The following is a 57,671-nucleotide window of genomic DNA, read 5'->3' as shown; positions in this document are numbered from 1 at the left end:
GCTGGTTAAAGATGGGAGGATATTCAATGGACCTCCTCTACCGTGATGCTGAGATTGTAACTGGAGTGATCACCGATTGTCGTAAAGGGCGGATTGACATCCATTATCAGCCTGGGCATCCTCATGGATTCTGCACATCTATTTACATGGGAGAAGCAGCGTATTGCCGACCTCTCTGGGATCCGGATGGCCTAGTGGCTGAGATGAAGACGTTGACAGATCCGTATCCGGATCCCCTTCGGCAAGCGACAATCGCGAAGTTTATGTGGGAAGCGGATTTTTCCGTATCGAATGCCAAAAAAGCATGGAGTCGCAAGGATGTATCTTATGCGGCTGGTCATCTCTTTCGGACGGTAAGTTGTTTAACGCAAGTATTGTTTGCTTGCAATGGGGTTTATCTTTTGAACGAAAAAGGGGCGGTGGCACAGTGTAGTCGTTTTCAGTTGGCTCCAAGTGATTTCGAGTCACGCGTTCGGGAGGGCTTCGCCTGCTTGACAGCTGAACGTTCTGATTTGTATAAGGCAATCGGCATATTTGAAGCGCTTGTCCGTGAAACGGCAGAGATTGCTTTATAAACGAATTTTCATGCAAAAAGTGCAGTTAATTTCTGTTAAAACTACCTTTCGATAGGCAGAAGCTGCAAAAATTACATCAAAATTAACCGATTCTGGCTCAAGGCCAGAGTTTGGCCTGAATTTGATGTACAAAATGCATGATTACTCGCCAGATGAGTCACTTTTAACAAATTTTGATGTACTTTTTACATTAATGACTGTCTAGAGCCACCCCAAACTCCAACATCCTGCTGGGGATGCCAAAAAACCAATTTGGATATTTGATTCTCTGCCCTTATTGCACAGAATTTGACCGTCCAAGTATAGGATCGGCAAATTTATCCAAACTATGGTTGATGGAGGTGATCAATTTGAAAGAGAAGTCCCAATCCAACCATAACGAGCCGACAATTGCACCGGGTATGAACACGCATGATCCTCTTGAAAAAAAAGCAACGGAAGAAGATATTGAAAATGGCGATGCTACTTCCGTGACCCGTTTATACTTGGATCGTACACCAGAAGACTAAAGTCATACATAAATCTCCCAATGGCCGAAATGGCTAACGGGATTTTGTGTATTTGTAAACCAGACAAAAAACATACAATCGGAAAGGTTAACTTCTATATGATTAGCAGCCTGTGTAAAAGGAACGGACGAACATGCTGACGAACCCGGACATACCGTTTTCCCGCAATTGGCCTTTGCATTTGATGATCTTCATGCTTGCTGTGTATTGGGGATTTACGGCCATCGCACCCACTGACCGGATATAATGGCTTATTGAGAGCATACTCCCCGTTATCGTCGTGCTTATTCTCGCTTTCACTTATGAAGTTTTTCGGTTCTCTAATGCTTCCTATTTACTCATGTTTATTTTTCTTTGCTTACATACCTATGGGCTCATTATACCTATGAGGGTACACCTTTCGATATGTGGCTGAAAGCTTCGTTTCATACACAGAGAAGCTACTACGATCGGGTCGTTCATTTCGCATTCGGTTTGTTCTGGACATATCCATTCCGTGAATTGCTAACACGAGCCGCCGCACTACGTGGTTTTTGGTCTTATATCATTCCCGTGGCTGTCTGTTTCAGTTGCAGCGCCTGTTTCGAAATCATAGAGATGGGGGCTGCTTTTGTAGCTGGGCAAAAGGGATTGGAATATGTCGGTCTGCAAGGTGATGTTTTTGATACTCAAAAAGACATGGGACTTGGATTAGCTGGAGCGGTTATTTCGATGTGCATGCTTGCTTGGGTGTTGTGGCGGAAAAAAGTAAAAAAGAGACAATGATCCTAGAATCATTGACGCGCCCTGTTTCGCAACTTATGATGGGGTTAACTACGATCTAAATGAAAGGAGAGACCCCAATATGATAGCTTTCGCACGACCTCCTTGCTAAGACGTAACCGTTAGTCCGCCACGAGCGCCCCCCTGATTTGATTGAGCCCAACTAGCCAATCAGATTAGGAGAGGAGTTCTTTCATGGATTACACAGCCAATCTTCGCAAACTATTTGCGCTCCGCTTCTTTTCCAGCCTTATCCCAGCCTACGTTATCGAAACGCTATTCTGGGAAGAGCGGGGCATGACCATTCAGATGGTCGTGTTTACCGAAATCATTTATGCGCTGACCATTGTCCTTCTGGAGATTCCAACTGGCATTATGGCCGACAAGTGGGGCCGAAAAAGGATGCTAGTACTAAGCTCCCTCTTGAGGTGCAGTGAGTTTCTGATTCTACTGTATGCGACGGAATTCTGGCACTTTGCCTTGGTTGTTTTCTTGGCGGGCGTGAGCAGATCAGCCAGCAGCGGCTCAGAGAATGCCTTGCTTTACGACTCCTTGCTGCTGCAAGGGAAGGCTTCTACGTTCGAAAAACAACTGGGCAGATTGAATGCCTGCGGCTTCGTATCTGCCATACTCGCTGCACTGTGCGGAAGCTTGCTTGCAAGTAAGTACGGCCTTGAGCTGAACTACTGGATATCACTCGGAAGCACGCTAATCGCTCTAGCCATCTCATTGGTATTGATTGAACCGGCTGCTGAGGACAACACTTCTGTCGAGGAAGCAATTCCTTTCAAGACATATATCGTGATGTCTCTGCGCTTTTTTAGAGCGAACCCAAGTGTCTCCATTGTGATGCTTTCAGCCATGGTGACAGGCGCTGCGATGGGGTATATTGAAGAGTTCTGGCAGTTATACGCGAGCAGACTAGGTATTCCAGTTGTATACTTCGGCGTATTATCAGCAGGGATCATGCTGCTGCAGCTTCCTGGCAATCTGATGTCACACATGCTGATACGTTGGTTCAGCCATAGAGTATTGATTTTCATGATTATGGTTATTTTCGCCGTCGGCTTCACGTATGTCGCACTTAGTAAGGATTTCATCGGCCTCACGGCAATGTTCATCATTTGCTTGTTCTCCGGCGTGATGGAGCCAATCGCTTCGGGCTACTTGCATCACCGGACGGATTCCTCTATGCGGGCAACAATCGATTCTTTCCAGTCGTTAGGGGAGAACCTCGTGCACATGCTCGCTGGTCTTGGCTTCGGTTACTTTGCCTCAAAATATGACGTGTTCGGCGGCTATGGCTTTCTTGCGCTATTGTGCTGCGCTTTTCTCATTTGGTTCATTGTAGCATCCCGTAAAATCGAATAATAAACACCATGTAACAAGAGACGGCGGCCCTAATTGGCTGTCGTCTTTTACTGTTTATAAGTATGGGTGACGATGTTTATTGACGATGCGAAGTTACCGCGGTAAAGTACAATTGATTACATGTTAAGGGGGAAGGGTGACCATATGACGAATAGCGGGAAATTCGCATGGACATGGACCATTCGTGAAGAAGACTTAGAGGAATACGTGACTATGCATCTGGCTCCATGGCCGGAAATTATGGAAGAGCACACGAAAGCCGGGATTAGAGATTACTCGATCTTTCAAAATGGTACACAGTTTTTTTATTGCTTCTTGTGCGATGATGTGGAAGCTGCTTTCGCTTACTTAGCAGAAAGTGAAGCTTGCAATCGATGGAATGCGATTACTTCGAAGATGGTCGTAGGTTCCTTCGACTTCCGTGAAGCGGCGCCTATTCAACCAATGCGTGAAGTGTTTTATTTGAAATAGCTAGAAGAAGAGCCTTGGATAGCAGTTGCTTCTCATGGCTCTTTCTATCATAACAACTCTGCGGTTTGGTTGGTTTTTTTCAATTCTCTCTAAGACCCCTCCAATAATTGGAATCCTGTCGAATATGTTAGGGAGTTAATAAATCCCAACAACCGAGGCGTCGTTATTATGAAAATGAACAAGCCCTGGATGATCACAGCTACATGCATTGTTGTAACTAGTCTTATGACAGGATCTGCATTTGCAAAATTCGAGAATGGCAACAATGCTGATAAAGCAGATTCGTCCAAGCCAGCAGTAGAACTAAATGTGAAAGTTAAAGAAGATATGACTGCAACTGTAACCTCGGATACATATGGAAACCAAGGGAAAAACGGTTATCTTGGTCTTCTTCATGCGCTCGAGAATGTAAAGGATAAGCCAGCCGGAGCTGTTATTGCTGATCTACTTTTGACAAACTACGGTGCTCACATTAGCGACGAATTAAAGGCTGAACTTGATGCGATTAAAGATCGAGATGCTGCACTTTCTGCTGTTGCAGATGTATTGGACGAGCAGGGGAGTGTAACCGATGCAGTTTATGTTCAAAAGGAAGCCGTAAAAGCAAACTTAAAGAACTTGAATTCCTACAAGAAACTGGGCAAGCTTTATGAAAAACTAGGGAAAAAAGGCGTGCTTTTGTATGTGAATGGTGAGGAGCCTGCTTTGGAAGTAAATCCTTTTATTAAAGATGGCAGCACGTTGTACCATTCCGTGCGATTTCGGAATCGCTAAAAGCTGAAGTAACATGGAACGCGGAAGAACGTTCAGTAACGGTTACTCGTGGCGGAATTACAGTAAAGCTTTTTATCGATAGCACGAAAGCTACTGTAGACGGTAAAGAAGTAACACTGGAAGTTCCTGCAGCCATCGTTGAAGGTAACACGGTTGTACCGGTTCGTTTCATCAGCGAAGCTCTAAAAGCTACGGTTAAATGGGAAGAAGAGACGAAGTCAGTCGTGATTTACGAAGATTAATAAGTTTGTAGTTTCAAATGGAGCTTACCTGCGGGTAGGCTCTTTTTTTGTGCGCTATTAACCGGATAAACACATGCAGAACTAAGTTAATCGTTGGTGTGAGGGTAGGCGAAGCTTAACATTAATTAAGTTATATTTTTGAGAGAAAAAGATACATGTCCGTAGCATTCCAAAGGGATTTGCATATTTTAAACATAAAGCTTATTCATTTTAATTGAGAGATGGTGATATGTTTGAAGATTCGAAAAGCGGTCATACCAGCTGCAGGTTTGGGCACGCGATTCCTACCGGCAACCAAAGCTATGCCAAAGGAAATGCTGCCTATCATAGATAAACCAACCATTCAATTTATCGTAGAAGAGGCGGTAGCTTCAGGCATTGAAGACATTATCATCGTGACAGGGAAAGGGAAGAAAGCGATCGAAGATCACTTTGATACCGCTTTTGAATTGGAAAGCTATCTTACAGCGCGTGAGAAGTTTGATCTTCTTGGGCGTGTGCAGGAGCCAACCCAGCTAGCCAATCTTCACTATATTCGCCAAACCGAGCCGTTTGGACTAGGACATGCTATTTGGTGCGCCCGTTCTTTCGTTGGAAATGAACCTTTTGCGGTGTTATTAGGAGATACGTTTTTTGATGCCGAAACGCCTGCACTGGCGCAGTTAATCCATTACTATGATCGATATCAGAGGTCAATTATTGGTGTTCAGGAAGTTGAGGATCAATTCGTTTCGAATTACGGAATTATAGATGCTAAAGATCTGCATGAAGGTTTTTATAGTGTATTAAACCTTATTGAAAAACCAGTTCTTCCTATGTCGCCGTCTAATTTGGCCATACTGGGTCGTTACATTTTGACACCTCAGATTTTTGATGTGCTGGCCACTCAAAAGCCAGGCGTTGGTAAAGAAATTCAGTTGACGGACGCACTGATTACGTTGAACGAAATCGAAGCCATTTATGCCTGTGAGGTAAAGGGGCAATGGCATGATGTTGGAAATCATAGAGGATTTATTACATCGATTCTTTCTGAAGCGAACAAGAGAGCCGATCTGAGGTCATGGCTTCGCGAACACATGGAAAAAATGTTAAGAGAAACGGAGTGATAGGGGATGAAGCGTCTTCACATTGTGCAGGTGATTTCCAACTTTCCAAATGCACAGAAGCTTCCGCCCACGAATCAGGGAGGGACAGAAAAGATAGTTTATGAATTGACTGAGAATCTAGTCCGAAGAGGTCATCGGGTTACTATTTTTGCTGCTAGCGGGAGTCGAACAAGCGCTAAACTTGTCCCGTTTCCAAGGGGGCTTCGTAATCAAGGAATAGCAAAGTATGTCTTGAGTAGGTTGCCGCGTGATGTTAACGTTATTCATGATCATACGTTTAGATCTGCACTTGGACGGCTCAATCTTCGTATTCCGATAGTGTGTACCTTACATCTCCCTGTAAAGCAAAGAGTGAAGCATCCTGTATATCTTTCCATGCGAGCTAGAAAGGTGATGGGCAAAAATCGAGGACACTATGTATATAATGGACTTAACCCTAATGAATATGAATTCAGTGATAAAAAGCGCAATTATATGTTATTTATGGGACGTATTCTGCGAGAGAAAGGTGTTCTGCAAGCCATTGAGATTGCGGAGAGAACGAATAAAAAACTTATTATTGCTGGACCGATAAAAAATAAAATATTTTTTAATAATGAAATTGCACCTCGAATTAGAAGAAATCCCAACATCAATTTTGTTGGCCCTATTGGAGGGAAGAATAGACAGAAGCTGCTCAAATATGCAAGTTGTTTGCTGTTTCCTACGCTGTGGGAAGAGCCTTTTGGACTCGTTATGATTGAGGCTATGGCCTGCGGCACACCGGTAATTGCCTTGAAACGTGGTGCGTCCGAAGTTATGGCGGGGTTTCCTCGATTAATCTGCCGCTCTGTTTCTGAAATGGTTGCTAAGGTAAAAGAAGGGAAGTACCCGCATCCGGCTGTTCTTCGTCGTTATGTCATTCGTAGATTTACAACGTCCCAGATGACAACAAAATACTTGCAAATATATCAAAAAGTAATGAAAAGTAATCAGAAAAAAGCACGCATTCGATAGGGATGCGTGCTTTTTGCACGCTGTAGCCTATGGTTGAATATACTGCAGTACAATTCTGCAAACACACTAGGAGGCTACGAGATGCGTAAGTACACGGTTAAACGGGACCAGCGTGATTTTCGGGATTATTATTACCGAAGCGTGAATTATATTCGGGAATCGCAATTGCCTCGCAAAGTGGATTTGCGCAAGGAGCTGTCTCCTATTGTGAATCAGGGAAATTTAGGCTCCTGCACATCGAATGCCATTGTAAGCGGGCTCCGTGAGTATTGGCTTCGTCAAGAACGAGATTCAACGATCCGGCTATCTCGTCTTTTTCATTATTGGCATGAGCGTAAATTAGAAGGTGCGATCAACCGTGACTCGGGAGCAACTGTACGTGATGGCATGAAAGTACTGCATAAAATTGGGGTATGTACGGAAGCCGAATGGCCTTATCGTATAGCCAAATTTAAAGAAACACCTGATTCTGAGGCGGAAGCTGCAGCAGGTGCCTATCGTATTGAAGGCTATCATCGGATCCACGATTTGGCAGGGATTAAAGCTGCATTAGCTGATGGCCAGCCTGTTGTCTTCGGAATCTGGTTGTATGAATCCTTCGAAAGCCCACTGGCGGCAAAAACAGGCAAGATCCCTTACCCGAATCGGAAAAAAGAGCAGCTATTAGGCGGTCATGCTTTATTGGCCGTCGGATATCGAGATGGTAAGCAGAAGGGCCAAGGAACCGTCATCGTTCGGAATTCATGGGGGAAAGCATGGGGAGATCAAGGCTATTGTTACTTGCCCTATTCTTTTTTCAAAAACAATGTGCTGACGTTTGATTATTGGACTGGTAAATAACCCGACTTCAGGGAGGAGCTGAATCTATGTTAAGTGTGGAAGATGCAAATAAAATTATTGCGTTCTTGTCTGCGGCTTATTCGGCAACTGAGGACGCGGAGGCAAGAGCAGAATTTCACCGATTGGCCAACGAGCTTAGGAAATCGTCCGGCCAACCATTGGAATAATAGGAATCTCATCCGAAACGAGGGACGGCTTAAATGCCAATAGATAAACTGATACTGCTCATCTTAATTCTGTTCGTTTTACTTACTCTGCTTTTCGCCTGCTTGCTCTAATGTAAAAACAGCCAGCTGCATAAGCTTGCAGCCGGCTGTTTTTATGTCTATTAACTAGAAGCCTTTGTACTGAGGTTCTTCATTTTCTAATTGCTGAACACGGGAGGCGACTTGATTTACGATGTCTTGCGTAGTGAGGGCTGCCGTTTCATACAGCTGTTTGGCTTCTTGATTCTGCGTGCCTAGAGCAAATGTTTCCAAGCTTGCTTGGGCACTTTTAAGCGAGGCCAATGTTGTTTTTACTTGAGAAGCTACTGTCATGTTGTGCACCTCTTCTTTAAGATTTGTGTAGGATAGCAAACAAATTGATCGTTTTCAATTGATTGCGATCTTTAATATGCCCTAACTTTTCACTTGCATATATAACAATTTATTCCAACTGAGATTGTTCATTACGGCTCAACTGTAGAAGCTCTTACTGAAAGCTTGCCTTCCAGTCGTGGTGTCTTCCTATTGTCTCCGTCGATGAGTGATAACAGCAGTTCTGTCGCTGCCAAGCCAACCTCCATCCGTGGATAAGAGATAGCTGTCAAAGCTGGCGAGACTTGCGAAGACATTAGAATATCTTCGCACCCGGCGATTGCCAATTGGTGTGGAACAAGAATGCCGGATTCGCGGCAAGCCGCGAGGCAACCAACCGCCATCAAATCATTTGCTGCTACAATAGCGGTAAAATCAAAACCTTGCGTTAGTGTTGTGGTTAACGTGTGGAAAGCCATCTCGAAGCGGCCAGCTCCTTCGAGAATATATGGCTCCGGCAGTTCCACTCCTTCGTGACGCATGGCTTCGCGGAAAGCAATAAGCCGATAAGCAATCGGATCCTGCGAATCGCCAGCCGTCATAAAGGCAATCTGATCATGCCCTTGTTCGCGCAGATGAACAATTAACCGCCGCATTTCAGTTACCCAATCCACATCAACGACCGGGATGTTCGGCATGGAAACACCTGGATGCATTAGAGACACGATGGGGAGCTCCATCAAGCTGTAAAATGCCTGACTTTCCTCGCTTAGCGTTTGGCCCAGCAGAAGAATGCCGTCCACACGCCCCATCAGTGTATTTTTTAATTCTTCTTCACGAGCAGGTTCAAATGAATGAAAAAACACAGAATAATTGCTGAGTTTAGCTTTTTTCTCAATATACAATAGCAATCCACCCTCGAATGGGTTTCCCACGAAATGGACGAGGACAGCAATTTGCCCTGTTTTCCTAGTTTTGAGGCTGCGGGCTGTTTGATTGGGACGATAACCTAGCTCATTGATTACCGCAAGTACTTTTTGCCTTGTTTCTTCTTTGACGATGCTTCGATTATTAAGCACATATGAAACGACAGCTACCGAAACACCCGCCCGGTCTGCGACTTCTTTCCTGGTAATCATAAGGAACTCCCTTTTCTTGTTTCCTCAAGGGTATCATAAATTTGGACAAATCTAAATGTACTCACTTTTCGTAGCATCATCGCCTAACCATAGCTTTTTAAGCGGGACCATTGACTCTTCCGGAACGTAGAATTTGAAATAGTTTTCACTAATTGCCCCAAGTAGTTGGCGGCGTATCGGATCTGCCCCTTCAAGTAGAGCTGGAGAAGCAGCATGGTAATCAATAGGCCTCATCCAAATCGGGCTATAGCCAATGAATAATTGGCGACGTGTGAAGTCAGAGCGGTTCGGGGAACCGGCATGCCAAAGATTTTGTGCAAATATAAATACGTCCCCAGGCTTACCGCAAATCTGCATTTCTCCTGGTAAAGGCACATTCACGTCGATTTGAACAGGTTGGTAATCTGGCCACTTATGACTGCCCGGAATGATTTTCGTATTCCCGCGGTCTGGCTCAGACATATCGCTCAAAATATAACAAACTTTAATGTAGTAGGTGGATGTAAGTCCGTTAATACTTGGGAATTTGGGCGCGGGTCCATCCTGATGCCAGTTTATGAAGCTGTTGGTCTCAGTCTTGAAATCATCAGGATTTGGTTTGCGCACGGTCAGATGTGAGATATGAAGTTGGATGTTATAACCCATCAAATTAACGATCAGTGGAAGAATTGTCGGATTGTCCATTAAGGACAAAATAGAGGGTGCTCGCACTACGCTATTGTAAATGTTGTAGGATAACGACTCTTGCTCATCTGAAAGGATGCCGTCAACGGCACTATTCAATTCTGCAATCCTTTCTTCCGATAGTACATTGCGAAGCAGTAAGTAACCATCATTTTCAAATTGTCGTGAGAGCTCAGGGATATCCAGAGTCACTGTCGTCATTCTCATCTTCCTCCTTGTATTTTACTCGTGTAAAATGAGTTGAAAATAAAATGGAAAAGGAGCAAGTTACTCATTATCCATTTGTTATAAAATGTATTTTACTCGTGTAAATTTAAACTTGCAAGCTATTTTTCACTTGCTTAGTTAACATTTAAATCCAACTCAAAATGATCATACTTGCTGCCTAAATTACACATAATGAGGTTGTTTCGAGCTTTAGGATTGGGAGGGAAAGCTTGTGGCAGATTGCTGCTGGCGCAGCTGCGGGCAAAAGTGTTTTTCGCCTGGCAGATGTTGAATTCGCTATGCTCGAGCCTAGTGGTGATTTAACTGTTCTACTTAAAAGTGAACTTCAGCCTCTGACACCAAATCATTTGGGCATGAAGCTTAATATTGAGAAACCGACGCAATCTGTCATTATGGACGGCGTCATTCAAGATGAACTCTTGGCTGCAGCGGGTAGAGGACGAGGATGGCTACATAAAGAACTGGATAAGCTAGGAGTAACGAAGGAGAATGTGTTCCTCGCACAAGTTGACACGCATGGCGAGTTAACGGTCGATCTTTATGATGATAAATTAAAAGTGCCTCAGCTAAGTGAAAGGCCCGCATTATTAGCCACTCTGAAGAAATGTGAGGCAGAACTTGAATTTTTTTCATTGCGACTTGTCATCCGTAAGCAAAGAATATGTACGAGGCATGTTCGGTGCAGTTAACGAAGGTTATTCAGAATCTGTATACAATGCTTAGAACTTAGGGCGTTAAAGGAAGCAGGAGGGAATATATGGCCAACAACAAGAAGAAGAACCTGACAATGACGCAGCAGGAGTATCAGAAATTAGCAAAGAAGCAAGAGCCCAAAAGACCCGTTCTAATGAATTGCCTGCGAGCCTTTCTCGTTGGAGGGACAATCTGTTTAATTGGTGAATGCATCATGGAGATGTTCGTTAATTGGTTTGGTTTTACAGAAAAAACGGCAGGGAATCCAACGGTTGCCGTGTTGATTATCATATCCGTCATCCTGACGAGCTTTGGTGTGTACGATAAAATTGCCCAATGGGCCGGAGCGGGAAGCTCTGTTCCTGTAACTGGATTCGCAAATTCGTTATGTTCAGCAGCTATTGAGCACCGGGCGGAAGGACTTGTGCTTGGGGTAGGCGGTAATATGTTCAAGTTAGCTGGCTCCGTCATTGTATTCGGAACCGTGGCAGCCTTCGTTGTAGGTATCGTACATCTTATCATTTCGGGTGGGAGTTGACCTTATGCTGAAGGGACATCAGAGCTGGGTCTTTGAAAATCGCCCTGTCATCTTATCAACGGGGACGGTTGTAGGACCTGATGAAGGCCAAGGGCCTATTAGTGAAGATTTTGATATCGTTCACGGTGATTTGACCATTGGTCAAAAAACGTGGGAAAAAGCCGAGAAGGCACTGCTAGAGGAAGCAGCGCAGCGAGCACTTGATAAGGCAGGGTTGGTAGGTGGCAACATACAGTTCTATATTGGAGGCGATCTGATGAATCAGATCATCTCCAATACCTTCGCTGTGCGCACGCTGAATATGCCGTTTCTCGGCATATTCGGCGCTTGCTCCACATCGATGGAAGGGCTCGCGATAGCCGCGCAGCTGGTCGACTCGGGGGCTGCCAACTACGTGATGGCCGGCACCTGCAGCCATAACTGTACGGCGGAGAAACAGTTCCGTTATCCGACAGAATACGGATCGCAGAAGCCGCCGACAGCTCAATATACCGTCACCGGCGCCGGAGTCGCCGTGCTTGGCAAAAGCGGTGACGGCCCCGTCGTTACCTCGGCCACAATCGGACGAGTCGTCGATATGGGGATCACGGATCCGTTTAATATGGGCGCTGCGATGGCGCCGGCAGCGGTAGATACGATTCAAACTCACTTCCGTGAATTGAATATTGAGCCTAGCTATTACGATCTAATTGTCACCGGTGATTTGGCAACAGTGGGTGTGAATATTGCGCGCGAACTATTCGATAAGCATCAGTTCCCAATTGATCAAACGACATATAACGACTGCGGCTTGATCATATATGATCGCGAGAAGCAGGCTGTCCAATCGGGAGGGAGCGGTTGTGGCTGTTCAGCAACCGTCACTTACGGTCATCTCCTGAAGCGGGTTAAGAGTGGAGAATTGAAGAGAATCCTAGTCGTAGCGACTGGAGCTTTGCTCTCACCGCTTTCTTTCCAGCAAGGGGAAAGCATTCCTTGCATTGCACATGCTGTGTCAATTGAGTCTGGAGGGTTGTACGCATGAACTTTTTTTGGGCTTTTCTGATAGGTGGAGCCATCTGTGTATTAGGCCAACTTTTGATGGATGTGGGCAAGCTGACGCCCGCTCATACCATGAGCACGCTCGTCGTGCTGGGCGCTATAGCTGACGGTTGTAATTTGTATGATCCGTTCATTGAATTTGCCGGTGCGGGTGCAACCGTACCAATTACCAGTTTCGGCAATGCCCTTGTACACGGGGCGTTAGAAGAGCTCCATAAGGACGGCTATATAGGGATCATTACCGGTATTTTTAAAGTGACCAGCGCAGGGATATCCGCGGCGATCATTTTTTCCTTCATAGCGGCAGTATTTGTCAAACCTAAAGGATAAGATGAACGCTTTGTGCATTGTGACCCCATTCGTGGACACTAAAAAGTCAGAACCTGGCTGATAAAAGATGGATAGGATGGATAAAAGATGGCTCCTGTACGGTATTCGCCGGGAGTCATCTTTTTTATCTCCATTGAAAGCATACACTCACCATTTAAGTAGGGTTGGTGCTTTATTTTCAGCATGATAGTACATCAAATGCTGGAGAGATATCCAAGATACAACCTGTTCGGAGTTTATCTAAACTCCCTCATTTAGCTCAACTATTCAAATAATCCTTGGTCTTTCATCAGATGATCGATTTGAGGGCTGAAATGTTGTGCGCTTTCATTCTACAGAAAGGATGGATTCATTCCTTATTACACCCCATACTCCAACTATTTACAACGTGTAACTATCTCCTTGATAAGGAAAATTGGCTCGACCTGTTTGGGAACATGGAAATCATAGATCTAACTTACTAGAATCTCATAAAATAAAGTTTGCAATCTGTTGCATTTAAATATATTTCTTCAATCGGATAGGAATCATTCCGCCCTCTGAGAGGAGCAAAAGTCCTAAAGCCATGGATGGTTAAATTTAACAAATAAATTTAGAGGATTTACAAGTATACGGGCGAAAAACTTTACTGTAAACTAGATTTACGCTCATTTTCCTATCATTTTTAAGGAATACGGACTTAGGGAAGTATTTTCACCATAAATGGCAACACATCCACAATTTGCTTTACGAAAACTCTAAGGAGGATCAAACATGGAAACTGCCACCCATCATCATGTAGAAGTTCTAGCTAGATTGAAAGCGAATTTGGAATCATGCATTCTTGGCAAGAGCTCTGAGATTGAATTGCTGCTAACTGCGATGCTTGCAGGTGGGCATGTTTTACTTGAAGATGTTCCGGGTACAGGCAAAACAGTGTTGATTAAAGCACTTGCTCGATCCATAGATGGTCAATTTCGCCGCATTCAATGTAATCCGGACTTATTACCTTCCGATATAACAGGTGTTTCTATATATCATCCCAAAGAAGAGAAGTTCCTGTTCCGTTCAGGACCGATTATGACGAACATTTTGCTTGTCGATGAAATTAATCGGGCAACAACCAAAACACAGTCTGCTTTGCTGGAAGCAATGGAAGAACAACATATCACTGTTGACGGCGATATTCACGAGCTTCCTTCACCATTTATGATGCTGGCAACCCAGAACCCGATTGACTTCGAAGGCACATATATTTTGCCTGAAGCGCAGCTTGATCGATTCATGATGAAGCTAAGTCTAGGTTATCCGAGTGAAGCCGCAGAGAAGCAGATGATCACGTCCCAGAGCAAAGTGCATCCGATGGAGGCGCTGCAGGCGATTATGGATATGTCTCAGGTGCTGGCCATCCAAGATCAGGTTCGTCTAGTCCACATGGATGAAGCAGTAGCTGATTATTTAGTGACAATTACCAGAAAAACACGTGAACATCAGGCCGTATTCCTCGGAGCCAGTCCAAGGGCTACGCTTTCATTGGTTTTAGCTTCCAAATCTTTTGCGTTCCTTCATGGAAGAGACTATGTGATTCCTGATGATATTAAATACCTTGCTCCTTATGTTCTTGGTCATCGAATGATTCTTCATTCCGAAGCCCGCATGGATGGAGCCACGGTTTCCTCAGTTCTCGGCGCGATTTTCGAGCAAGTACGCGTGCCGGTACGATTGGAGAAGTGAGCCTATGAATCGACCGGTATTCAAACGATTCGGGGAGCTTCCCCGGTTTCCGGCAGCTTTATGGCTTCTTATTTCTTGTTTCACAGCTAGTTTATTGTTCCTGTTGTTTCAAGGTGGGAAGCTAGCCTCTATGCTTTTTATCATTATCACGTTATTATCCGCCTATTTACTCTCTGGCAACTGGAGTGGAATTAAACGTGCTCAAGGTACACGCAAGCTAGCGAATGTAGGGCAAGATACACAAATAGAAGCAGGGCAATCGTTGCAGATTGGCATTGGGGTGCAGATTCCGGGTTTTTGGCCCATTCCATATATGATGATTAAAGATCAGCTTATTCGACAAAATGGGGAAGAGACGGTTTTCGAAGGCTCCCTTGTTCCGGATTGGAAACGTAGAGGCGAGTTACTTTACAGTACACCACCTTTAAGAAGAGGATATTATCGCTTTGGGGCAACAGAGTGCCTAACGGAGGATATTTTTGGTTTCTTTCAGCATAAAGGACGCTTAGAGCTTCAGCAGCCTATCACTGTGTATCCACAAACGGTGGCAATACGGGAGTGGGCACAATTTCATCAAATGCTTAAAGGCATGCAGCATCACTCTACAACGACGCGAGCACATCGGGAAACGACGCAAATTAATGGTGTCCGTGAATATATTTATGGCGACCGCTTATCACGTATCCATTGGAATGCCACTGCGAAGACAGGTACTTGGAAATCCAAAGAATTCGAGCGAGAATCACTTCCTAAGACGATTATTTTATTAGATCGGAATGCCCGTGCCTATCGGGACACTGCTGAATTTGAACTGGCGGTATCTGTTGCGGCTTCCTTATTTCGCTATGGTGCGAGTCGTGACTTAGCACTAGGATTACTTTCGATTGGGAAGGAATCGACCTTTTTTGAACCGAAGCAGAGCCAGAACCATCACAAGCAAATCATACAGCATTTGGTCGGTGTAGAGGCAGATGGTTATCACTCTCTTCACCAAATTATCAAGGAACGCTCGAGAGAATGGCCGGCAGGCTGCTTCTTTGTACTTATTTCTCCGCAAAAGGGCTCAGCGATGATACAGGTGATTCACCACCTGGAACATCTTCAGATGAATCCATGCCATATCTGGGTTCATGGGAAGTCCAACCATGCATTCAAACCGCAGGGTGTGGACATGGAAGGCAACAATCAGGAGGATTGGATAAAGGCGATTCGCTCACAAGGCTATATGGGTTATGAGGTTAGTCAGTTGACGGACTTGCCTAACCTGTTGGGAGGGGCGAAACGTTATGCCTAACGTATTATGGAAAAGAATTTTACTGACAGATTGGTCGCAGCGAGTCACAGCCATTCTAACTGGCATTTTCCTTTATCAATTTGTCATCTGGATTATGAAAGAGGATGGACTTTGGTTGCCTGAAACGGTCGCTTTTGTCACGGGAACCCTCTTCATTGTAGCGGTTACTTACCTCATACCTCACTTGCATCGCGGATGGCGTTCCTTGATTCAATTCGGTTTGATTTTATGGCTGCACGGCATAGGTATGAACTATCATTTTGTGGCGGTTAAAGTGACAGCATGGAAAGATGTGGTGAAATGGATTGCTCTGAATGCAGGGCAGCTGGAACCATACATTTGGTTTAGTTTAATTGCTTGGATTACTTATTTATTTGCGATGTGGTCTGTCCAATCTAGACTGCGTGTATTTGTCCTTATTTTTGTCAGTATTTTATTTTTTGCTATGCGTGATTCGTTCAGTCTGATTTTTTTGTGGCCGCAAGTAGCTATGGTCTTATTTTGCGGATTCTCACTATTGATGGTACAGCATTTTAGCCAACTGAAGAGACGGGCTCCTGTTATTTGGGAAACGATTACGGATTACCCATCAACCCTCGTTGTTCCCGTTCTATTGATTATCGGTGTCACTTTTCTAGTTGGCTTACTAGCGCCAACCGTGAATCCGATATTAACGGATCCTTACACAGCTTGGAAAGTAAGTCGTGGCGAAGCTGTTCCTCTGCTTGGAAAAGGAGTCAGCGTCACGTCATCGACGAACGCAGATGCTTCCTCCGGTTATAGTCGAGACGACAGTCGGCTTGGCGGCGGATTTCGTTATGATTACACGCCAGTTATGACCGTCGAAACGAGCAAGAGAACCTATTTTCGAGGGGAAACGAGATCCCTATATAACGGAAAAGGCTGGGAGCTCAGCCCCGTGGAGCGTAAATTGCCAGTCAATCGTGTGAATGGGAATCCGCTGCAGCTAGACCCGCGATTTGATTTGTCACTTTTGAAAACCAAAGAAGTAACACAAACGATTGTAATGGATAGAGAGGAAGTATTTCCCGTTTTATTTGGGGGATTCGCCATCCAGAAAATTGTGGAAGTGAATAAAGGTGAGAACCCGTTTCAACGCCTGATATGGTCTCCTCGCCAGTCAGAACTGCGCTATGTAGGGAGAAATAACTATCCTAAAGATTATACAATCGTTGTCCAGGAACCTATTCTGGAAGAAGCGTTATTGCGAGAAGTCAAATCAGACTATTCGAATCAACTGGAATGGGCGGAATATCTACAACTGCCTGCCGACCTTCCTGAACGAGTGAAGCAGCTTGCTGTTGAAATTACGAAGGCAGCGACGAATCCTTATGACAAAGCGAAAGCCATCGAGAAGTATTTATCAGATCATTATCCGTATACGAATACCCCAGATGAAAGCAAGGGCAAGAGCAAGGATTTCGTTGACCGCTTCTTATTTGAAGTGAAGCAAGGGTATTGCGATTATTACTCATCGTCTATGGCAGTACTCGCCCGTTCTATCGGGCTTCCAACTCGTTGGGTGAAAGGTTATTCATCAGGCACTTCACCGATTCCACCGGAATTTAGGGATTTAGGTATTTTGAGTCAACTGGGTTCGGAAATCGATGTGAATGGCGCTGGTACCTATACAGTTAGAAATTCGGATGCTCATTCATGGGTTGAAGTTTACTTTGAAGGCTTTGGCTGGATACCCTTTGAACCAACCTCAGGCTTCAAACTGCCGAATGTGTTCCCAGAGCAAACACCGCCACCCGTTGACCCATCAACGGACAGTGCCCCTGTTACCGTGCCTGACGAAACGAAAGCGGCTCCGAGCTTTACATGGTTGTGGTTGACGTTAAGTGGCGTAGCAGCCGCTGCGGCAGTTGCGGTAGTTCTTTTCTTTATTTTGAAAAGCGATAACTGGAAAGCATGGCGAAACCGCAGGAAGAAAAGGCAAGTCGTTAATTTTAATCAGAAAATTATCGTTGAATTCGAAAAACTGCTGCGGCTAAGCCGTCGCAAGGGCTACATGAGACACGAGCATGAAACAATGCGAGAAGCGACGACAAGGTGGTCGAACCAAAGCAAGTGGATGAAAAAAGAGCTGGAAACGGTGCTCGAATTGTTTGAGAGAGCGAAGTACAGTCAGCAGAATTCCACTGAAGTCGACTATCAGACCGTTAGTCAATCTATTATTCGATTAAAAGAACAAATGAAATAGGACAAAGAAGCCACTCACCCTTCTAGGTGGTGGTTTTCCTATCAGAGGAGATTATCAATTATGGCTTTTATCGACTGTCATTTTTATTCAGATTCCCTTGGTGTTTCAGCATCCATGCATGTCATTTTGCCGCAAGCCGCTCAAAATCAAATCGGGTTGGCATCTGCAGTTTATGGGAAAAAGCATCCTACGCTATATCTGCTGCACGGGTTATCTGATGATCATACCATTTGGATGCGAAGAACCTCGATAGAACGGTATGCTTCGCAATTGGGGATAGCGGTAGTCATGCCAGCCGTCAATCGCAGCTTTTATGCCGATATGGCGTACGGGCCCAAATATTGGACGTTTATTAGTGAAGAATTGCCTGCTTTAGCGCGATCATTTTTCCCGCTAGCTGAGGAAAGAGAATTGAATTATGCGGCAGGGTTGTCCATGGGTGGCTATGGCGCGATGAAATTGGCACTTACACATCCGGATCGGTTTGCAGCAGCGGCAAGCTTATCGGGGGCATTAGATATATCGGACCGAGCATCGAATTTTCCAGACGATTTCAAACTGATTTATGCAGATGTGTCTAAGATTAAAGGGAGCGGGGATGATTTGTTTTATTTGGCTGAGCAAGTATCAGGCGCGACTAGTCCATCTCCTAAGCTCTATCAATGCTGTGGTACCGAGGACTTCCTTTACGAAGATAATGTTCGATTCCGAGATTATTGCCGCAAATTAGGCCTAGATCTGACCTATGAAGAAGAGCCAGGCGAACATGAGTGGGGCTATTGGGATCGTAAAATTCAAAATGTATTGAACTGGTTGCCGCTTCCGGCCCGTTCTTAGTGGGAAAATATGTTCTTTTCTTTTTGCAACAAGTGGATCACTATGGTATAGTCACGTATATAATATAGGGATCTTTGAGCGTAGCTCAAAGTCTCTCCGCTTGGAGGGATCTTTGAACGTAGTTCAAAATCTCTCCACTTTGCGACGAAGCAGTTGGAGGTAATTTGTTTGCTGAATAAGCTAGTGCCCAGACAGTCTGTACATACGATCTATGATATTGATGCCAATCACCTATGGGGATTTGGTGTTCGTGGTATTATAACAGATCTCGATAATACACTCGTAGGCGCACGAGATCCGCATGCGACTCCGGAGTTAATAGAGTGGTTGAATCGTTTGCAAAAAATGGGCTTCAAGGTCGTCATCGTGTCCAATAATAATCATGGACGGGTTTCAGCCTTTGCGGAGCCGCTAGGCATTCCATTCATTCACCGGGCTAAGAAACCAACGAACGTTTCATTCCACAGAGCCATGAAGCTGCTTGGTACGAATGCGAGACAAACGGCTGTCATTGGTGATCAAATGTTAACGGATGTTCTTGGAGGCAATCGGATGGGGCTATACACGATCCTTGTTCAACCCATCTCAATTAAGGATGAGGGTTTTTTCACGAAAATCAATCGCCGTATTGAGAAATGGGCTTTAAGAAGGATGAAGAATTAGGAGGATTCATGAGTACTGAAATGATTAATCACTGTGCGGGATGCGGCGTTTTGCTGCAAACAGAAGAAAAGGGTAAGCTGGGCTATATCCCGGCTGAAGCGATGCAGAAAGAACCGTTAATTTGTCAACGCTGCTATCGCATCAAGCATTATAATGAATCTTCGAGTATCACATTGCAGCAGGACGACTTCCTTAAATTACTAGGACATGTTGGTCAAACGAAAGCGCTAGTTGTGAAAATCGTAGATATTTTTGACTTTGAAGGCAGTATGATTAGCGGTCTTGCACGCTTTGTGGGTACGAATCCTGTATTGTTAGTCGTAAACAAGATTGATTTGCTGCCTAAAGTGACGAACGCAAACAAGATCATTAACTGGGTTCAGCGCAGAGCCAAAGAGGAGAACCTCAAGGTTGTTGATATCATCCTTTGCAGCGCGAAGAAAAACATTGGTTTCGATCGTGTTATCACAGCTGTGCAGGAATACCGCGGCAACATGGATGTCTATGTGGTCGGTGCAACGAATGTTGGTAAATCGACGCTGATTAACCGGTTAATCAGTGATTATAGTGATCTGGAGTCGGAGCTGACGACATCACTGTACCCTGGTACAACACTTGATCTGGTCAAAATCCCACTGGATGATGGTCATTTTATTGTTGATACACCTGGAATCGTGCATTCACATCGTTTAACCGAAGTCGTGAAAAAGCGTGATTTAGCTAGAATCATGCCTGACAAACCGCTGAAACCGATGGTGTTTCAATTAAATGAAGCGCAAACGTTATTTTTTGGCGCCTTAGCTCGGTTTGATTTTATTAGCGGTGAACATCAATCATTCACTTGCTACACGTCCAATGCCATTCAAATTCATCGTACAAAGCTAGAAAAGGCGGATGATTTGTATGAAGAACATAAAGGTGTCATGCTTGCGCCACCTAACCTAGCGGACTTGGACGAGCTGCCCAAGCTTGTGAAGCATCCGCTGCACATTCCTAAGGGGAAACAGATGGATGTGTTGATCTCTGGGCTAGGCTGGATTAAAGTGAACAGCTTAGCTGGAGCACAGCTTGCCGTTTATGCGCCGAAGGGGATTAAGGTTATCACGCGTGAGTCGTTGATTTAGGGGGACAAGAGGAGAGCATGGAGAAACTGGTGACGACGATTGACAGTCATACCATTCTATATGGGGTTTTCGGAGATCCGATACGGCATTCCCGTTCCCCGATTATGTTGAATCGGGCGTTTCAGGAAGCGGGTATTAACGCAGTTTATGCTGCTTTTCACGTTCGTCCTGAAGAACTTGGGGATGCAGTTCGCGGGATACGGGCATTGGGATATCGAGGTATTAACGTAACGATTCCGCATAAAGTGGAAGTTATGCAGTACTTGGATGAAATCGATGAAGGCGCTAGGATCGTTGGGGCGGTGAATACCATCGTTAATGAATCTGGCAAGCTTATCGGTTACAATACGGACGGTATCGGCTATGTGCGATCACTCAAGGAAGAGACGGGTATTGAACTGAAAGGGAAAAGTGTACTTCTCCTTGGGGCTGGTGGAGCTGCCAGAGGCGTTGCCTATGCGCTTGCTAAAGAAGGGGCTCGCCGAATCTACATCGCGAATCGTACCAAAGAACGCGCCTTGGAGCTAGCCGACACGATTAGTAGCTACACCGAAGCGATTGGACTTGGCATGGATGAGCTAGGACATGTCGTAGATGAGGTCCAATTCGTTCTGAATACAACTTCGGCCGGTATGCATCCTCATGTTGATGAAGTTCCGTTGCCGCTTGAATTCCTGCGTTCGCATCATCTGGTCAGCGATCTCATTTATAATCCGCGAATTACAAGATTTCTTCATGAAGCGGAAGCAAGAGGAGCCCGCATACATGGCGGACTCGGTATGTTTATTTATCAAGGCGCTTTTGCCTTTGAATATTGGACTGGTGCCCCTGCGCCCGTTGCGGCGATGAGACAGGTGGTAGAACAGTCGTTAGCTGAATAAGAATGAATAGAGGGACATCTATGTTAACAGGCAAACAGAAACGTTATTTGCGCTCCATGGCGCACCATTTAGATCCGATCTTCCAAGTAGGAAAAGGCGGCGTGAACGATCATTTAATCCGTCACATTCAAGAAGCTTTGGAAGTTCGTGAATTGATTAAAATTACTGTGCTCAACAACAGTGGAGAAGACCGCGACGAGGTCGGGACTGAGTTATCCGAAAAGTCTGGCGCAGAGCTTGTGCAGGTTATCGGTAAAATCGTCGTGCTTTACAAAGAATCGCGTGACAAGAAGAAGATTGAACTGCCGCGCTAACGAGGTGGATGTATGCTTGTCGGAATAATGGGTGGCACCTTCGATCCTATCCACACCGGTCATCTGATCGCGGCGGAAAGAGCGAGGGTGGAAGCAGATCTCGCCGAAGTGTGGTTGATGCCGGCAAATGTGCCGCCGCATAAGCCAAATGCGCCGAAAGCGACACCAGATCAGCGCTGGGAGATGGTTTGCCTTGCTGCGGAAGGCAATCCTTTTTTTCGTCCAGTTGATATCGAAATCAGCAAAGGCGGCGTATCTTATAGTATCGATACGATTGAACTGCTCAGCAAAGAATATCCTGGTACGGAATTTGCTTATATTATAGGTGCTGATATGGTTCAATATTTGCCGCAGTGGCATCGCATTGATGACATCGTGCGGCATATTCGCTTTATTGGATTAGCTAGGCTTGGCTATGAGCTTGACTTGTCGCACATGCCTATTCACATTCGTAATCGAGTAACGATTGTACCCATGCCGCTTGTTGAAATTTCGTCAACAGCTATTCGAAAAGAACGGCAAAGGAACGGTTCAGTCCGTTACCTTGTCCCAGACTCGGTGAATAGTTATATGGAGGTGAACCGGTTGTATGAATCGTGAAGAACTGATAACGGCGGTCAAGGAACAAATGCCTGAACGCCGCTGGCTGCATACACTCGGTGTCATGGAAACTAGCGTCATTTTGGCCAATCGTTTTGGTGGAGACCCGGTCAAAGCGGAGCTAGCGGCCATTTTGCATGATTATTGCAAGTATTGGCCTGTTCAGGAGCAAGTTAAGATTATCCGCGAGAACGGATTGCCTCAGGATTTACTGGAATACGAGAAGGAGCTATGGCACTCCCATGCTGGAGCTTTTATCGCTAAGGAGCAATTTGGCATTCATGATGAGGAGATACTAGATGCCATTCGGTATCACACCTCAGGCCGAGTTCAGATGACATTAATGGACAAAATCGTATGTTTAGCGGATTATATGGAGCCTGGACGTGATTTTCCGGGTGTTGATCTCATTCGCGAACTCGCTGAACGCAGCCTTGAGAAGGCGCTGGTCGCCGGCTTTGATTCCACAATTAGCTTTTTAATTGCCAAAGGCAAACGGATTTATCCGCTTACTATTTTGACTCGGAACGATTTGATAACACAATTAAACACATAAACCTTGGAGGATGATTGAATGAGTAAAAACCCAGAAGAAGTATTGGCTTTTGTTGTTGAGGCTGCTGAAGATAAAAAAGCGGCAGATGTTGTAACCCTGAACTTGAAAGGCGTATCCTTAATCGCCGATTATTTCGTTATTTGTCATGGAAATTCAGAAACACAAGTGCAAGCGATTGCCGGCGAAGCTAGAAAGAAAGCACATGAGCACGGCGTTCATATTAGAGGCTACGAAGGAATTGATACAGCAAGATGGGTCCTACTTGATCTAGGGGATGTTGTTCTTCATGTCTTCCACCGCGATGATCGTGAATATTATAATATCGAAAGACTTTGGTCCGATGCCAAAGTTGTGGAGCGCGTATGAGAATGGAAGCAGGATCCCTTGTTACCCTAGAGGTAGCGAGGGAAGTTCCTCCTAACGGTTATTTCCTGACCGACGGCCAACAGGATGTTCTTCTGCCTTATGCAGAAATCGTAGGCAAGATTCAACCTGGAGAGCATGTTGAAGCCTTCTTGTTCCATGATACACAGGATCGATTGATGGCTACAATGAAGCGTCCTCATCTTCTCATGGGCGAAGTAGGGCTCCTTGAAGTTGTAGATATTCACCCTAGATTTGGTTATTTTCTCGAAATGGGACTAGGTCGCAACCTATTGCTTCCTTACCGACATGTTCCTGAACTTGAGGAGCTGCGTCCTCAAGTAGGTGATAAGGTATTTGCCACATTAGCACACGATCGGCAAGGACGTTTAATCGCTAAACTGGCTCTGGAGGAGGATCTGGCTCCTCTTTGCGTTCGCGCACCTTCGAGTTGGAGTAATCAATGGGTCAAAGCACGTGTGTACAGGCCGCTGCAAATTGGGACCTTTGTGATTTGCGAAGCCGGAGTACTCGGCTATGGTGTTATCGGACTTATTGCTGCTCCGGAACGGACACGCTTGCTGCGTGTAGGTGAGTTGGTTGAAGTACGTGTTGCCTTCGTACGTGAAGAGGATGGACGGGTTAATCTATCGATGAGGCTTCCGAAGGAAAAAGGCCGCGATGAAGATGCCGAGCGAATTTTGAGTGTTCTCCAAGAACGGCCAGGGAATGCGATGCCATTTTCGGATAAAACGTCGGCGGATATTATCAAGGATCGATTTGGCCTCAGTAAAGCGGCGTTCAAACGCGCTTTAGGCAAGCTTATGAAGGACGGGCTCATCTATCAGGAGGATGATTGGACCTATCTGAAGCAAGAGGAGACACAAGGTTAACATGAGTTACGAAAAATTCGCATATACCTATGATCGCTTAATGAATAGCATGCCGTATGAAGATTGGCTTCGTTTCGTTAAAGAAAGCTTCGATCGATTTGGTATGAAACCATCTACGATTGTTGATCTAGGCTGTGGTACTGGGAATTTGACGATTCCTTTAGCCTTGGAAGGGTACCAGCTGACAGGGATTGATTTATCGGAAGACATGCTGGCAGTCGCCGAGCAAAAAGCGGGGGAGCACAAAAGTCGACTCCGCGGTGGCTCCATTCATTGGGTACAACAGGATCTGCGTGAATGGGATCTAGGTGAGCAAGTGGATGTGGCGTTTTCGATCTGTGATAGTCTCAACTATTTGTTAGAGGAAGACGATATCATCCGTGCTTTCCGTCAAACCTTTGAGGGGCTTAAGCCAGGGGGTCTATTCCTTTTCGATGTGCATACTCCTGAGCAGTTGTTCGCTTATGCAGACTCTCAGCCCTTTTTCCTGAATGAAGACGATGTTGCCTATATATGGACAAGCGAGTTGGATGAAGAAAGAGTGCAGATTGAGCACGATTTAACGATATTTGTCAAGGATAGCGGCACGGATACATTCCGACGCATCGATGAAACTCATCTTCAAAGGGCCTATTCTTTGCAGTGGCTTAAGCAAACGCTGCTTGATATCGGTTTCACTGAGGTGCATATGGCTGCTGACTTTACTTGGGAGCAACCTACCTCTATGACGGAGCGAGCTTTCTTTATTGCAAAGAAATAACGACAATGAAGTCCATTGCGGCTTGACAGTGCGGCATTATTTTACATATAATCAAAGCTAATTAGATTGTTAAAGCTTAGAAGAGGATTAGTAACTTGTACAGCATCTCTCAGAGAGCCGGATAAAGGGTGGAAGCCGGTAGATGTCAGTCTTGTGAACTCGCCTTGGAGCTAGAAGGTGAATCACCATTTAAAGCGGAGAGACTTTGAGCAACGCTCAAAGATCCCTATATATGGAGCTAGCCGGATCGTCTCACCCGCGTTAAGGGGCAGAGTGAACACAGGCAAAGAATGCCTTGTGTTAACTAGGGTGGTACCACGGGAATCTAACCTCTCGTCCCTAGCGATATCCGCTAGCGATGAGGGGTTTTTTGGCGCTTATAGCGCTTTTGAATCATGAAGAGGATGGCTGTATACAGGGAGGATTTTGCACATGACACAGGAAACTAAAGAAACCCAAGAAACAAGAGAGCAGCAGGGCTATAATCCACAAGCCATTGAGCCGAAATGGCAAGCTTATTGGGATGCGAAGAAAACGTTTAAGGTGCTTGAAAATTCGGATAAGCCGAAGTTTTATGCACTGGATATGTTCCCTTATCCATCTGGAGCTGGTCTGCATGTAGGACATCCGGAAGGTTACACGGCAACTGATATCGTATCACGTTTCAAAAGGATGAGAGGCTTTAACGTCCTTCATCCAATGGGCTGGGACGCTTTCGGACTTCCTGCTGAGCAATATGCGCTCGATACGGGAAATGATCCCCGAGAATTCACCAAGAAGAACATTGATACATTCCGTCGTCAAATTAAATCTCTAGGCTTCTCGTACGATTGGGATCGTGAAATTAGTACAACAGATCCTGAGTATTACAAATGGACGCAATGGATTTTCATCCAATTGTACAATAAAGGACTCGCTTATGTGGATGAAGTGCCCGTAAACTGGTGTCCTGCGCTGGGTACTGTTCTTGCAAATGAAGAAGTGATTGACGGTTTGAGCGAGCGCGGCAACCATCCCGTTATTCGTAAGCCGATGCGTCAATGGATTCTGAAGATTACTGAGTACGCTGAACGTCTGCTTGAAGATCTTGAGGAGCTGGATTGGTCCGAAAGTATCAAAGATATGCAGCGCAACTGGATTGGTAAATCAACTGGGGCAGAAGTCCAATTTGCGATTGATGGATACGATCAGAAGAGTCTGACGGTATTTACGACACGTCCGGATACTTTGTTTGGCGCTACGTACTGTGTACTGGCACCTGAGCATGAGCTTGTTGCGCAAATTACAACGGGAGATCAAGCTGCTGCCATTAAGGAATACCAAGAAAAGGCTTCCCGCAAAAGCGATCTTGAGCGTACGGATTTGGCCAAAGACAAAACAGGTGTTTTCACAGGGGCGTATGCTGTTAATCCGGTAAATGGCGCGAAAGTGCCAATTTGGATTGCTGATTACGTGCTTGGCGGCTACGGTACGGGAGCTATCATGGCTGTTCCTGGACACGATCAACGTGACTGGGAGTTTGCTAAACAGTTTGATTTGCCGATTATCGAAGTCGTGCAAGGTGGAGATGTTGAGAAGGAAGCTTATGCAGGGGATGGCGAACACGTCAATTCCGGTCCGATTAATGGCATGAACATCGAACAAGGGATCAGTCATATGATCGCTTGGTTGGAACAGAACGGCAAAGGCCGCGGCAAAGTAACCTACCGTTTAAGAGATTGGCTCTTCAGCCGTCAAAGATATTGGGGAGAGCCGATTCCAATTCTTCATCTTGAAGATGGTACGATGAAGCCTGTTCCCGTGGATCAACTGCCGCTTTTGCTTCCACAAGTTGATGAAATTAAACCATCAGGTACAGGAGAATCACCTCTTGCGAACGTATCCGAATGGGTAAACACGATTGATCCGGAAACCGGCATGAAAGCTCGCCGTGAAACGAATACCATGCCGCAATGGGCCGGCAGCTGCTGGTACTATCTGCGTTTTATCGATCCTCGTAATGATAAAGAGTTTTGTTCGCATGAGCTTCAGCAGCAATGGCTGCCTGTAGATCTTTACATCGGTGGAGCCGAACATGCTGTACTTCACTTGCTGTATGCACGTTTCTGGCATAAGGTACTTTATGATCTTGGTTTTGTTCATACCAAAGAGCCTTTCCATAAGCTCGTAAACCAAGGGATGATTCTTGGCGAAAACATGGAGAAAATGAGTAAATCTCGCGGTAACGTTGTTAATCCGGATGATATCGTTAACGATCAAGGTGCCGATACACTGCGTATTTACGAAATGTTCATGGGACCGCTTGAAGCTACAAAACCATGGAATACAACGGGTGTGGATGGGATTTATCGTTACTTGAATCGTGTGTGGAGGCTGTTTGTTGACGAGAATGGTCAAATAAACGCTAAAATCAGCGCCGATGAAACATTGGGCAGTGATACGTTCAAACGTACTTGGCACCGGTCGATCAAAAAAATAACGGAGGATTTCGAAGCCCTGAGGTTTAATACGGCGATCAGTCAAATGATGATTTTCGTTAATGAAGCCTATAAAACAGAGCGTTTACCGCTTGAAGCGATGAAAAACTTTGTTCAGATGCTGTCTCCAATTGCGCCGCATTTGGCCGAAGAACTTTGGGAGAAGCTTGGCGGCACAGAATCAATTACGTATCAGCCGTGGCCAACCTACGATGAAGCGTGGACAGTCGATAATGAAATAGAGATTGTTGTACAGGTTAATGGTAAAATTGTTGATCGTGTGCTGATTTCCAAAGATACAGATGAAGCTGCGATGGAGAAAATCGCATTTGACCTCGATAAAGTCAAAGAAGCGACCGCCGGAAAGGCCGTTCGCAAATTGATTGTTGTAAAAGGTAAATTAGTCAATATTGTAGTAGGATAGTAAGGGAAGTTGGCAATTTGGGAAGGCTACTGCTTCAAAGCAAAAAGCAGCTCGGCCTTCTCAATGTCTTCTTCATATTTGGCATGTGTAGCAGAGATGACACTTGAGAATATCCCCGCAAGCTCGTCGTCCAAAATACGTAAGCCTTCCTCTGTAATTCCACCCGGTACAGATACGCGTTTTTGCAGAGTAATAGGGTTGAATCCTCCGGTCGTAAGCAGCTTTCCTGTGCCTAGCGTCATTTCACTGGCAAGTAAGGTAGCTTCCTCAATCGAAATACCAGTTGCCTGGGCAGCTGCATCAATAAATGACTGCAGAAATTTGGCAAGAAATGCGGGACCGCAGCTGGATATGTCAGAAGAGATCCGCGTAAAATTTTCGGAAACACGAATGGGTGAGGAAATATGCGCAAACAGGTTCTCAAGCCACTCTTTGTCCTCAGGCTGCATTCGATTCCCATGAATACATAGTGTAGCACCGCTTAACACATAGTTCGTGATACTTGGGATAATCTTACTGATTTTCGCTGGCAGAAGACCTTCCAAATGTTTGAGCAGGACAGGGCTTGTAATGGATACGATGAGCTGAGAGGGAAGCACGTCCTCTTTAATTTCATCAATAACCTTCTTGAATTCAGACGGCTTCACACATAGAAAGATGAGATCGCTCCCCAGTACAACTTCTCTATTCGACGCGGCAACATGAAGTCCAGGATATGTCTCCGCAAGCAGCTCAACTTTACGAATCGTTCGATTTCCCGCTATAATTTGCTCCGGATTGAAAGCTCCAGAATGAATGAATGCTTCAATCAGAATACTTCCCATACTCCCAGTACCGATGAATCCTGCTTTCATCCAGTAATCCCTCCCGAAAAAATCAGTCACTTTCTTTCATCATTTATTGAACGGGGTTCGTTTTAAATGCCATGCCATTCGGATGCTTTTTCATGTATATGTTCTTATGTCAGCAATTATGTTAGGAAAAGCTTACGAAGTCAGTTTTGCTAAAGCAAAACTCTAAAGTTAATGCTTACGAAGTCAGTTTTGCTAAAGCAAAACTCTGAGGAGGGAATTCGTGGATTTTTTTGGATCTAAAAGAGGAAGGATACTGCTTATGATGGCAGCGATCTGTTTATTTGCTTTTGTCGTTTGGCCTTTTCTTCGTGGAGGCAGGTCTATGATACAGACAAATTTTATGCCTATGAACACTCAGATGCAGGCTATGATTTCTCAAAATGGAGAAGAGCCGGCAGTTGAGGCGAAGCCAATAAGAAAATCAGATTCGAAGTTAAGTAAAAACACAAAACCGAAGGTCGCTACAGACACTGAACAGAAGACAATTATAGATGCAGAACAGAAATCAACCATGGACATAGTACCGAATACAGCCATAGATAAAGAACAGAAAGCTACCATAGAAGCGGAACAGAAAGTAACCATAGACACAGAACGGAAAGCAACAGCGCCGTCATCTACGGAATTACCTAAGCTTTCGGTTATGCCAAATGAAAAATCGGAAGCTAGTTTGCCAGCAGCGCGGAATACCGGACAATTGGATCTTAACACAGCTACGCTCAAGCAATTAGATGAATTACCGGGTATTGGAGAGAGCAAGGCAAAGGCCATACTGGACTATCGGTTGAAAAAGGGACGATTTAGCCGGATTGAGGAGCTAATGGAGGTAAAGGGCATCGGGGAAAAAATGCTTGAGAAGTTAAAGGTATTTCTTTATGTAACGTCATAATAGTCCATTCATTTCTTTTATTTTGCTAGGAAATATGAGAGAATACTAGAAATGAAAAAAGGAATCCACTTGTATACATAGGTCTTCGGAAGGAGGAGTTGCATTCCGTTATGAGCAACCGTAAAGATTGGGATACTTATTTCCTCGATATTGCTTACATGGCATCAACGCGATCAAGGTGTAACCGCCGACATGTGGGAGCCGTTTTGGTTCAGGGTAAGAAGCTGCTTGGAACAGCTTACAATGGTGCGCCTATGGGTGTGCCCGATTGCACAGAGGCTGGCTGCATGCTTGTAGAAGAAATCGAGCTGAAAGTAGTGGATGATACCGAGGAAGTTGTTCGTAAACAGCGATGTATTCGCACGATTCATGCAGAGCAAAATCTTCTGCTGTTTACGGATCGGGAAGATCGCGAAGGATCGACTGTCTATGTGACAGATCAGCCTTGCTGGACATGTGCGAATATGCTGGCCAACAGCGGAGTGATGGAGATCGTTTTTCATCGCGGATACCCCAAGGATCATGAGAAAGTAAGTCATTTGATGGAGGACAGAGGCATCGTGTTCCGTAGAATGGAAGGATATGAACCTCCGCCTGGCACAGTTTCTGTTGTTGTGAATTAAATATGTCTATTGTAGTGAGAGGAAGAACCTTTTTCTAGAAGCAGCCAACGTGGCTGCTCTGGGGGAGAGGTTTTTTTTGTTTATTTGTTTGTTTGCCCTTGCGAATTGCCTTTTGAAGGGACTGCTATAGGAATGACGAGACTGTCGATTAATCCATTATGCAACCTTATAAATTGTGGGGATGACTCAAAAATTCGATTTTTGAGTCATACACCAGAGAATGCAACAACTAAGGGGAAAATGCGGGATCTAGACATCAATTGTTGCACTATCTACAACATCGTTCAACGAAGAATATGATTCATTCATCCGACAATATCAAATGAGCATAAAAGGACGATGGATCTCAATATTGAGACTCCTCAAAGGTGAACGAGATGTGGTGTGGGAAATATTGGAGGAAGTCTAACGACGAAGATGAAGATGAAAGATGAAGATAAACGATGAAAGAAGAAAGAAGAAAGAAGAAAGAAGAAAGAAGAAAGATGAATGATGAATGATGAATGATGAATGTTGACAGGTTGTTCTTCAATTTAATAGGTCGTGTAAATGACTACTATTTGGTTTTACAACATTCAAGAGGAGAGGAGCAGTTATACCTATGCAAATGCTAATGAAACGACCAGTTGTTATAGGGTGTTGTCTGTGGATAACTGGCTATACGCTGGCGCTCTATACCGAGCTGCGGTGGTTATCTCTGATGACGAGCGCGCTGCTGTTAGCCGCGCTTATCGTCATTTATGCGCTGCGGCTGCCTGGCAGACAGCCGCTGTGCGCCTTGCTGCTGGTCGGAGTAGCCTATGGCTACTTCCAGTGGACCGACCAGCGCAACGTTTCTGCGCTGCTGCCACTGGCGCAGCAGCAAACCCTGGACGGCAGCAAGGTCACGCTGCTCGGCCGGTTCTCCAGCCCTGTCACCGTAGACGGCGACAGGGCCAGCTTCACGATGGAAGCGGAATCCATCCGCTTCCCAGGCACGGAAGCTTTCCCGCTCGGCGGGGAAAGCGTGCAGGTCTCGCTGCGCCTGCTCCAGCAGGCGCAGCAGGCGGTAGCGTCGGGCTGGCGTCGAGGCGACGCCCTGACGCTGCACGGGACGCTGCGCAGCCCGTCCCCGGCCCGCAACTTCGGCGGCTTCGATTACCGCCGATACCTGCGCCTTCACCACACCCATTGGCTGCTTTCAGCCAAAGGGGTGGATCAGGCGCAGGTCGAGCCTGCGGCTGCGCGCGTAAGCGTCGTCCAGCTGCTGCGCTGGAACGACGAGCTGCGCGGTGCCCTCAGCAGGCGCATGGACCTTATCTTCCCCGCGCAGCAGGCGGGGTTCATGAAGAGCATGCTGATCGGTCAGACGGACGATCTTGATCCTGAGCGCTTCCAGCAGTTTTCGGAGCTGGGATTGACTCATATTTTAGCTATATCCGGCTTGAATATTGCCGTATTTCTTGGCGTTTGCATTTGGATCATGCGCAGATTAAAGCTGGCAAAGGAGACCTATTTACTAATTTGTATATGGTTATTGCCGTTCTATATCCTACTGACAGGTGCTTCGCCCTCCATTGTTCGGGCCGGACTCATGTCGATCATTGCCCTCTATGCAGCCCGGCGAGGGCATTTTAAGGATGTATTGCATATTATGGCGATTGTGGCATGGAGCATGCTTTTGTGGAATCCTTACTTTCTGCTGGATGTTAGCTTTCAGCTTTCTTTTCTGGTTACACTTGGTCTCATTGTAGGGGTACAAAGAGTCAATGATTTATTCACTCGGTGGATTTCTTCCCCAATGATCAGGAGTTCGGCCTCCATTACGCTTGTTTCCCAAATGATATCCTTTCCTGTATCTATTTATTATTTTAATCAGTTTTCTTTATTATCTTGGCTAGCTAATGCCGTCTTGGTTCCTGTTATTAGTATGATTGTATTTCCAGCTGGCCTGCTTGCTTTAGTTCTGGGAATCGTCTACGTTCCTGCTGGAAAAAGCATCGGTTTGCTTATTTCTTGGTTAAACGAAGTGATTTTCTGGATGACAGACAAGCTGCAGCATTTAAACCAGTTTAAGATGCTGTGGCCGTCGCCGAGCTTACCCTGGATTGCTTTTTATTATGCTTTTCTCATTTTGATTTATGGGATATGTCAGCGCTTGTTGCAAGAAGCTGGAGGAGAGTCTCCGATTATTTTGGTAAGAGTCAAAGGGACAAAGAAAGTGAACTTATCGAAATGGCTAATCTGTGCGATAGGAGGCTTACTGCTATTGCTTTGGATGGGGTATTCGCCTGAGCGCTTCAACCGATCCGGTCTCGTTCAATTTATTGATGTTGGTCAAGGTGATGCGATTCTGATTCGGACGCCTTATGGACGACATATTCTTGTTGATGGTGGAGGGACTCTTACATTTAGGAAACCTGGTGAAGATTGGAAAATTCGCAAGGATCCTTATGAAGTTGGCAAAAAGATGCTCGTTCCGCTGCTCAAGAAACGCGGTGTTCATCAACTAGATCTCGTAGTTCTCACACATGAAGATACGGATCATAGCGGTGGTCTGCAGGCTGTTATTTCACAAATGCCCGTCAAGCAATTTCTCTTTAATGGGACGCTCAAGCCGGGGGCGAGCATAGCGAAATTATTTGATACCTTGCTAGCTCGCAGAGTGCCGCTTCTGCCTGCAAATGTAAGTGATTGGATCCAGATTGATCCGCTTACCAGATTGCAGGTCCTATATCCTTTGGAAAGTGATAATCGGCTCATCGAAATTGTCAAAGAACAGAATGCGCGGTCTGTTGTTTTTTTGCTCGAGATGCAGCGGACGCGTTGGTTATTTACAGGGGATATGGAGAAAGAATCTGAAACAGAGTTGGTCGATTATTTAAAAGATCACCCTTCTTTATTGGATCAAGAACTAAAAATTAATCACAAGATCGATGTACTGAAAGTTGCTCATCATGGGAGCAAAACGTCGACGACACCTGGATGGCTCGACTTTTGGAAACCTTCATGGGCCGTCATATCCGTTGGTGGTATGAATAGTTATGGTCACCCGGCACCTGATGTGTTAACGCGTTTGGAAGAGAATGAGATTCAGGTGTTACGAACAGATCAAATGGGTGAAGTGCAGCTTGAAGTTCGCAAAGAAGGTATTTACTCCCGTGTAAAAATAATGGATTAATTGACATCGTTAATAGTCTCTATCCAGAGTTGTTCGATTGTGGATCTTGGTGTTCTTCCGCCTTAGGATCCTGTTTCCATGGTGGATCACCATTGGCATGCAGCTCTTTGTAAATCCAATGAACACCGTAGGGAATGACGAATGAGAGGAGGGTACAGATCAATATCATGCCTGAAGGCATCCTTCCAATGAGAGAAAACCACATACTTGCCTTACTCCTTTGTCGTTTTGATGATGTTTCCGATACGTCTTATAATGACTTCTGCCTGCACGTTAATCTCTGATTGTGTGAAAATATTTAATCCCTGATCCCAATCATTTTCTATTGGTTTCCATAATTTATAATGATTTTCATATAAAAAAGCCCCCAGTCCCAATGCATCTTTTTTATAAGTTTGTTGGAGTTTTTTAATTACTTTAAGGGTATTGGCTTTAACTACATCTTCCAGACTTTTCTCTAAATCTTTAATTGCTTCTGAATTAGAGGGATCATATTCGGACATCGATTTATCAAGAACGCCTTCAGTTGCGAGTTTAATATTGAACTTAAACTTTGTTGGACTAAACTGCTGCATGGTAATTTTGCTTTTCGTTCTTTCCGCTCGGAAGGCGAAGGTGTGATCTTTAATCTTAGCTTCGATGATACCGCCTTTAACTCGCTCAGTGACGAAGTTCAACCCTTGCGTTTCCTCGCCTTGCAAGAATCCGACAAATTCCTTGGTTTTACCATCGAATATGGCGGATCCGGTCATCGAAACCCCTTTCTCTTCCAATCTAACGGTTTGAATGGCGAAGCTTTCATGTTTGACCAAAAATTCATGGACATCGCCAATACGTGATTCAGGTAACATGTAGTTAGTTTTTCGATCGTTTCTAGCAATAGATGTAATATAATCTATCGGTGTGGGTTCATTAAAAGTAGGAATATCTAGAATATCTGCAGCTTTACCATCGGCAATTAATATTTGAACGCTTCTTCGCATTTCATTATTTCGTAAGAAAAAGTCCAACAAGTCGGCGAAAATTTTATCGTCTTTGGCTACTTCGCTGGAAACGATAATGATTTTTAGATGTTCGAAATAAGGGGTACGACTTGTCCTGGCGGCCAATCTTGCACTAATTGCAGGCATGGAGTTTTCAGTTGTTGATAAATTAAAGTAGGCTTTACCGGAACTGTCAGATCCTCTTTGTCCTTGACTGCTTTGTTTCAACCCACTGGGTACGACAATTTGATAGGTTCCCTTGAATTTGTGTTTCGATATATGGCTGTAATCGATAGCAACGCCGATTACAAACCCGCGTTGGTCAATTTCTATACGATCCCAGCAGCCTGTTAGAAGGAAGAGGATGCAGATTAGACTGGACCAGCAGCTCCTTTTTTTAAGAAGCATCACTATTCACTCCTCGAAGTTTAGCAGCAACATGTATGAGAATTGGAAACAGAATGCCGACAACTAATCCGACATAACTAATATAACTGCTTAACTCATCGAAATCAGCTAAGTTTCGTGGGAACATGCAAAGTAAATAAATGACTGGGCTAAGTATGAATACCCATGTTTTTTTCTTCGTTTTAGTAAAAACGGACATAAGCAAATAGATGGAACAGTCAAAAGCCATCATGGTCGTGGTAAAGACAGTCATCGTCCAAATTGTAAAAAATATAGATTCAAACCGCTCAAAGAATGCGCCTGGAATTTGCATTTCCTTGGCAAGCTCAACGGCGGGATACGTAATTTGTTGCAGGGCGAAATTTGAAAATACACCAACGCAAGCTATGTAGATTGCCGTGTATAGCACAACAGGAATAGCTACGCCGAAGACAACTGCTTTGGGGGCATCTTTCGGTTGATTCATTAGGGTGATGTAAATTAAGATGACTTCGAAACCTAGGAGTGAGAATGCGCTGGATTTTATGCCCTTCGCCATACTTTTCCAATCCGAGCTCATAAACGGTTTTAAGTCATCCAGGTTAAATATGCTCATGCTAAAGGAGAGTACGATTAGTGAGATGGCGATAACAATGGGTAAGAATAAAATGTTAAGACGAATAATACCGACTCGACTGCCAGAAACGGCATATACGACGACAAGTAAGAAGGTTAAGGATATTGCTTCTACAGGTGTGCGCTCAAATAGATATTGTTTGGAAATATTAGCAATTGCCCTCACTTCATAACCGCTATATAGGATGAAGTATAGGGTAAGAGAAATGATAGCAATGAGGGCGATTGGCTTTGTGACGGCTGCTGAGGCATAAGCGAAATAGCCTTGTTTGCTAAAATGAATGGCAACTTTGGCTAGCATCCAGGCTGCGCCGATCGCAAGAAGACCTGCCAACAGGATGGATACCCACCCGTCAGAAGATTGAACCGTTTTTGCTAGTTCCCTCGGAAGAAAGAGTATACCTACGCCAATAATCATGGATGAAATCGTGATCACTATATCTACGTAACCGATCTCACTATCGCCATATTCAAAAGATTTCATCCCCGGTTTCTCCTTCCTTTCATTCTCTGTTCATTTTTTGTTTGCATCATTTTTGGCCGCTTTGTTACGAACAACAGGGGTGATCTTAAAATAAGATCTTTCCAGTCCCGTAATAAAATTGGCGCAAAAGGGGTGGAGTATGGAACGCCAAAACTCTTCAGATTTACCAGGTGGATATTGATCATGATGTAAGCTAGGATGATCCCATATAAGCCTAAAAAAGCAGCGGCCAACATAATGCTGAATCGCATGACGCGCAGTGAAATGGCAAAGGAATAAGAGGGCAGCGAGAAGGAAGAGATGGCTGTGACGGCTACAACAATAACCATAACGGGACTTACCATGCCCGCAGCCACAGCAGATTCGCCAATAACTAAACCGCCTACGATCCCGATGGTTTGGCCGATGGGTTTGGGCAGTCGTAGTCCTGCTTCCCTGAGAAGTTCGAGCGTGAATTCCATTGCGAAGGCTTCAACGACTGCCGGGAATGGCACCCCTTCCCGAGCTCCAGCGATAGAGAAAGCCAGCTTGGAAGGGATCATTCCATGATGGAATTCGAGCAAAGCAATATATAGAGCTGGCAGAAAGGTAGCAATGAAAGCTGAAATTAATCGAAGTACCCGCGTCAACGATGAGATGAGCCAGTTCTGATAATAATCCTCAGGTGATTGCAAACTTGAAGCGAAAGTAATCGGCAATATGAGGGCAAAGGGGTCTCCATCTACTAGAATGGCAACTCGCCCTTGGAGAAGTGCTCCAGATACGCGATCAGGCCGTTCTGTATTCATAATGAGAGGAAATGGACTAAGGAAGCTATCTGCTATCCATTGCTCCAAGTAACCTGAACCTTCGATATCATCTATGTCTATAGTCTTTATTCTGCGAGTAACTTCTTTCACAAGGTCGGGATGCACAATGTCAGCGATATAAGTGACGATCACTTCGCGTCTACTTCTTTGCCCGATTTGATAGGTGTCAAAAACAAGGTTGGTTTCTTTAATTCTTCTTCTAAGTAAAGCGGTGTTGGTTCGAATATCTTCTGTAAACCCTGCTCTTGGTCCCCGAATGATTGATTCAGTTTGCGGTTCTTCAATTGAACGTGTTTTCCAACCGCAGCTAGAAATGATGATGCATTGTGAGAGATTGTTTAATAGAAGAATCGTATCGCCAGATAGAATGGCCATTAAAGCGTCGTCCAGAAGTTCAACCGTCTCCAACTCATAAGCCGTTAGAATTTGCTGCTTCAATACGTTTATTAAGTCCGAAGTTGAAGAAACAGGGTGATCAAAGGAATGGAGCATTGGGCTTAGTAATTGCTCATTAATCATAGCAATGTCAACCAGACCATCAATGCTGACTAATGCACACGGATATTGGTTTGTACCGATTGTAAAATGTCTAATGAGTAGATCGCTTGGATGGTGCAGGATCGTCTGAATGGTAGTCAAATTTTCTTGCAATGACGATGATAATGGTTTACTGGAATCTGAATTTGAAGTGTTTGGCTGGTTGTGAACCTGAGGGGTTCGAAGCAGACGCTTTCTGCCAAATAATTGTTTGAACATGATGCAGCCCTCCACTTTCGAATAGCTCATCTGTAATATTTACCACATCGGGTAGAATTAAACGGTTATGACAATATCTTAGGCGGTACTATCCAAACATAGTACTTTTCCAACTTTTAAAAAAGTTTACAATGGAGAGTAATTTGATGGATAAGAGAGAGGGGAGAGCGGTTTGTGAGGCGAAGATGAAACTAATCGGTCTGGTATACGTCTAATAACAAGTGTATTTATTTCTGGAAGTTTGTTATTCTGGTAGTTGCAAGACTGCCATCGTTTTTTTATTCTAAAAGAGTTGCAACCTTATGAGGCGCTGCTGCGTCTGTAAGATTGCAAGAGGGAGGGATCCCAGTGGTAGCACCCGAACTGGTAAGATCTGCACAAGCCGGTGATCGTGATGCTCTCATTACCCTATTGCGAGAAATTGAGTCTCACGTTTATCGAACCGCTTATTATATTTTGAATAATGAACAGGATGCCCTCGATGCTTCACAGGAGGCACTCCTTCGGATTTATACAAAAATTAATTCCTATGAAGAAAAAGCGCTCTTCAAGACGTGGGTACAGCGGATTGTAACGAACATCTGCATCGATAAATTTCGCAAGGCGAAACCAACGGTTTCGATTGATGAGCATGATATGACCTTTACAGCAGAGCATAATGTTGAACAGGAAATGTTAGTTGGCTATTTAGCCAAAGATATTAGAGAAGCAATCGAAAAGCTTCCCGAACACCATCGATCTGTTGTTGTTCTCCGTTATTTGCAGGACTTTTCGTATCATGAAATTGCAGAATCTCTAAACCTACCGTTAAACACGGTGAAGTCTTACTTATTTCGAGCTAGACAGCAATTACAGTCGCTGCTCCAAGAATATCAGAAAGGAGGTGTTCGGGGATGAATTGTCAAGAGGTGATGGAATTTATGCAAAGACAGCTGGATGGAGATTTAAATGCGAAAGAGGAAATTGAGCTTCATGCTCACCTGATGCATTGCTTGGACTGTGCACAGATGTTTGAACGTTTACAAAGATTGTCCGATGAACTGACCCAGTTACCTAAGGTCATTCCTCCATACAGTTTGGTCGATGCTATCATGCCGCAGCTGGCTGATATAGATAGACATGCCGCGGCGTCCATTACCGACAAGGTGGCTGCTTTCGGCACCAGTGCTAACCAGTCAGCTTCTATGCAGCCTCCCAAACTCCCTTGGACACGCCGTTTAGGATTACAGTTCTCCTGGAAATTCGCAGGCGGTGTCGTTGCCGCAGGTCTTATCCTTGGTTTCTTCGCATTCAATCTGAAGCATCCTGTGCTGGATCAAGCAGATGGTTTGCTGCAGCCAAGGTCTAACAAGCAAAGTGCCGGGCAGATGCAAAGCACGGCAGCATCCGATTCGAACGCCGCACAAGATGCTGCTAAGAAGAACGCGGCAAATAGTGCAGACGCGAAGCAGGCGGCCCCTAATACCCCAGCCGCTGCTGGGTCAGTAGGGCAAGGGAAAGCGCCGCAGCCGGAAGCAACAGCGGGCAATGGGCTAGTGGGACCGCAGGCTACTACAGATGCGAACCTGGAAGAGCCCAAAACGCTGAGTTCATCTGGGACCACAAAAGGTACGGATGGTTTGCGCCAAGCACCTTCTACCTCAGAGCCTGAACGGTTGAAAGACCCTGCTTCCGCTGGGTCTAATGTGAAGAAGGAAACGGACCCTGCATCAACGAATCCGCCAACCGATAGTAAGGTGCCGGAAGAGCAGAAGGTATTGAAAACGACCGATTCAACACCTACACCAGCTGCTAAGAAGGGTGGAACTACGAGTGATGTCGGAGGCATCTATTCTTTGACAGCACCAGTCAGTGCTAATCCGTTGAAGTCAGCAACGGGCGTTCTCGAGGCTGTTGTTGAAGAGCAGCATGTCGTGATCCGAAACAGCTCTACCAAAGAAGTCGTTTTTGCGTCCAAGCAAGTTTGGAAGTCTGGTGATCTTATCACGCTAGTGGAATGGTCTAAGGACGACAAATTATTTTATCAAGTTCAAAGTGAAGGCTCGCTTCAAACTTTTCTCATTGATTTAAATGCGAAAGAGGAAGCAGCTAAGTAAATTTGTGATGCGAATGCACCAATGTGACGGTTCTAGCGTATGTTGTAAGATAAGGAAACGGCAATGGTTTGGTGGTTTGTCCACACGGTATAAGGTTTCTAGAGCCTTTAGCCGGTGTTTAAATAGACAAACAAAGGGATTACCTCAAGGTCTTCGGGCTTTGACGTAATCCCTTTGTTGTTGGTAAAATGGTTGCAAGGAGTGAACGCTAGCTATGGACGCAAAGAGAGCATTGAAAGATATACAAGCAGGGCGCCCTGCACCGGTTTATTTGTGCTATGGTCCTGAGAAATATAAGATGAGGGAATTTATTCAGGTATTAACAGATTTGCTCATTGAGCCTGAGCACAAAGAGTTTGCAGTGAGTAAATTTGATTTAAGTGAGATAAGTCTCTCTGCGGTGCTGGAGGATGCGGAGACCCTTCCCTTTATGGTTCCGAAGAAGCTGGTCATCGCGAAGAATGCGCTGTTTTTCACAGGGGCGAAGGAAAGTTCGAAGATTGAACATCACTTGGATCGTTTGACGGATTATTTGAAATCTCCAGCCGATCATACCGTTGTGGTATTTACGGTAGATGCAGATAAATTGGACGAGCGTAAGAAGATTGTGAAAGCGCTCAAGGACCTTGAAGCTGCGGTTCCCTTCTTATCACTTAGCCCAGAAGAATTGCAGCAATGGGTAGCTAAACAAGCCCAGCAGCTGGGTTTTACGTTCACGGGGGAGGCAGCCGACCAGCTGATCCTATACACCGGAGGAAATTTGCAGTCCTTATCTGCAGAAATTGAGAAGATTTCATTATATGTTGGAGTCGGTTCGGAAGCATCGGTTGATGTAATCGATCAATTGGTGGCGCGCAGTACAGAACAGAACGTCTTCATACTAATAGAGGATATTGTAAATGTAAGACTGGAACGTGCCTTCGTTATTCTCGAGGAACTGCTGAAGCAGCGTGAGGAGCCGATCAAGATCGCGGCGCTCATTGCAAGACAGTTCCGTATCATGCTGCAGGTGAAAGAGCTAAGTAAACAGGGCTATTCCCAGCAGCAAATGGCTTCACAGATCGGTTTGCATCCCTTTGCCGTGAAGGTGGCTGAAGGGCAAGCGCGCAAATATGATATTGAGAAGCTGAGCCGGATCATGTCGCAGCTTGCGGATCTCGATTTTCAAATGAAAACAGGGAAAATCGATAAAGTGTTAGGCTTAGAGTTGTTCCTTCTTAGGCTTGCTGCCTAGGAGGACGGCCTTTCGAATAGTAAAAAGTCCAGCTCTCTGTGATAGAGAACTGGACTTTTGCTTTATGTCCGTTTTATTACGCTTGAGCCGTAAGAGCGTTCAGCTTTTTAGCCAGACGGGACTTCTTGCGGTTAGCGGCATTTTTATGGATTAAACCTTTAGAAGCTGCTTTGTCTAATTTCTTAGAAGCGATAACTAGAGCTTCAGGGGTTACAGCTGTTTCGAAAGCTTTCACAGCAGTACGCAGAGCGGACTTTTGGGAAGCGTTACGAAGACGGCGCTTTTCGCTAACTTTTACTCGTTTAATAGCGGATTTAATGTTTGGCATGAAATTCACCTCCTACTTACAAAACACGTTCAACGTTACATTTGTATGTTTGCTGACAACTTTAAGTATTCTACCATGCAATAATTGAAAATGCAAGACCTGTCAATAGGTTTTCAGTGGTCTCTGTTTTTGTATAAGTGGTTGTAAATCGTAGCACAATAAGGGATGCAATGCACCCAAGGGTAACGGCTAAGCTGTCCGCCAAGGACAGGCGCGTTTACCCAGAAATATGCAAAGCTTATAATGTTAAACATATAAATTCTTATATTTTGAGAAAGGGGAACTTCAATGGACTTAAGCTCTTTTACAACACATACGGATCTTGCGTTAGATGCAAGGGATATGGCTCATGCAGCCAATCAGGGGCAGCCGATACCTGGCATTGAACAGGAGTCGACGCGTGAAAACGGGATACGAGTTACCAAGATCAACGTTCTGAACGAAGAGGGCTCCAAAGCGCTTGGTAAGCTTCTCGGACATTATATAACGATAGAAGTTCCAGCTCTGCGGGAGAAAGACAGCCAACTACAGGACCGCGTCGCTACGAAATTAGCGCAAGAGTTTGAACAGTTTCTGCGTGATATCGGCATCCCCAAGAATGCCAAAGCGCTTATTATCGGTCTAGGCAACTCAAATGTGACACCCGATGCGCTCGGCCCTCTGGTTGTGGATAATGTGATGGTCACACGTCATTACTTTGAACTAGTTCCCGATGACGTTAGTCCAGGGTATCGGGCGGTTAGCGCGGTAGCGCCAGGGGTGCTCGGAACAACGGGGATTGAGAGCAGTGACATCGTTCAGGGGATAGTCGATATGTCCAAACCTGATTTCATAATCGCCATTGATGCGCTGGCTTCCAGATCCTTAGATCGGGTCAATACGACTATTCAAATCGCAGATACAGGCATTCATCCCGGTTCAGGCATCGGAAATAAACGCAAAGGGCTGACCAAAGAAAATCTTGGCATTCCCGTGGTAGCTATTGGGGTTCCGACTGTTGTGTATGCATCGACCATCGTGAATAATGCTTTTGACTTAATGCACAAGCATTTTAGCCAGCAAACGAGCAACACAGGGCAGATTCTAGGGCTTCTTGACAATATCCACGAAGATGAGCGGCTGCTGCTGGTTAAAGAGGTGCTGAACCCCGTAGGACACGATCTGCTTGTCACGCCGAAGGAGATCGACCAGTTTATTGAAGACATCGCCAATATTATTGCTAGCGGCTTAAACGCAGCCTTACACGATGCCGTAAGTATTGATAATGTAGCAGCCTACACGCACTAAATGATTATAAGAACTGAGTCCGCTAGTTTGGTGGATGCAGTTCTTTCTTTTTTATCCATTTTTACGTAATTTGGAAGGAATAAGGAGGGGGGCGTCGAAATAAGGGACGATCAACTTAAATGAGGACGTGGTTCTGTTGAGCAGCGCACAGAAAGCGAAGCTATTCATAGGGTCATCTGCTGAAAGTGTTGAAGTTGCAGAGGCTTTTCAGTCTAATCTCCATTTTTCATTTGATGTAACCGTTTGGAGTCAATTGTTGTTTCCTCCTTCACATACCACCTTAGCTCCACTCATTAAGCAGGCGAAGTCTAGTGATTTTGCTATCTTTGTCTTTCAACCGAATGATTTGACACTTTTGAGAGATTCATTGGTCAGCACAGTACGTGATAATGTTATTTTGGAACTGGGTCTATTTATTGGTCAAATAGGTTTGGAACGAACTTATTTTCTTATTCCCGAAAAAGAAACCTTACATATAGCCTCTGATTTAATCGGCCTAACCCCACTAACCTATGATGCGAATCATTCCTCTGGGCTAATGGCTGGCCTAGGACCGGCAACTTTCGTCGTCAAGCAAATGCTCAAAGAGTTAGGGCTGAGAGAGAAATGAAACCAAAGATATTTATTGGCTGCTCCCCGGCAAGTTCGCTATGGGCTGAATTCTATCAAGCACAGTTGTCTTCATTATCTGAGGTTACGGTTATTAATCAGGGTGTGCTTACGGCGTCCAATCATAAATTGAAAATGCTAAAAAAGCACATCGAAGAGACGGACTTTGCCCTTCTTATTATCACGCATGCGGATTGTCATGATCCCTTGGTTTACGGAAATATACTTGTATTGATAGGGCTTTGTATTGGAGAATTGGGCCACAGTCGCACGTTCATTGTGATGTCAAAGAATTGTGAATTGCCTGAGTACCTGGAGGGTTACAACCCACTGCGAATTGATGCGCAGCAGGCTGTCTCTGGAATCGCGGAGTTAGGAGGTCCTCACCTCTATCCGATAAAGCATAGTATTGGTGTTCATAAAAATCGTTACAAGTTATCCGATATGAAAAAAAACGATGCTATACGCAAGCCAAGGATAAAGAAGATGGCGAATTTGAATACATTTACTGCATTAAGCTGCATCCGACCATTGTTTCATCCATACATTTCAAAACAAGGACGGATATTCCCGCGCGTAATCATCATCAAGTCATGATGGAGTTATCGGAAAGAAATGCGAAGCTCGTGTCTTCACTCAAATCCATTGTGAAAGGAAGGATTATTTATGCTGAAGCACATGAAGAAAGTTCGTAACCGACCAACCACCGACAATAAACATAAACAGAGTGACAAGACGCTGCTCAAATTATATAACGGACCCACTGTTTTGAATAAAACAAGCGGGGTAACGATTGTAGCCAAAGGGTCATTTGATTTCGAATCCCTTGCATAGCAAGATAAACATAAGAACCCCGTGAGGGGTTCTTTTTTGACATAATAGAAAGTATAAGTTTCGAGGTAGAGCTTAAGGGTATCCCCTTTCTAAGGTGGCATTCAAAAACTTCTGCAATTGTGCAAAGTCGGCTGTCGATTCATTGTGGACAAACGCTAACGAACTCAGAAAACGTTATGAAGCCCAAAAGCGGGCTTTTGATAGTCTAACGAATCGAGAAAACGCTATTGCAGGAAAGACAGCCCCAAATCACGCTTTTTCGCTAATGTAACGAGGCTGCGATTCGTTAGCCATTCGAGTATGCGCATGATGAGGACAATTACGTGTGCACGGTTCGTTAGCTCTGCGACAGCTTCCAAAATCGGTCTGCAGAGAAAAGAAGATGATCATGGAGAAAGCGGACATGGGCGGTTGGGGCCCTATATCCAATTCCCTGCCCAAGCTCAAACATATGGATTAGCACACAAAGGACCTGAGGCAAAGCCTCAGGTCTTTCTTTACGTTTAAGCATTTATTTGTTGTAGCGAAGCTTACCCATGATTTATAGGGCCGCCGCGGAAACGGATCTATTCATCGCTAAAGTGTGGGAATGGTGCTAAAGCGAAGTGAGTGGTTGAAAATGCACTTTTCGGATGCTGAAAAAAAGAGAGTTAACGGGTTTGCAGCCTGAGAAGGCAGAAAAGGGAGTCTCGGAGGCTCGAATGCAGCTAATGTGGCGCGAGACGTCTGAAAAGGACCTCTCAGCTGCTGAAAGAAGGCAAGTTAGCGGGTTTTGCGTCCTGAGAAGGCATAAAGGGGCGTCTCGGAGGCTCGAATGCAGCTAATGTGCCGCGAGACGTCTGAAAAGGACCTCTCAACTGCTGAGAGAAGGCAAGTTAGCAAGTTTGGTACCCGAGAAGGCATAAGTATTTCCCTCTATCAGAAAAATTCTAGTGTTTGGTTCTATCGACGGAGCTCGTTTCATAGATTGAAGTAAGATAGATTAGGAGGAATCAAACTATGAAATGGACATCAGCTACTTTGAATCTCAGCCATGTTCGGAAAACGTTTCAGAGCGCAAGTTCCGTCGGAAAAACATTTTTTATACTCAGTTTCGGCACCTTAGCTCTTTTTGTACTTATTGGCGTAGGCGGCTTCTTGCAAAATAGAGTCATGACGACTTCGCCAGTTTCATCAATGAAGAGCTTAGCTGCATCCGTAACGAATCAGTTTTTTATCGATATGCTGGGCATGGAAGTGCCTCATCTACATAATGATCAGAAGAAATTTACATTTTCTCAGCATAATGTGTTTCATTTCGCTTTTCAGTTCATGACGGACATTAATCCAAGCGATCCCAAAAGTCTCGTGGCTAGTGAAGTTCCGGGGATGGATGCGAATAGAACGACAGTATTGGTTAAAGGGAGTGAAACGAATCCCAGTGACCCTATTGACTATCCTCCAAACTCTCAGGATCTGGAGGCAGAGGCGAAGAATCCTGGGCTGTCTCCATCGCCAGAACCCTCACCTGTGGGTGGTGCGGCACTGATCACTAATCCAACAGGACAACCGCCAAGAACCGCGGGGGAAAATATCGCTTTCATTTATCAAACACATAGCAATGAGTCTTTTTTGCCAGAGCTAAAAGGTGTTACCAATCCTGATAATGCTTATAGCGATAAGGTGAATATCATTTCCGTAGGTCAACGATTAGCACAAAATTTGGAGAAGGACGGCATCGGTGCCGTACATTCCAAGACGGTCTATCCAAGTACAGTCAAAAATTTTGAATATCCGTACTCTTACAAATATTCCTTGAAAACGTTGCAGGAAGCTGCAGTTGCACATCCGGATTTGCAATATTATTTCGATATTCATCGGGATTCAGCTGCACGCAATAAAACGACCGCAACCTTCGACGGCAAAGATTATGCCCAGGTATACTTCATCATCGGCGGTAAAAATCCGAATTGGAAAAAGAATGAGGAATTCGCGAGCAAGATTCATCAGGCGTTAGAAGCCAAGCATCCCGGCATATCCAAAGGCATTCATGCAAAAGAAGCCAGCGAAGGCAACGGATTATATAATCAGAACTTTTCGCCAAATAATATATTGATTGAGGTCGGCGGTCCATATAATTCACTGGAAGAGTGCTATCGAACAACAGATTGGTTGGCAGATGCCATTTCAGAGGTAATTTTGAACGCGAAGAAAGTGGATGCACCTGTTACCCCTAAGCAGTCATAGAAGCTAGTTTTGCTAAGGCAAAACTTAGTTAATGCTTACGATGCCAGTTTTCTTACGAAAACTTAAGCATATGCTTTCGAAGCTAGTTTTGCTAAAGCAAAACTCTAAGGAGGATCTCAAAATGAGGCTGAGGCATTTTTATATGAAAGTAGGCTTGTTTGGACTCTTGCTGTTGTTCTGTATTTTATTCGGAGTCAGCTTGGCATCGAGCGGTATGGACCGTATACAAGGGCCTCAGCCATCCTCTAAAGCTGCACAGGAGCCGGCTGTCAAAACGCCACCAGGGAATGTAACCACAGTTAAGACGTCACCAACGCCCTCTCTGAAAGGTGACACAGCAGCGAAAGCTAACACTGCTGCGAAACCAGAAGCTGAAAAGAAGGCGGAACCGGTTGCTGATCACGATAACTCATTGAATCATGTCGGGAATAAATTAGGGGACTTACTGCAGATTGCATCGCATCACGGAATTAAGTTATTCGTGTCCTTGTTTGATGCCATCTTAGGGAAAGGTTAAGGGGTACATTGCTGCAACTTCCCACAACTGCTATAATGAAAATTATTTGCATGTAGTGGGGGTTAGTCTTTAGCATGACGGACATTCGAGAAAGACAACAAAGAATTCGCAACTTTTCAATTATCGCTCATATCGATCATGGCAAGTCAACACTTGCCGACCGCATACTTGAATATACGGGCGCATTATCATCGCGTGAGATGCAGGAGCAAGTGCTGGACCAGATGGATTTGGAGCGGGAACGCGGAATTACGATTAAACTTCAGGCAGTTAGATTAGCTTATCGTGCTGACAATGGCATCGATTATATTCTTAATTTAATTGATACACCGGGACATGTAGACTTTACATACGAGGTATCCCGAAGCCTTGCCGCTTGTGAAGGCGCTCTGCTGGTTGTAGACGCTGCACAAGGTATCGAAGCGCAAACGCTTGCCAACGTGTACCTGGCACTGGAAAATAATTTAGAAATTTTACCTGTTATCAATAAAATCGATCTACCTAGTGCTGATCCTGACAAAGTGAAGCAGGAAATCGAGGACGTTATCGGACTTGATGCCAGTGAGGCTGTCCATGCTTCTGCGAAAGCCGGTATTGGGATTAAAGAGATCATCGAGCAAATTTGTGAAAAAGTACCGGCTCCTCAAGGAAATCCGGATAATCCGTTGAAAGCATTGATCTTCGATTCCCATTACGACAGCTACAAAGGTGTAATCGTTTATGTGCGTGTCGTTGATGGTTCGATCAAAGCAGGCTCCAAAATCAAGATGATGGCGACGAATAAGGTATTTGAAGTTATCGAGGTAGGAGCATTCAAACCTAGAATGTCTTCTGTACCTTCCCTCGAAGTTGGAGATGTAGGTTTCATCGTAGCGGGTATCAAGAATGTTGGCGATACACGTGTTGGGGATACCGTAACTGAAGCAGATCGTCCATCACCTGAAGCGCTGCCTGGCTACCGACGGATTAACCCGATGGTATTCTGTGGGCTGTATCCGATCGAAACAACGGATTACAACGATCTGCGCGAAGCTTTGCAGAAGCTAGAGCTGAATGATGCTTCGCTGCGATTTGAACCGGAAACATCGACAGCTTTAGGTTTTGGCTTCCGCTGCGGTTTCTTGGGTCTGCTGCACATGGAAATTATTCAGGAGCGGATTGAGCGTGAGTTCAATATTCCGTTAATTACGACGGCGCCAAGCGTTATTTACCGCATCACATTAACGAATGGCGATGTGATGGAAATCGATAATCCATCGAACTATCCAGATCCACAGCGAATTGACTTCGTCGAAGAGCCTTATGTCAAGGCATCGGTTATTGTTCCGAATGATTATGTAGGAACGATTATGGAGCTCTGCCAAGGCAAACGCGGTGAATATTTGAACATGGAATATCTGGATACCAATCGCGTAACATTAACCTACGAAATTCCGTTATCCGAGATCGTTTATGATTTCTTCGATATGTTGAAGTCAAGAACAAAGGGCTATGCTTCATTTGACTATGAAGTATCTGGCTACAAGAAATCGAATCTCGTGAAAATGGACATACTTTTGAATTCCGAGCAGGTAGATGCGCTCTCCTTCATCGTTCACCGTGACACCGCGTATCATCGTGGCAAAATCATTTGTGATAAGCTGAAGGAACTGATCCCGCGGCAAATGTTCGAAGTGCCGATTCAAGCGGCGATTGGACAAAAGATTGTAGCGCGTGAGACGGTTAAAGCGATGCGTAAAAACGTACTCGCCAAATGTTACGGCGGTGACATTTCAAGGAAACGTAAACTCCTTGATAAGCAAAAAGAAGGTAAGAAACGCATGAAGCAAGTCGGCAGTGTAGAAGTGCCGCAAGAAGCGTTCATGGCGGTTCTCAAAATCGACGAATAGATGGAAATGAATGAGAAGCTGGGGTGGCAGAGTAACTCTGTCCCTTGGCTTTTTCTTAATTGATGCTAAGTATAAGTTCAATACTTTGCTTTGCATCAACCTTGACAAATCGCCCGTCCCTGTGGCCGGTGAAGTAGTCTATCCTAGATAGAAAGGAAATACCCCTATGTTAGTAACCTATGCGGCTCCAACCGCTGTGTATATTCATATCCCTTTTTGCACGAACAAATGCCATTATTGCGATTTCAATTCTTATGTACTCAAAGGCCAGCCCGTTATGGAGTATCTGGATGCGCTTGAGCGCGAGATGGAGCTTACAGTTAGAAATAATCCACCGATCAAGGTGGAAACGATTTTCGTTGGCGGGGGAACACCGACGGTGCTGCTTCCTGATCAAATGGAGCGGTTTCTGCGCATGGTTCGTACGTATTTTCCGGCAGATAGCACAGAAGTTGAGTTTTCCATGGAAGCAAACCCAGGAACGACGGATGAAGATAAGCTGGCCGTTATGAAAGAAGGCGGTGTCAATCGGATTAGTTTCGGTGTGCAATCTTTCAATAATGATTTGCTGGCCGCAATTGGACGAATCCATAATACAGATGACGTACATCGAAGCATCGCGAATGCCAAAAAGCTAGGTTTTGATAACCTCTCCATTGACTTGATGTTCGGGCTTCCGAAACAAACCGTAGATATCATGCAGGCTACTTTAGATGAGGCTTTATCTCTGGATCTCCAGCATTACTCCATCTATAGCCTAAAAGTAGAAGAGAATACGTTGTTTCACACATTATTCAATAAGAATCAACTGCCTCTTCCAAGTGAAGATGAGGAAGTAGATATGTACGAACTCATCATGAAGAGGCTAGAAGCAGCTGGTTATAAGCAATATGAAATCAGCAACTTTGCTAAACCGGGTCGAGAGAGCAGGCACAACTCAATGTACTGGCGCAATCGTTCCTACTATGGACTCGGTGCAGGGGCTCATGGGTACATGAATGGCCAGCGTCATGTGAACATGAAGGGAATTCAACCTTATATCGATGCTTCAAAGGTAGGCATGCCGATCATGGAACAATTTGAGGTAACGCGGCAGGAAGCTATGGAAGATTTCATGATGGTTGGCTTGCGATTGCTGGAAGGTGTACGGAACGTGGATTTTATCGATCAATTCGGAACTACCATCGAATCGCAATTCGGGGAAACCTTGAATGGCTGGCTGCGAAAACAGCTGCTTGAACAAACGCCGGATGGGTATCGATTGTCCAAACATGGCATCCTGCTTGGCAACGAGGTCTTTGCATCATTCCTTGCCTAGACGAGTAATATAGGGAGACCTGTTTGGATCCAAATTTGATGCAAAAAACTCTTGTGCAAATATACGCTTTATTGTATATTTATACATGAATCCACAAGCGAATCAGCGGCAAAGCCGTAGTGGCGCTAGCGTGGGTTTTATGCATTTTTGTTGCGATTGGTGGGATGACAGTGAATCTATCAACTACAGTGTCCGTTAGGAAAGCTTCGATAAGTGATATTGAGAAGCTGCATGATATTATACAAGGGTATGCCAAGCAGGGAATTATGCTGCCGCGGAGCAAAGAGATGCTGGAGGAGCAGATTGACACTTTCGTTGTCGCTGAATCGGATGGCTTGCTGATTGGCTGCGGCTCCCTTACACGGCTTGGGCCTGATCTTGTTGAGATTCGCTCACTTGGGATGACCCCAGGCTACAAGGGGCAAGGAATTGGCGGAAAACTTGTGAACTTCTTAGTTGAAGAGGCAAGGAGCCAAGGAATTATTAAAGTGATGGCGCTCACGTATGAAGTCGCTTTTTTTCAAAAAAACGGCTTTACCCTCGTGCCGAAAGATATTTTCCCGGAGAAGGTTTGGAAAGATTGTATGCATTGCAAAAAACAGTATTGCTGCGATGAAATCGCCGTACTTAAACGATTGGATTGACTTGACAACAGACCTTAGGGTCTGTTATTTTTGTATTAGGATTTAGCACTCACTAAATACGAGTGCTAACGAAAGTGGCAAATAGTGATTTGTGAAGAGGAGGGGTACCTTATGTTGACGGAGCGTCAGCGCATGATTTTAAGTGCTATCATTGATGATTATGTTCGTTCAGCAGAGCCAATTGGTTCGCGAAGTATTTCGAAGCGGGGCAATGTCGGATTCAGTCCGGCGACGATCCGTAACGAGATGTCTGATCTCGAAGAAATGGGTTACTTGGAGCAGCCCCATACGTCCGCAGGCCGTATACCCTCACACAAAGGTTATCGCTATTATGTCGATCATTTGCTTCAACACGGTACCTTGCATAATAACGATTTGGACTCCATGAAGGGTGCTTTTGCCGAACGCATTCAAGAGATGGAAGGTGTGATCCAGCATGTTGCGGGAATGCTCTCCAGTCTTACGAATTATACATCGATCGTGCTTGGCCCTGAGGTATTCAGTACAACGCTGAAACACCTGCAGATTATCCCGCTTACAGAGACGACAGCCGTAGCCATTATTGTTATGAATACGGGTCATGTGGAGAATAAAACAGTTTCCATTCCTGAAGGTATACGGATGTCTGAGATCGAGAAGGTCGTTAATATTCTGAATGCTAAGCTTAAAAATGTACCGTTGATTGAGTTTAAATCTAGGCTTTATAATGAAATTTCGAGCGAGTTAAGCAAATATGTGAATGGGTATCAAGAGCTTCTTGCGGTTGTGGAAAGTGTGCTTCAAAGCAATGAGAAGGATCGCGTCTTCCTAAGCGGTATGACGAATATGTTGACCCAACCCGAGTTCAAGGATGTTGACAAGGTCAAGAGCATCTTTGATCTATTGGAAGAAGCACCAACCCTTATCAAATTGTTTACATCGGCAAATGAAGGCATTGAGATTAAAATTGGTGCTGAAAATAGTATTGAAGCTATCAATAATTGCAGCTTAATAACAGCCTCCTATTCGATCGGTGATAAGCCGCTTGGAACGATAGGGATTTTGGGTCCAACTCGAATGGAATACGGCAGGGTCATTAGTTTAATGGAGCATTTGTCGAAGCATCTTGAAGTCGTTCTTGGACGTTGGTATGGCAAATGAGCGGAATGAAAACAGTTCATAGCGAGGGTGAGGAACGTTACTCTACGCTGGTCAACAATGCTGCTGCTGTAAGAGCGATTTGTTCGGCAGTCGAGGGGACGCTTGGTCCCAAAGGTCTCGATACCATGTTGGTTGGCGGGCAGGGTGAAGTCATCATTACTAATGATGGTGTGACTATTTTGGAAAAGATGGACGTTACCCACCCCGCTGCCAGGTTGATGATTCAGGTCGCACGCAGCCAGCAGCGCCAAATCGGCGACGGGACAACGACGGCAACGGTTCTTGCCGGAGCATTGGTGCAAGAAGGCGTCGCTCAGGTGACGCGCGGCGTACCGGTTGCGAAGGTCGTCAGCGGCATGCTGCAAGGCATCGAGATGGCAGTCAAAAGCTTACAGAGCCGAAGCCGCGCGATCGTCGGCTTAAATGATAGCGCGCTGAAGCGCATTGCTATCACGGCCGGTAGGGAGCAAGCGGATATCGCAAAGCTCATCGTTCAGGCAGCCGAAGCGGTCGGCGAGGCGAAGCTTCGCGAAGACGGCTACCGCTTCGCAGACAGCGTGCTCGCTCACGAAGAGGCGAGCAGCGAGGTATGGACCGGCATTCTGCTGAACCAGAAGCCTATGAACTTGCATCTCGAGCACGAGCAGCGAGATGCTCGAATCCTCGTGTTGCATGATGCCTTGGAGCCTGAGGCGGTCAGCGAAGAAGCGCTGGTCACCGAGGCAGGCTTCCAGCGCTACATGCTGCTGCGGGAGCAGTTCCGCAGCAGCTTAGGCTTGCTGCTGGAGCTTGGCGTCGGTCTGATCGCATCCGACCGCGGGGTTGATCCCGAGGCGGAGCAGTTCTGCTCCGACCATGGCATTCTCGTGCTGCAGCGGCTGTCCCGCAGGGACATGCAGTTGCTGAGCGAGCACACCGGCGCTAGGCCGGTGCGGCGCACAGCGCTGCGTAAGAGCGCGCCGGAGCTCGGCGCCGCCCTAGGGCACGCGGGCTATGCCGCGTACGACGAGCGGCTGGAGCGCGTGCGCGTAGCGCGCGGTCACGGGGAGCAGCACGTGACCGTGATCGTTGGCGCCGCGACACGCGAAGCGGCGCATGAGCGCTCGCGCATTGCGAAGGACGCTGCGTCAGCCGTTCAAGCCGCCGTGCGCGGCGGGTACTTGCCCGGAGGCGGCGCCGCGGAGATGGCGGTCGCCCATGATCTCGAGCGCGTCCGCGAGACGATGAAGGGCATGGAAGGCTTCGGGGTTGCCGCTGTCGCAGGGGCACTTCGCAAGCCGGTGGCTCAGATCGTCGTCAATGCGGGATATAATCCGCTTGAGAAGGTTGAAGAGCTGAAAGCCGCGCAGATTGCGCTGGAAACCGATAGCCTTGGTATCGATTGCGATACCGGACAAGTGACTGACTTCTTGGAAGCAGGCATTGTGGATCCAGCTGATGTGAAAATTCACGCTCTGCAAGCGGCTGGAGAAGTCGCTGCCGCTGTGCTGCGTATTCATACGGTCATTAAAATGAAACAGCCTTTTGAAGAGGCCTAAAGATGGGCAAACTGACGTCAGAGAGATTATGATGTATTAAGTCTAGGAGGTGAAGGACAATTGAGTACTGGAGATAACAAAACAGCCGAGCAAGACGTAAACACTACATACGCAGCCGAAGGTGAGCAAGCCGCTGAACAGCAAGAAGCGGTGAGCCAAGATTCGCAAGCGGAGGTTTCTGAAGAAACCAAAGAAGTTAGCGAATTGGAGACGGCGCGTATGCAAGCAGAAGAAAACTATCAGCGTTTATTACGCGTTCAAGCGGACTTCGACAACTTCCGCCGCCGCGCTAGAGCGGAGAAGGAAGATTTCGCGAAATACGCTTCGCTTAAATTGATTGAACAGCTTTTACCGATTGTAGATAACTTCGATCGCGCGCTGTCTTCAAGCAAAGAGACGAAGGATTTCGACGCATTGGTGAAAGGCTTGGATATGACGTACCGCGGCATCGATCAACTGCTAACAGCAGAAGGGCTTAAACCGATCGATTCCGTAGGTCAACCGTTCAATCCGGAATTCCACCAAGCGGTTATGCAGGTTGAATCCGAAGAGCACGAAGAAGGTATCGTGGTAGAAGAACTGCAAAAAGGCTATATTCTCAAGGATAAAGTCATTCGACCTGCCATGGTCAAAGTTAGCGTGTAAGAGATCTTATTTTTCTCAACATTCAAATAAACGAATTGTTCCATAGGAGCAAAAGGAGGCAGCTTTACATGAGTAAAGTAATTGGTATTGACTTAGGTACAACAAATTCTTGCGTTGCCGTAATGGAAGGCGGCGAAGCCGTCGTAATTCCTAACCCGGAGGGTAACCGTACAACCCCTTCCGTTGTTGGTTTCAAGAAAGATGGCGAGCGTGTTGTTGGTGAAACAGCAAAGCGTCAAGCCATCACAAACCCAGATAAAACAATTAGTTCCATCAAGCGTCACATTGGTACTAACCACAAAGAACACATCGATGGCAAAGATTACACGCCACAAGAAATCTCAGCCATTATCCTGCAAAAGCTGAAAGCTGATGCTGAAGCTTACCTTGGTCAAACGGTAACGCAAGCCGTTATTACGGTTCCTGCTTATTTCAATGACAGCCAACGTCAAGCTACGAAAGATGCGGGTAAAATTGCCGGTCTTGAAGTTCTTCGTATCGTCAATGAACCAACTGCAGCAGCACTAGCTTACGGTTTGGAAAAAACAGAAGATCAAACGATTCTCGTTTATGACCTTGGTGGCGGTACATTTGACGTATCCATCCTTGAATTAGGCGATGGTTTCTTTGAAGTTAAAGCAACAAGTGGAGACAACAAGCTTGGCGGCGACGACTTCGACCAAGTCATCATCGATTACCTCGTAGCTGAATTCAAAAAAGAGCAAGGCATCGACCTTTCCAAAGATAAAGCAGCAGTACAACGTTTGAAAGATGCAGCTGAAAAAGCGAAAAAAGAGCTTTCCGGCGTTTTGACAACAACCGTTTCCCTACCGTTCATCACAGTAGCTGACGGCGTTCCTCAGCATTTGGAGTTGAACCTAACTCGTGCGAAGTTCGAAGAGCTTTCCGCTCACCTTGTTGAAAGAACACTTGGACCAACTCGTCAAGCACTGCAGGATTCCGGTTTGTCCACTAGCCAAATCGACAAAGTTGTTCTTGTCGGTGGATCCACGCGTATTCCAGCAGTTGTAGATGCGATCAAAAAATTGACGGGTAAAGAGCCTCATAAAGGCGTTAACCCAGATGAAGTTGTTGCTCTTGGCGCAGCTGTTCAAGCGGGCGTATTGACGGGTGAAGTGAAAGACGTCGTTCTTCTTGACGTAACTCCACTTTCCTTGGGTATCGAAACAGCGGGTGGCGTGTTCACGAAAATGATCGACCGCAATACAACGATTCCTACAACCAAATCACAAGTGTACTCCACTTATGCTGATAACCAAACTAGCGTTGAGATTCACGTTCTTCAAGGTGAGCGTTCAATGGCTAGCGGGAACAAAACACTTGGCCGCTTCATGCTTGGAGATATTCCTCCAGCTCCACGCGGTGTACCGCAAATCGAAGTTAGCTTCGATATCGATGCGAACGGTATCGTTAACGTGTCTGCACTTGACAAAGGTACTGGCAAAAGCCAAAAAATTACGATCACTTCTTCCAGCGGCTTAAGCGATGCAGAAGTTGAACAAATGGTCAAAGATGCGGAAGCTCATGCTGAGGAAGACCGTAACCGTAAAGAGCTTGTTGAAGCTCGCAACGAAGCGGATCAACTCGTCTATTCCGTTGACAAAACGATCAAAGATCTTGGCGATAAAGTAGACCAAGTCGAGATAGACAAAGCGAACGCTGCAAAAGAGAAAGTAACAGCTGCTCTAGCTGGTAACGAACTCGAAGCGATCAAAAAAGCAACTGAAGAGTTGACAGAAGTTATTCAACAGCTTTCCGTGAAGCTGTATGAGCAAGCTGCTCAAGCTCAAGGAGCTGAAGGTGCAGCCGGCGCAGGCGAAGCACCTAAAGGAAGAGAAAATGTTGTCGACGCGGATTACGAAGTAGTTGACGAACAAAAAAAATAAACATATCCTAATTAAATATGAAGTTTAAAAAGTTGACTTTGTCCACATCAGAATCCAACCTTTGCGTCATCGTGTAGAGGATGGATTCTGATTGGCGAATAAACCTACATCTAGACGCGGTCGCTCATCTTCGAATGACCTCGATATAGGTTTATCTCATAACGATGTTATTCAGCCAATTTTTAAACCTGTATTTTATTAATCAACGAATAGTCAAAGCCATCTGGAGATTCTCCGTGGCTTTGACTTTCCGTTTGTAGTCTTGAACATGGGAGTGGAACAATGAGTAAACGTGATTATTATGAGGTGCTTGGGCTAGGCAAAGATGCATCGCAAGATGATATCAAGAAGGCTTACCGTAAAATGGCTCGTCAGTATCACCCTGACGTGAACAAAGCCGCAGATGCGGAAGATAAATTCAAAGAAGCGAAAGACGCTTATGATGTTTTGAGCGATGATCAGAAAAAAGCCCAATATGATCGCTTTGGTCATGTAGATCCTAACCAAGGTATGGGCGGCCAAGACTTCAGCGGCGGCTTTGGGGATATTTTTGATATGTTCTTCGGCGGTGGCGGCGGTGGAAATCGTCGTAACCCGAATGCTCCGCAGCGCGGGAACGATTTGCAATACACAATGACGATTGAGTTCAAAGAAGCGATTTTCGGGAAAGAAACCGACATCCATATTCCAAGAACTGAAAACTGTGATACATGTAACGGATCCGGTGCTAAGCCAGGTACGAAGCCGGAAACTTGCGGCGGTTGTCATGGCAGCGGGCAGCAGGAAGTGGTTCAGAATACAGCGTTTGGCCGTATTGTTAACCGTCGTGTATGTACGGTTTGTAATGGCCAAGGGAAGATCATTAAAGAAAAATGCGGAACGTGTCATGGTGCTGGCAAGGTGAAAAAACAGCGTACCATCCACATCAAGATTCCTGCTGGTGTCGATGATGGAGCACAATTGCGTGTCTCCGGTGAAGGTGAAGGCGGAACTCGTGGAGGCCCTGCGGGCGACCTTTACGTCGTTATTCGCGTGAAAACACATGAATTCTTTGAGCGTGAAGGCAATGACGTCTATTGTGAAGTGCCATTAACCTTCATGCAGGCAGCGTTAGGTGATGAGATCGAGATTCCAACGCTTACTGAGAAGGTTAAGCTCAAAATTCCAGCCGGTACACAAACCGATACGTATTTCCGCTTAAAAGGCAAAGGGGTTCCTCACCTTCGCGGCTTCGGTCAAGGGGATCAGCACGTGAAAGTAATCGTGATGACGCCAACGAATTTGAGCGAAGAACAAAAGGATTTGCTCCGTCAATTCGGTAAGCAAAACGGCGAGAATACGCACGAGCAGAATCAGTCTATTTTCGAGCGTATGAAAAGAGCCTTCTTAGGCGACTGAATAGAGTTATAAATGGAATAGAAACACTCCGTTTTTAGATTTAGACTAAATTTGATTTTAGTCTAGCTCTATGAAACGGAGTGTTTTTTTGTTTGGCTAGATGGATCTTTACAAAAAATTCATGTCAATTTTACACAAAACGCCAATTAATCCTATAATCCCTTTACAAAAGTCTTGTAAACTTTTAATGAATAGAATTATTTTATTTGATTATCCAACTAGCTCAGGATAGGTAATCGTCGTAGACGATAGGCAACAATGAACTAACCTATTGAATAACTCGCTTTTGACCTCACGGCGGTTGAATCGATAGCAAAACTCATCGAGATATGCTTGTAGGTGCTTAGGATCTAAGCCGTGGTAGGTACCACCAATAAAAGCTTTCGCATTAGAGATGATCGTATGAAGCCACTTTAGATGATCTGGATTTTCTTTCAGGTCGTACTTTTTGGCTTCATGGTGGAAGCCATTTTTGGCCAAAGCTTGATAAGAACGATATCTATCGCTGGCAATCGTTGATCCAGCTTCAATGTAGGT

58 protein-coding genes, 1 pseudogene and 1 other annotated feature (1 of these 60 running past the window's edge) are annotated in these 57,671 nt (G+C 45.3%); of the genes and pseudogenes, 50 read left to right on the top strand and 9 right to left on the bottom strand.

What is annotated here, in order from left to right; translation table 11 throughout:
* From G519_RS0104005 to G519_RS0103960, 12 genes and pseudogenes are all read left to right on the top strand, one after another.
* Window positions 1-575, top strand: partial view of a nucleotidyltransferase domain-containing protein gene (locus G519_RS0104005; protein ID WP_029193587.1) — the 3' portion only. The gene continues 259 nt to the left of window position 1, outside the view; only the last 575 of its 834 coding nucleotides appear in the window; its start codon lies off the left edge, out of view; it ends in the stop codon at window positions 573-575.
* Window positions 576-925: 350 nt separating this feature from the next.
* Window positions 926-1,084 (top strand): hypothetical protein, encoded by a 159-nt coding sequence (locus tag G519_RS51230; RefSeq protein WP_164826757.1) that lies wholly within the window; start codon window positions 926-928, stop codon window positions 1,082-1,084.
* A gap of 354 nt (window positions 1,085-1,438) precedes the next feature.
* Window positions 1,439-1,849, top strand: coding sequence for a DUF2238 domain-containing protein (locus G519_RS41625; RefSeq protein ID WP_244280002.1), 411 nt, complete (start codon window positions 1,439-1,441; stop codon window positions 1,847-1,849).
* Window positions 1,850-2,041: 192 nt separating this feature from the next.
* Window positions 2,042-3,217 (top strand): MFS transporter, encoded by a 1,176-nt coding sequence (locus G519_RS0103990; RefSeq protein WP_029193586.1) that lies wholly within the window; start codon window positions 2,042-2,044, stop codon window positions 3,215-3,217.
* Window positions 3,218-3,361: 144 nt separating this feature from the next.
* The gene (locus G519_RS0103985; RefSeq protein ID WP_029193585.1) at window positions 3,362-3,688 is read left to right on the top strand and encodes an L-rhamnose mutarotase; all 327 of its coding nucleotides are present in this window, start codon (window positions 3,362-3,364) and stop codon (window positions 3,686-3,688) included.
* A gap of 168 nt (window positions 3,689-3,856) precedes the next feature.
* Window positions 3,857-4,462: a hypothetical protein gene (locus tag G519_RS41620; RefSeq protein ID WP_244280001.1), complete on the top strand. Its 606-nt coding sequence runs from the start codon at window positions 3,857-3,859 to the stop codon at window positions 4,460-4,462.
* Window positions 4,447-4,704 (top strand): copper amine oxidase N-terminal domain-containing protein, encoded by a 258-nt coding sequence (locus G519_RS51955; RefSeq protein ID WP_244280007.1) that lies wholly within the window; start codon window positions 4,447-4,449, stop codon window positions 4,702-4,704. The genes G519_RS41620 and G519_RS51955 overlap by 16 nt, the downstream gene beginning before the upstream one ends.
* Window positions 4,705-4,937: 233 nt before the next feature.
* A complete protein-coding gene (gene galU / locus G519_RS49895) occupies window positions 4,938-5,810 on the top strand; it encodes a UTP--glucose-1-phosphate uridylyltransferase GalU (protein WP_029193584.1) in 873 nt (290 codons plus the stop codon).
* A 6-nt stretch (window positions 5,811-5,816) separates the two neighbouring features.
* A pseudogene (locus G519_RS51950) lies at window positions 5,817-6,167 on the top strand (glycosyltransferase); the annotation flags it as partial.
* 36 nt (window positions 6,168-6,203) lie between these two features.
* Window positions 6,204-6,806 carry a glycosyltransferase gene (locus G519_RS51945; RefSeq protein ID WP_244280006.1) on the top strand — a complete coding sequence of 201 codons (603 nt, stop codon included), beginning with the start codon at window positions 6,204-6,206 and terminating at the stop codon, window positions 6,804-6,806.
* Window positions 6,807-6,887: 81 nt separating this feature from the next.
* Window positions 6,888-7,646 carry a C1 family peptidase gene (locus tag G519_RS0103965; protein ID WP_051253045.1) on the top strand — a complete coding sequence of 253 codons (759 nt, stop codon included), beginning with the start codon at window positions 6,888-6,890 and terminating at the stop codon, window positions 7,644-7,646.
* Between the two features lie 26 nt (window positions 7,647-7,672).
* Window positions 7,673-7,813, top strand: a complete 141-nt coding sequence (locus G519_RS0103960) for a hypothetical protein (RefSeq protein WP_029193581.1) — start codon at window positions 7,673-7,675, stop codon at window positions 7,811-7,813.
* Window positions 7,814-7,978: 165 nt separating this feature from the next.
* Here the strand turns inward: G519_RS0103960 and G519_RS0103955 are convergent, their stop codons facing one another.
* From G519_RS0103955 to G519_RS0103945, 3 genes are all read right to left on the bottom strand, one after another.
* On the bottom strand, window positions 7,979-8,185 hold the full coding sequence (locus G519_RS0103955) for a DUF1657 domain-containing protein (RefSeq protein WP_029193580.1): 207 nt from the start codon (window positions 8,183-8,185) through the stop codon (window positions 7,979-7,981).
* A gap of 131 nt (window positions 8,186-8,316) precedes the next feature.
* Window positions 8,317-9,303: a LacI family DNA-binding transcriptional regulator gene (locus G519_RS0103950; protein WP_029193579.1), complete on the bottom strand. Its 987-nt coding sequence runs from the start codon at window positions 9,301-9,303 to the stop codon at window positions 8,317-8,319.
* Window positions 9,304-9,354: 51 nt separating this feature from the next.
* Window positions 9,355-10,188 (bottom strand): phytanoyl-CoA dioxygenase family protein, encoded by an 834-nt coding sequence (locus G519_RS0103945; RefSeq protein WP_029193578.1) that lies wholly within the window; start codon window positions 10,186-10,188, stop codon window positions 9,355-9,357.
* Between the two features lie 236 nt (window positions 10,189-10,424).
* Here G519_RS0103945 and G519_RS41615 point away from each other — a divergent pair, with 236 nt between their 5' ends.
* The 18 genes from G519_RS41615 to leuS all read left to right on the top strand — a co-directional run bounded on the left by G519_RS41615 (window position 10,425) and on the right by leuS (window position 27,943).
* On the top strand, window positions 10,425-10,904 hold the full coding sequence (locus G519_RS41615; RefSeq protein ID WP_051253044.1) for a DUF421 domain-containing protein: 480 nt from the start codon (window positions 10,425-10,427) through the stop codon (window positions 10,902-10,904).
* Window positions 10,905-10,972: 68 nt separating this feature from the next.
* The gene (spoVAC, locus tag G519_RS0103935) at window positions 10,973-11,446 is read left to right on the top strand and encodes a stage V sporulation protein AC (protein ID WP_029193577.1); all 474 of its coding nucleotides are present in this window, start codon (window positions 10,973-10,975) and stop codon (window positions 11,444-11,446) included.
* Between the two features lie 4 nt (window positions 11,447-11,450).
* Window positions 11,451-12,470, top strand: coding sequence for a stage V sporulation protein AD (gene spoVAD, locus G519_RS0103930; RefSeq protein ID WP_029193576.1), 1,020 nt, complete (start codon window positions 11,451-11,453; stop codon window positions 12,468-12,470).
* On the top strand, window positions 12,467-12,817 hold the full coding sequence (gene spoVAE / locus G519_RS0103925; RefSeq protein WP_029193575.1) for a stage V sporulation protein AE: 351 nt from the start codon (window positions 12,467-12,469) through the stop codon (window positions 12,815-12,817). The genes spoVAD and spoVAE overlap by 4 nt, the downstream gene beginning before the upstream one ends.
* Before the next feature lie 753 nt (window positions 12,818-13,570).
* Window positions 13,571-14,530 (top strand): AAA family ATPase, encoded by a 960-nt coding sequence (locus tag G519_RS0103920; protein ID WP_029193574.1) that lies wholly within the window; start codon window positions 13,571-13,573, stop codon window positions 14,528-14,530.
* A gap of 4 nt (window positions 14,531-14,534) precedes the next feature.
* A complete protein-coding gene (locus tag G519_RS0103915; RefSeq protein ID WP_029193573.1) occupies window positions 14,535-15,824 on the top strand; it encodes a DUF58 domain-containing protein in 1,290 nt (429 codons plus the stop codon).
* Window positions 15,817-18,051: a transglutaminase TgpA family protein gene (locus tag G519_RS0103910; RefSeq protein WP_029193572.1), complete on the top strand. Its 2,235-nt coding sequence runs from the start codon at window positions 15,817-15,819 to the stop codon at window positions 18,049-18,051. Before G519_RS0103915 ends, G519_RS0103910 begins: the two co-directional genes overlap by 8 nt.
* Window positions 18,052-18,111: 60 nt before the next feature.
* Entirely contained in the window at window positions 18,112-18,888 is a 777-nt protein-coding gene (locus tag G519_RS0103905; protein WP_029193571.1) for an alpha/beta hydrolase, read from the top strand.
* 168 nt (window positions 18,889-19,056) lie between these two features.
* Window positions 19,057-19,551, top strand: a complete 495-nt coding sequence (locus tag G519_RS0103900) for a YqeG family HAD IIIA-type phosphatase (protein WP_029193570.1) — start codon at window positions 19,057-19,059, stop codon at window positions 19,549-19,551.
* An 8-nt stretch (window positions 19,552-19,559) separates the two neighbouring features.
* On the top strand, window positions 19,560-20,675 hold the full coding sequence (gene yqeH / locus G519_RS0103895; RefSeq protein ID WP_029193569.1) for a ribosome biogenesis GTPase YqeH: 1,116 nt from the start codon (window positions 19,560-19,562) through the stop codon (window positions 20,673-20,675).
* A 17-nt stretch (window positions 20,676-20,692) separates the two neighbouring features.
* Entirely contained in the window at window positions 20,693-21,556 is an 864-nt protein-coding gene (gene aroE, locus G519_RS0103890) for a shikimate dehydrogenase (RefSeq protein ID WP_029193568.1), read from the top strand.
* 20 nt (window positions 21,557-21,576) lie between these two features.
* Window positions 21,577-21,870 carry a ribosome assembly RNA-binding protein YhbY gene (gene yhbY, locus G519_RS0103885; RefSeq protein WP_029193567.1) on the top strand — a complete coding sequence of 98 codons (294 nt, stop codon included), beginning with the start codon at window positions 21,577-21,579 and terminating at the stop codon, window positions 21,868-21,870.
* 12 nt (window positions 21,871-21,882) lie between these two features.
* Window positions 21,883-22,470: a nicotinate-nucleotide adenylyltransferase gene (locus G519_RS0103880; RefSeq protein ID WP_029193566.1), complete on the top strand. Its 588-nt coding sequence runs from the start codon at window positions 21,883-21,885 to the stop codon at window positions 22,468-22,470.
* The gene (gene yqeK, locus G519_RS0103875) at window positions 22,460-23,026 is read left to right on the top strand and encodes a bis(5'-nucleosyl)-tetraphosphatase (symmetrical) YqeK (protein WP_029193565.1); all 567 of its coding nucleotides are present in this window, start codon (window positions 22,460-22,462) and stop codon (window positions 23,024-23,026) included. The genes G519_RS0103880 and yqeK overlap by 11 nt, the downstream gene beginning before the upstream one ends.
* An 18-nt stretch (window positions 23,027-23,044) precedes the next feature.
* Window positions 23,045-23,392, top strand: a complete 348-nt coding sequence (gene rsfS / locus G519_RS0103870) for a ribosome silencing factor (protein WP_029193564.1) — start codon at window positions 23,045-23,047, stop codon at window positions 23,390-23,392.
* The gene (locus tag G519_RS0103865) at window positions 23,389-24,282 is read left to right on the top strand and encodes a CvfB family protein (RefSeq protein ID WP_029193563.1); all 894 of its coding nucleotides are present in this window, start codon (window positions 23,389-23,391) and stop codon (window positions 24,280-24,282) included. The genes rsfS and G519_RS0103865 overlap by 4 nt, the downstream gene beginning before the upstream one ends.
* A gap of 1 nt (window position 24,283) precedes the next feature.
* Window positions 24,284-25,042 carry a class I SAM-dependent DNA methyltransferase gene (locus G519_RS0103860; RefSeq protein ID WP_029193562.1) on the top strand — a complete coding sequence of 253 codons (759 nt, stop codon included), beginning with the start codon at window positions 24,284-24,286 and terminating at the stop codon, window positions 25,040-25,042.
* Window positions 25,043-25,110: 68 nt separating this feature from the next.
* Window positions 25,111-25,386, top strand: a binding site (T-box leader).
* Window positions 25,387-25,474: 88 nt separating this feature from the next.
* Complete coding sequence (gene leuS / locus G519_RS0103855; RefSeq protein WP_029193561.1) at window positions 25,475-27,943, top strand: leucine--tRNA ligase; 2,469 nt, start codon at window positions 25,475-25,477, stop codon at window positions 27,941-27,943.
* Between the two features lie 26 nt (window positions 27,944-27,969).
* Here the strand turns inward: leuS and comER are convergent, their stop codons facing one another.
* Entirely contained in the window at window positions 27,970-28,797 is an 828-nt protein-coding gene (gene comER, locus G519_RS0103850) for a late competence protein ComER (RefSeq protein ID WP_029193560.1), read from the bottom strand.
* Between the two features lie 322 nt (window positions 28,798-29,119).
* On the opposite strand from comER, the gene G519_RS48695 reads away from it, so the two are divergent.
* The 3 genes from G519_RS48695 (at window position 29,120) to G519_RS0103835 (ending at window position 33,469) form a co-directional block, all read left to right on the top strand.
* Window positions 29,120-29,686: a ComEA family DNA-binding protein gene (locus G519_RS48695; RefSeq protein WP_161632901.1), complete on the top strand. Its 567-nt coding sequence runs from the start codon at window positions 29,120-29,122 to the stop codon at window positions 29,684-29,686.
* 110 nt (window positions 29,687-29,796) lie between these two features.
* Window positions 29,797-30,309: a deoxycytidylate deaminase gene (locus tag G519_RS0103840; protein WP_029193558.1), complete on the top strand. Its 513-nt coding sequence runs from the start codon at window positions 29,797-29,799 to the stop codon at window positions 30,307-30,309.
* 601 nt (window positions 30,310-30,910) lie between these two features.
* Window positions 30,911-33,469: a DNA internalization-related competence protein ComEC/Rec2 gene (locus tag G519_RS0103835; RefSeq protein WP_051253042.1), complete on the top strand. Its 2,559-nt coding sequence runs from the start codon at window positions 30,911-30,913 to the stop codon at window positions 33,467-33,469.
* Between the two features lie 212 nt (window positions 33,470-33,681).
* On the opposite strand, the gene G519_RS0103825 is transcribed toward G519_RS0103835, so the two are convergent.
* Genes G519_RS0103825 through G519_RS0103815 form a run of 3 tightly spaced genes read right to left on the bottom strand, consistent with a single transcriptional unit; the run spans window position 33,682 to window position 37,524 of the window.
* Window positions 33,682-34,860 (bottom strand): Ger(x)C family spore germination protein, encoded by a 1,179-nt coding sequence (locus G519_RS0103825; RefSeq protein WP_036631994.1) that lies wholly within the window; start codon window positions 34,858-34,860, stop codon window positions 33,682-33,684.
* Window positions 34,850-35,959: a GerAB/ArcD/ProY family transporter gene (locus tag G519_RS0103820; protein WP_029193555.1), complete on the bottom strand. Its 1,110-nt coding sequence runs from the start codon at window positions 35,957-35,959 to the stop codon at window positions 34,850-34,852. Before G519_RS0103820 ends, G519_RS0103825 begins: the two co-directional genes overlap by 11 nt.
* On the bottom strand, window positions 35,956-37,524 hold the full coding sequence (locus G519_RS0103815; RefSeq protein WP_029193554.1) for a spore germination protein: 1,569 nt from the start codon (window positions 37,522-37,524) through the stop codon (window positions 35,956-35,958). Before G519_RS0103815 ends, G519_RS0103820 begins: the two co-directional genes overlap by 4 nt.
* 348 nt (window positions 37,525-37,872) lie before the next feature.
* On the opposite strand from G519_RS0103815, the gene G519_RS0103810 reads away from it, so the two are divergent.
* The 3 genes from G519_RS0103810 to holA all read left to right on the top strand — a co-directional run bounded on the left by G519_RS0103810 (window position 37,873) and on the right by holA (window position 40,854).
* A complete protein-coding gene (locus G519_RS0103810; protein ID WP_029193553.1) occupies window positions 37,873-38,421 on the top strand; it encodes an RNA polymerase sigma factor in 549 nt (182 codons plus the stop codon).
* On the top strand, window positions 38,418-39,620 hold the full coding sequence (locus tag G519_RS0103805) for a zf-HC2 domain-containing protein (RefSeq protein ID WP_029193552.1): 1,203 nt from the start codon (window positions 38,418-38,420) through the stop codon (window positions 39,618-39,620). Before G519_RS0103810 ends, G519_RS0103805 begins: the two co-directional genes overlap by 4 nt.
* Before the next feature lie 214 nt (window positions 39,621-39,834).
* Window positions 39,835-40,854, top strand: coding sequence for a DNA polymerase III subunit delta (holA, locus tag G519_RS0103800; protein WP_029193551.1), 1,020 nt, complete (start codon window positions 39,835-39,837; stop codon window positions 40,852-40,854).
* A gap of 76 nt (window positions 40,855-40,930) precedes the next feature.
* Here holA and rpsT read toward each other — a convergent pair whose 3' ends face one another.
* Window positions 40,931-41,182 (bottom strand): 30S ribosomal protein S20, encoded by a 252-nt coding sequence (gene rpsT, locus G519_RS0103795; protein ID WP_029193550.1) that lies wholly within the window; start codon window positions 41,180-41,182, stop codon window positions 40,931-40,933.
* 288 nt (window positions 41,183-41,470) lie between these two features.
* Between rpsT and gpr the strand changes: the two genes are divergently transcribed.
* The 14 genes from gpr (at window position 41,471) to dnaJ (ending at window position 57,134) form a co-directional block, all read left to right on the top strand.
* Complete coding sequence (gene gpr / locus G519_RS0103790; RefSeq protein ID WP_029193549.1) at window positions 41,471-42,469, top strand: GPR endopeptidase; 999 nt, start codon at window positions 41,471-41,473, stop codon at window positions 42,467-42,469.
* Between the two features lie 136 nt (window positions 42,470-42,605).
* Complete coding sequence (locus tag G519_RS41605) at window positions 42,606-43,079, top strand: TIR domain-containing protein (RefSeq protein ID WP_051253041.1); 474 nt, start codon at window positions 42,606-42,608, stop codon at window positions 43,077-43,079.
* Complete coding sequence (locus G519_RS0103780) at window positions 43,076-43,675, top strand: TIR domain-containing protein (RefSeq protein WP_029193548.1); 600 nt, start codon at window positions 43,076-43,078, stop codon at window positions 43,673-43,675. The genes G519_RS41605 and G519_RS0103780 overlap by 4 nt, the downstream gene beginning before the upstream one ends.
* A gap of 69 nt (window positions 43,676-43,744) precedes the next feature.
* The gene (locus G519_RS49885) at window positions 43,745-43,912 is read left to right on the top strand and encodes a hypothetical protein (protein ID WP_154669530.1); all 168 of its coding nucleotides are present in this window, start codon (window positions 43,745-43,747) and stop codon (window positions 43,910-43,912) included.
* A gap of 999 nt (window positions 43,913-44,911) precedes the next feature.
* Window positions 44,912-46,138 (top strand): stage II sporulation protein P, encoded by a 1,227-nt coding sequence (gene spoIIP / locus G519_RS0103765; protein ID WP_029193547.1) that lies wholly within the window; start codon window positions 44,912-44,914, stop codon window positions 46,136-46,138.
* A 121-nt stretch (window positions 46,139-46,259) separates the two neighbouring features.
* Entirely contained in the window at window positions 46,260-46,655 is a 396-nt protein-coding gene (locus G519_RS0103760; RefSeq protein ID WP_029193546.1) for a hypothetical protein, read from the top strand.
* Window positions 46,656-46,729: 74 nt separating this feature from the next.
* Window positions 46,730-48,544 (top strand): translation elongation factor 4, encoded by a 1,815-nt coding sequence (gene lepA / locus G519_RS0103755; protein WP_029193545.1) that lies wholly within the window; start codon window positions 46,730-46,732, stop codon window positions 48,542-48,544.
* 166 nt (window positions 48,545-48,710) lie between these two features.
* Window positions 48,711-49,862, top strand: coding sequence for a radical SAM family heme chaperone HemW (hemW, locus tag G519_RS0103750; protein ID WP_029193544.1), 1,152 nt, complete (start codon window positions 48,711-48,713; stop codon window positions 49,860-49,862).
* Window positions 49,863-50,026: 164 nt separating this feature from the next.
* Window positions 50,027-50,506 (top strand): N-acetyltransferase, encoded by a 480-nt coding sequence (locus tag G519_RS0103745; protein ID WP_029193543.1) that lies wholly within the window; start codon window positions 50,027-50,029, stop codon window positions 50,504-50,506.
* A 111-nt stretch (window positions 50,507-50,617) separates the two neighbouring features.
* Complete coding sequence (gene hrcA / locus G519_RS0103740) at window positions 50,618-51,646, top strand: heat-inducible transcriptional repressor HrcA (protein ID WP_029193542.1); 1,029 nt, start codon at window positions 50,618-50,620, stop codon at window positions 51,644-51,646.
* Window positions 51,643-53,184, top strand: coding sequence for a TCP-1/cpn60 chaperonin family protein (locus tag G519_RS0103735; protein WP_029193541.1), 1,542 nt, complete (start codon window positions 51,643-51,645; stop codon window positions 53,182-53,184). Before hrcA ends, G519_RS0103735 begins: the two co-directional genes overlap by 4 nt.
* A 60-nt stretch (window positions 53,185-53,244) precedes the next feature.
* Window positions 53,245-53,829, top strand: a complete 585-nt coding sequence (grpE, locus tag G519_RS0103730; RefSeq protein ID WP_029193540.1) for a nucleotide exchange factor GrpE — start codon at window positions 53,245-53,247, stop codon at window positions 53,827-53,829.
* Between the two features lie 68 nt (window positions 53,830-53,897).
* Window positions 53,898-55,736: a molecular chaperone DnaK gene (gene dnaK / locus G519_RS0103725; protein WP_029193539.1), complete on the top strand. Its 1,839-nt coding sequence runs from the start codon at window positions 53,898-53,900 to the stop codon at window positions 55,734-55,736.
* Between the two features lie 282 nt (window positions 55,737-56,018).
* The gene (gene dnaJ, locus G519_RS0103720; protein ID WP_029193538.1) at window positions 56,019-57,134 is read left to right on the top strand and encodes a molecular chaperone DnaJ; all 1,116 of its coding nucleotides are present in this window, start codon (window positions 56,019-56,021) and stop codon (window positions 57,132-57,134) included.
* 210 nt (window positions 57,135-57,344) lie between these two features.
* Here the strand turns inward: dnaJ and G519_RS41600 are convergent.
* The coding region (locus G519_RS41600; protein ID WP_036631992.1) for an IS1595 family transposase at window positions 57,345-57,671 on the bottom strand (327 nt) is incomplete at its 5' end.

The sequence above is a fragment of the Paenibacillus alginolyticus DSM 5050 = NBRC 15375 genome (assembly GCF_000422905.1).
Taxonomy (GTDB): domain Bacteria; phylum Bacillota; class Bacilli; order Paenibacillales; family NBRC-103111; genus Paenibacillus_E; species Paenibacillus_E alginolyticus.
The sequence above is the reverse complement of the archived record's forward strand: the minus strand, read 5'-3'. Positions and strand labels throughout refer to the sequence as shown.

Coding starts and splice junctions, on each gene's coding strand:
- dnaJ (WP_029193538.1), top strand. CDS start 56,019: ATGAGTAAACGTGATTATTATGAGGTGCTTGGGCTAGGCAAAGATGCA.
- G519_RS48695 (WP_161632901.1), top strand. CDS start 29,120: ATGATACAGACAAATTTTATGCCTATGAACACTCAGATGCAGGCTATG.
- hemW (WP_029193544.1), top strand. CDS start 48,711: ATGTTAGTAACCTATGCGGCTCCAACCGCTGTGTATATTCATATCCCT.
- G519_RS0103955 (WP_029193580.1), bottom strand. CDS start 8,185: ATGACAGTAGCTTCTCAAGTAAAAACAACATTGGCCTCGCTTAAAAGT.
- G519_RS0103960 (WP_029193581.1), top strand. CDS start 7,673: ATGTTAAGTGTGGAAGATGCAAATAAAATTATTGCGTTCTTGTCTGCG.
- yqeK (WP_029193565.1), top strand. CDS start 22,460: ATGAATCGTGAAGAACTGATAACGGCGGTCAAGGAACAAATGCCTGAA.
- G519_RS0103745 (WP_029193543.1), top strand. CDS start 50,027: ATGACAGTGAATCTATCAACTACAGTGTCCGTTAGGAAAGCTTCGATA.
- G519_RS0103815 (WP_029193554.1), bottom strand. CDS start 37,524: ATGTTCAAACAATTATTTGGCAGAAAGCGTCTGCTTCGAACCCCTCAG.
- G519_RS0103950 (WP_029193579.1), bottom strand. CDS start 9,303: ATGATTACCAGGAAAGAAGTCGCAGACCGGGCGGGTGTTTCGGTAGCT.
- G519_RS0103990 (WP_029193586.1), top strand. CDS start 2,042: ATGGATTACACAGCCAATCTTCGCAAACTATTTGCGCTCCGCTTCTTT.
- G519_RS0103805 (WP_029193552.1), top strand. CDS start 38,418: ATGAATTGTCAAGAGGTGATGGAATTTATGCAAAGACAGCTGGATGGA.
- G519_RS0103945 (WP_029193578.1), bottom strand. CDS start 10,188: ATGACGACAGTGACTCTGGATATCCCTGAGCTCTCACGACAATTTGAA.
- yqeH (WP_029193569.1), top strand. CDS start 19,560: ATGAGTACTGAAATGATTAATCACTGTGCGGGATGCGGCGTTTTGCTG.
- leuS (WP_029193561.1), top strand. CDS start 25,475: ATGACACAGGAAACTAAAGAAACCCAAGAAACAAGAGAGCAGCAGGGC.
- hrcA (WP_029193542.1), top strand. CDS start 50,618: ATGTTGACGGAGCGTCAGCGCATGATTTTAAGTGCTATCATTGATGAT.
- gpr (WP_029193549.1), top strand. CDS start 41,471: ATGGACTTAAGCTCTTTTACAACACATACGGATCTTGCGTTAGATGCA.
- G519_RS49885 (WP_154669530.1), top strand. CDS start 43,745: ATGCTGAAGCACATGAAGAAAGTTCGTAACCGACCAACCACCGACAAT.
- lepA (WP_029193545.1), top strand. CDS start 46,730: ATGACGGACATTCGAGAAAGACAACAAAGAATTCGCAACTTTTCAATT.
- yhbY (WP_029193567.1), top strand. CDS start 21,577: ATGTTAACAGGCAAACAGAAACGTTATTTGCGCTCCATGGCGCACCAT.
- rpsT (WP_029193550.1), bottom strand. CDS start 41,182: ATGCCAAACATTAAATCCGCTATTAAACGAGTAAAAGTTAGCGAAAAG.
- G519_RS0103860 (WP_029193562.1), top strand. CDS start 24,284: ATGAGTTACGAAAAATTCGCATATACCTATGATCGCTTAATGAATAGC.
- G519_RS0103910 (WP_029193572.1), top strand. CDS start 15,817: ATGCCTAACGTATTATGGAAAAGAATTTTACTGACAGATTGGTCGCAG.
- G519_RS0103825 (WP_036631994.1), bottom strand. CDS start 34,860: ATGCTTCTTAAAAAAAGGAGCTGCTGGTCCAGTCTAATCTGCATCCTC.
- G519_RS0103965 (WP_051253045.1), top strand. CDS start 6,888: ATGCGTAAGTACACGGTTAAACGGGACCAGCGTGATTTTCGGGATTAT.
- G519_RS51945 (WP_244280006.1), top strand. CDS start 6,204: ATGGGCAAAAATCGAGGACACTATGTATATAATGGACTTAACCCTAAT.
- G519_RS0103735 (WP_029193541.1), top strand. CDS start 51,643: ATGAGCGGAATGAAAACAGTTCATAGCGAGGGTGAGGAACGTTACTCT.
- rsfS (WP_029193564.1), top strand. CDS start 23,045: ATGAGTAAAAACCCAGAAGAAGTATTGGCTTTTGTTGTTGAGGCTGCT.
- G519_RS0103780 (WP_029193548.1), top strand. CDS start 43,076: ATGAAACCAAAGATATTTATTGGCTGCTCCCCGGCAAGTTCGCTATGG.
- G519_RS0103880 (WP_029193566.1), top strand. CDS start 21,883: ATGCTTGTCGGAATAATGGGTGGCACCTTCGATCCTATCCACACCGGT.
- G519_RS0103760 (WP_029193546.1), top strand. CDS start 46,260: ATGAGGCTGAGGCATTTTTATATGAAAGTAGGCTTGTTTGGACTCTTG.
- comER (WP_029193560.1), bottom strand. CDS start 28,797: ATGAAAGCAGGATTCATCGGTACTGGGAGTATGGGAAGTATTCTGATT.
- G519_RS0103865 (WP_029193563.1), top strand. CDS start 23,389: ATGAGAATGGAAGCAGGATCCCTTGTTACCCTAGAGGTAGCGAGGGAA.
- G519_RS0103840 (WP_029193558.1), top strand. CDS start 29,797: ATGAGCAACCGTAAAGATTGGGATACTTATTTCCTCGATATTGCTTAC.
- spoVAD (WP_029193576.1), top strand. CDS start 11,451: ATGCTGAAGGGACATCAGAGCTGGGTCTTTGAAAATCGCCCTGTCATC.
- spoIIP (WP_029193547.1), top strand. CDS start 44,912: ATGAAATGGACATCAGCTACTTTGAATCTCAGCCATGTTCGGAAAACG.
- G519_RS0103920 (WP_029193574.1), top strand. CDS start 13,571: ATGGAAACTGCCACCCATCATCATGTAGAAGTTCTAGCTAGATTGAAA.
- G519_RS0103915 (WP_029193573.1), top strand. CDS start 14,535: ATGAATCGACCGGTATTCAAACGATTCGGGGAGCTTCCCCGGTTTCCG.
- G519_RS0103820 (WP_029193555.1), bottom strand. CDS start 35,959: ATGAAATCTTTTGAATATGGCGATAGTGAGATCGGTTACGTAGATATA.
- G519_RS41620 (WP_244280001.1), top strand. CDS start 3,857: ATGAAAATGAACAAGCCCTGGATGATCACAGCTACATGCATTGTTGTA.
- spoVAC (WP_029193577.1), top strand. CDS start 10,973: ATGGCCAACAACAAGAAGAAGAACCTGACAATGACGCAGCAGGAGTAT.
- G519_RS0103835 (WP_051253042.1), top strand. CDS start 30,911: ATGCAAATGCTAATGAAACGACCAGTTGTTATAGGGTGTTGTCTGTGG.
- G519_RS0103905 (WP_029193571.1), top strand. CDS start 18,112: ATGGCTTTTATCGACTGTCATTTTTATTCAGATTCCCTTGGTGTTTCA.
- G519_RS0103985 (WP_029193585.1), top strand. CDS start 3,362: ATGACGAATAGCGGGAAATTCGCATGGACATGGACCATTCGTGAAGAA.
- aroE (WP_029193568.1), top strand. CDS start 20,693: ATGGAGAAACTGGTGACGACGATTGACAGTCATACCATTCTATATGGG.
- dnaK (WP_029193539.1), top strand. CDS start 53,898: ATGAGTAAAGTAATTGGTATTGACTTAGGTACAACAAATTCTTGCGTT.
- spoVAE (WP_029193575.1), top strand. CDS start 12,467: ATGAACTTTTTTTGGGCTTTTCTGATAGGTGGAGCCATCTGTGTATTA.
- holA (WP_029193551.1), top strand. CDS start 39,835: ATGGACGCAAAGAGAGCATTGAAAGATATACAAGCAGGGCGCCCTGCA.